At 49.3% G+C, this 57359-nt stretch carries 69 protein-coding genes and 1 pseudogene (1 of these 70 running past the window's edge); 55 read left to right on the top strand and 15 right to left on the bottom strand.

The genetic code is table 11. The annotated features are described in order from the left end of the window. From rplB to rpsI, 33 genes are all read left to right on the top strand, one after another. A protein-coding gene (gene rplB, locus H569_RS0112235; RefSeq protein WP_027365229.1) for a 50S ribosomal protein L2 crosses the window boundary here: on the top strand, nt 1-272 show its 3' portion. The gene continues 556 nt to the left of window position 1, outside the view; the window shows 272 of its 828 coding nt (coding positions 557-828); its start codon lies off the left edge, out of view; the stop codon is at nt 270-272. 35 nt (nt 273-307) lie between these two features. After that, on the top strand, nt 308-592 hold the full coding sequence (gene rpsS / locus H569_RS0112230; protein WP_027365228.1) for a 30S ribosomal protein S19: 285 nt from the start codon (nt 308-310) through the stop codon (nt 590-592). A gap of 23 nt (nt 593-615) precedes the next feature. After that, the gene (rplV, locus tag H569_RS0112225; RefSeq protein WP_027365227.1) at nt 616-960 is read left to right on the top strand and encodes a 50S ribosomal protein L22; all 345 of its coding nucleotides are present in this window, start codon (nt 616-618) and stop codon (nt 958-960) included. A gap of 1 nt (nt 961) precedes the next feature. After that, complete coding sequence (gene rpsC, locus H569_RS0112220) at nt 962-1627, top strand: 30S ribosomal protein S3 (protein WP_027365226.1); 666 nt, start codon at nt 962-964, stop codon at nt 1625-1627. A gap of 5 nt (nt 1628-1632) precedes the next feature. Continuing rightward, nucleotides 1633-2067 carry a 50S ribosomal protein L16 gene (gene rplP, locus H569_RS0112215; protein ID WP_027365225.1) on the top strand — a complete coding sequence of 145 codons (435 nt, stop codon included), beginning with the start codon at nt 1633-1635 and terminating at the stop codon, nt 2065-2067. Then, complete coding sequence (gene rpmC / locus H569_RS0112210; protein ID WP_027365224.1) at nt 2057-2260, top strand: 50S ribosomal protein L29; 204 nt, start codon at nt 2057-2059, stop codon at nt 2258-2260. Before rplP ends, rpmC begins: the two co-directional genes overlap by 11 nt. Before the next feature lie 57 nt (nt 2261-2317). Beyond that, nucleotides 2318-2584 (top strand): 30S ribosomal protein S17, encoded by a 267-nt coding sequence (gene rpsQ / locus H569_RS0112205; protein ID WP_027365223.1) that lies wholly within the window; start codon nt 2318-2320, stop codon nt 2582-2584. A 43-nt stretch (nt 2585-2627) separates the two neighbouring features. Further along, nucleotides 2628-2996 carry a 50S ribosomal protein L14 gene (gene rplN, locus H569_RS0112200; RefSeq protein ID WP_027365222.1) on the top strand — a complete coding sequence of 123 codons (369 nt, stop codon included), beginning with the start codon at nt 2628-2630 and terminating at the stop codon, nt 2994-2996. Nucleotides 2997-3025: 29 nt separating this feature from the next. Further along, nucleotides 3026-3352 carry a 50S ribosomal protein L24 gene (gene rplX / locus H569_RS0112195; protein ID WP_027365221.1) on the top strand — a complete coding sequence of 109 codons (327 nt, stop codon included), beginning with the start codon at nt 3026-3028 and terminating at the stop codon, nt 3350-3352. A 23-nt stretch (nt 3353-3375) separates the two neighbouring features. After that, a complete protein-coding gene (rplE, locus tag H569_RS0112190; protein WP_027365220.1) occupies nt 3376-3918 on the top strand; it encodes a 50S ribosomal protein L5 in 543 nt (180 codons plus the stop codon). A 40-nt stretch (nt 3919-3958) separates the two neighbouring features. After that, nucleotides 3959-4144: a type Z 30S ribosomal protein S14 gene (locus tag H569_RS0112185; protein ID WP_027365219.1), complete on the top strand. Its 186-nt coding sequence runs from the start codon at nt 3959-3961 to the stop codon at nt 4142-4144. Nucleotides 4145-4165: 21 nt separating this feature from the next. Then, nucleotides 4166-4564: a 30S ribosomal protein S8 gene (gene rpsH, locus H569_RS0112180; protein WP_027365218.1), complete on the top strand. Its 399-nt coding sequence runs from the start codon at nt 4166-4168 to the stop codon at nt 4562-4564. 27 nt (nt 4565-4591) lie between these two features. After that, the gene (gene rplF, locus H569_RS0112175) at nt 4592-5137 is read left to right on the top strand and encodes a 50S ribosomal protein L6 (RefSeq protein WP_027365217.1); all 546 of its coding nucleotides are present in this window, start codon (nt 4592-4594) and stop codon (nt 5135-5137) included. 24 nt (nt 5138-5161) lie between these two features. Further along, nucleotides 5162-5527: a 50S ribosomal protein L18 gene (rplR, locus tag H569_RS0112170; RefSeq protein ID WP_027365216.1), complete on the top strand. Its 366-nt coding sequence runs from the start codon at nt 5162-5164 to the stop codon at nt 5525-5527. Between the two features lie 32 nt (nt 5528-5559). Continuing rightward, complete coding sequence (gene rpsE, locus H569_RS0112165; protein WP_081411000.1) at nt 5560-6060, top strand: 30S ribosomal protein S5; 501 nt, start codon at nt 5560-5562, stop codon at nt 6058-6060. A gap of 11 nt (nt 6061-6071) precedes the next feature. Continuing rightward, on the top strand, nt 6072-6251 hold the full coding sequence (rpmD, locus tag H569_RS0112160; protein ID WP_027365214.1) for a 50S ribosomal protein L30: 180 nt from the start codon (nt 6072-6074) through the stop codon (nt 6249-6251). Nucleotides 6252-6262: 11 nt separating this feature from the next. After that, nucleotides 6263-6706, top strand: coding sequence for a 50S ribosomal protein L15 (gene rplO / locus H569_RS0112155; RefSeq protein ID WP_027365213.1), 444 nt, complete (start codon nt 6263-6265; stop codon nt 6704-6706). A 9-nt stretch (nt 6707-6715) separates the two neighbouring features. Next, nucleotides 6716-7981, top strand: coding sequence for a preprotein translocase subunit SecY (gene secY / locus H569_RS0112150; protein WP_027365212.1), 1266 nt, complete (start codon nt 6716-6718; stop codon nt 7979-7981). Nucleotides 7982-7996: 15 nt separating this feature from the next. After that, the gene (map, locus tag H569_RS0112145; protein ID WP_027365211.1) at nt 7997-8743 is read left to right on the top strand and encodes a type I methionyl aminopeptidase; all 747 of its coding nucleotides are present in this window, start codon (nt 7997-7999) and stop codon (nt 8741-8743) included. A 104-nt stretch (nt 8744-8847) separates the two neighbouring features. Next, on the top strand, nt 8848-9138 hold the full coding sequence (locus tag H569_RS0112140; RefSeq protein WP_027365210.1) for a KOW domain-containing RNA-binding protein: 291 nt from the start codon (nt 8848-8850) through the stop codon (nt 9136-9138). Between the two features lie 21 nt (nt 9139-9159). Continuing rightward, on the top strand, nt 9160-9378 hold the full coding sequence (gene infA, locus H569_RS0112135) for a translation initiation factor IF-1 (protein WP_006522848.1): 219 nt from the start codon (nt 9160-9162) through the stop codon (nt 9376-9378). Nucleotides 9379-9411: 33 nt separating this feature from the next. Next, a complete protein-coding gene (rpmJ, locus tag H569_RS0112130; RefSeq protein WP_015617898.1) occupies nt 9412-9525 on the top strand; it encodes a 50S ribosomal protein L36 in 114 nt (37 codons plus the stop codon). Nucleotides 9526-9546: 21 nt separating this feature from the next. Then, nucleotides 9547-9918, top strand: coding sequence for a 30S ribosomal protein S13 (gene rpsM, locus H569_RS0112125; RefSeq protein WP_027365209.1), 372 nt, complete (start codon nt 9547-9549; stop codon nt 9916-9918). 16 nt (nt 9919-9934) lie between these two features. Further along, the gene (gene rpsK / locus H569_RS0112120; protein WP_027365208.1) at nt 9935-10324 is read left to right on the top strand and encodes a 30S ribosomal protein S11; all 390 of its coding nucleotides are present in this window, start codon (nt 9935-9937) and stop codon (nt 10322-10324) included. 20 nt (nt 10325-10344) lie between these two features. Further along, nucleotides 10345-10971 (top strand): 30S ribosomal protein S4, encoded by a 627-nt coding sequence (gene rpsD / locus H569_RS0112115; RefSeq protein ID WP_027365207.1) that lies wholly within the window; start codon nt 10345-10347, stop codon nt 10969-10971. Between the two features lie 55 nt (nt 10972-11026). Then, a complete protein-coding gene (locus H569_RS0112110) occupies nt 11027-11974 on the top strand; it encodes a DNA-directed RNA polymerase subunit alpha (protein ID WP_027365206.1) in 948 nt (315 codons plus the stop codon). Between the two features lie 12 nt (nt 11975-11986). Then, the gene (rplQ, locus tag H569_RS0112105) at nt 11987-12325 is read left to right on the top strand and encodes a 50S ribosomal protein L17 (RefSeq protein WP_027365205.1); all 339 of its coding nucleotides are present in this window, start codon (nt 11987-11989) and stop codon (nt 12323-12325) included. A 78-nt stretch (nt 12326-12403) separates the two neighbouring features. Then, nucleotides 12404-13249: an energy-coupling factor transporter ATPase gene (locus H569_RS0112100; RefSeq protein WP_027365204.1), complete on the top strand. Its 846-nt coding sequence runs from the start codon at nt 12404-12406 to the stop codon at nt 13247-13249. Further along, nucleotides 13222-14088 carry an energy-coupling factor transporter ATPase gene (locus H569_RS0112095; RefSeq protein WP_027365203.1) on the top strand — a complete coding sequence of 289 codons (867 nt, stop codon included), beginning with the start codon at nt 13222-13224 and terminating at the stop codon, nt 14086-14088. Before H569_RS0112100 ends, H569_RS0112095 begins: the two co-directional genes overlap by 28 nt. Next, complete coding sequence (locus H569_RS0112090) at nt 14088-14870, top strand: energy-coupling factor transporter transmembrane component T family protein (protein ID WP_027365202.1); 783 nt, start codon at nt 14088-14090, stop codon at nt 14868-14870. The genes H569_RS0112095 and H569_RS0112090 overlap by 1 nt, the downstream gene beginning before the upstream one ends. 8 nt (nt 14871-14878) lie before the next feature. Further along, nucleotides 14879-15622, top strand: coding sequence for a tRNA pseudouridine(38-40) synthase TruA (gene truA, locus H569_RS0112085; RefSeq protein ID WP_027365201.1), 744 nt, complete (start codon nt 14879-14881; stop codon nt 15620-15622). 161 nt (nt 15623-15783) lie between these two features. After that, entirely contained in the window at nt 15784-16215 is a 432-nt protein-coding gene (gene rplM / locus H569_RS0112080) for a 50S ribosomal protein L13 (RefSeq protein ID WP_027365200.1), read from the top strand. 21 nt (nt 16216-16236) lie between these two features. Beyond that, nucleotides 16237-16629, top strand: a complete 393-nt coding sequence (gene rpsI / locus H569_RS0112075) for a 30S ribosomal protein S9 (protein WP_027365199.1) — start codon at nt 16237-16239, stop codon at nt 16627-16629. A 136-nt stretch (nt 16630-16765) separates the two neighbouring features. Here the strand turns inward: rpsI and H569_RS0112070 are convergent, their stop codons facing one another. Next, entirely contained in the window at nt 16766-17263 is a 498-nt protein-coding gene (locus tag H569_RS0112070; RefSeq protein ID WP_027365198.1) for a YhcN/YlaJ family sporulation lipoprotein, read from the bottom strand. Nucleotides 17264-17483: 220 nt separating this feature from the next. On the opposite strand from H569_RS0112070, the gene cwlD reads away from it, so the two are divergent. From cwlD to H569_RS23370, 7 genes are all read left to right on the top strand, one after another. Further along, nucleotides 17484-18290 carry an N-acetylmuramoyl-L-alanine amidase CwlD gene (gene cwlD, locus H569_RS0112065; protein ID WP_027365197.1) on the top strand — a complete coding sequence of 269 codons (807 nt, stop codon included), beginning with the start codon at nt 17484-17486 and terminating at the stop codon, nt 18288-18290. Between the two features lie 312 nt (nt 18291-18602). Continuing rightward, nucleotides 18603-19772: an 8-amino-7-oxononanoate synthase gene (gene bioF / locus H569_RS0112060; RefSeq protein ID WP_027365196.1), complete on the top strand. Its 1170-nt coding sequence runs from the start codon at nt 18603-18605 to the stop codon at nt 19770-19772. A 17-nt stretch (nt 19773-19789) separates the two neighbouring features. Then, the gene (gene bioD / locus H569_RS0112055; protein WP_027365195.1) at nt 19790-20509 is read left to right on the top strand and encodes a dethiobiotin synthase; all 720 of its coding nucleotides are present in this window, start codon (nt 19790-19792) and stop codon (nt 20507-20509) included. Nucleotides 20510-20587: 78 nt separating this feature from the next. Beyond that, on the top strand, nt 20588-21979 hold the full coding sequence (gene bioA, locus H569_RS0112050; RefSeq protein WP_034630474.1) for an adenosylmethionine--8-amino-7-oxononanoate transaminase: 1392 nt from the start codon (nt 20588-20590) through the stop codon (nt 21977-21979). After that, nucleotides 21963-22928, top strand: coding sequence for a biotin synthase BioB (gene bioB / locus H569_RS0112045; protein ID WP_238492544.1), 966 nt, complete (start codon nt 21963-21965; stop codon nt 22926-22928). Before bioA ends, bioB begins: the two co-directional genes overlap by 17 nt. A gap of 110 nt (nt 22929-23038) precedes the next feature. After that, nucleotides 23039-23170, top strand: coding sequence for a hypothetical protein (locus H569_RS23375; protein WP_257720111.1), 132 nt, complete (start codon nt 23039-23041; stop codon nt 23168-23170). A gap of 68 nt (nt 23171-23238) precedes the next feature. Further along, nucleotides 23239-23373, top strand: a complete 135-nt coding sequence (locus H569_RS23370) for a hypothetical protein (protein WP_257720110.1) — start codon at nt 23239-23241, stop codon at nt 23371-23373. Here H569_RS23370 and H569_RS0112030 read toward each other — a convergent pair whose 3' ends face one another. The 7 genes from H569_RS0112030 to H569_RS0112000 all read right to left on the bottom strand — a co-directional run bounded on the left by H569_RS0112030 (nt 23374) and on the right by H569_RS0112000 (nt 31918). Then, the gene (locus H569_RS0112030; protein WP_027365192.1) at nt 23374-24105 is read right to left on the bottom strand and encodes a gamma-glutamylcyclotransferase family protein; all 732 of its coding nucleotides are present in this window, start codon (nt 24103-24105) and stop codon (nt 23374-23376) included. It lies immediately after the preceding gene. A gap of 256 nt (nt 24106-24361) precedes the next feature. Continuing rightward, the gene (locus H569_RS0112025; RefSeq protein WP_027365191.1) at nt 24362-24967 is read right to left on the bottom strand and encodes a TetR/AcrR family transcriptional regulator; all 606 of its coding nucleotides are present in this window, start codon (nt 24965-24967) and stop codon (nt 24362-24364) included. Nucleotides 24968-25075: 108 nt separating this feature from the next. After that, nucleotides 25076-26830, bottom strand: coding sequence for an acyl-CoA dehydrogenase family protein (locus tag H569_RS0112020; protein ID WP_027365190.1), 1755 nt, complete (start codon nt 26828-26830; stop codon nt 25076-25078). A gap of 136 nt (nt 26831-26966) precedes the next feature. Then, entirely contained in the window at nt 26967-28145 is a 1179-nt protein-coding gene (locus H569_RS0112015) for a thiolase family protein (RefSeq protein WP_027365189.1), read from the bottom strand. A 14-nt stretch (nt 28146-28159) separates the two neighbouring features. After that, complete coding sequence (locus H569_RS0112010; RefSeq protein WP_027365188.1) at nt 28160-30583, bottom strand: 3-hydroxyacyl-CoA dehydrogenase/enoyl-CoA hydratase family protein; 2424 nt, start codon at nt 30581-30583, stop codon at nt 28160-28162. Between the two features lie 456 nt (nt 30584-31039). After that, nucleotides 31040-31333, bottom strand: coding sequence for an EscU/YscU/HrcU family type III secretion system export apparatus switch protein (locus H569_RS0112005; RefSeq protein ID WP_051273625.1), 294 nt, complete (start codon nt 31331-31333; stop codon nt 31040-31042). 15 nt (nt 31334-31348) lie between these two features. Further along, nucleotides 31349-31918 (bottom strand): flagellar hook-length control protein FliK, encoded by a 570-nt coding sequence (locus H569_RS0112000; protein ID WP_027365186.1) that lies wholly within the window; start codon nt 31916-31918, stop codon nt 31349-31351. Between the two features lie 312 nt (nt 31919-32230). Between H569_RS0112000 and H569_RS0111995 the strand changes: the two genes are divergently transcribed. The 9 genes from H569_RS0111995 to H569_RS0111950 all read left to right on the top strand — a co-directional run bounded on the left by H569_RS0111995 (nt 32231) and on the right by H569_RS0111950 (nt 43687). Beyond that, nucleotides 32231-32905 carry a GntR family transcriptional regulator gene (locus H569_RS0111995; protein ID WP_027365185.1) on the top strand — a complete coding sequence of 225 codons (675 nt, stop codon included), beginning with the start codon at nt 32231-32233 and terminating at the stop codon, nt 32903-32905. Between the two features lie 23 nt (nt 32906-32928). Next, on the top strand, nt 32929-34851 hold the full coding sequence (locus tag H569_RS0111990; protein ID WP_114679299.1) for an aconitate hydratase: 1923 nt from the start codon (nt 32929-32931) through the stop codon (nt 34849-34851). A gap of 129 nt (nt 34852-34980) precedes the next feature. Then, on the top strand, nt 34981-35310 hold the full coding sequence (locus tag H569_RS0111985) for a DUF3795 domain-containing protein (protein WP_027365183.1): 330 nt from the start codon (nt 34981-34983) through the stop codon (nt 35308-35310). Nucleotides 35311-35608: 298 nt separating this feature from the next. Beyond that, on the top strand, nt 35609-36250 hold the full coding sequence (locus H569_RS0111975) for a LysE family transporter (RefSeq protein ID WP_027365181.1): 642 nt from the start codon (nt 35609-35611) through the stop codon (nt 36248-36250). 150 nt (nt 36251-36400) lie between these two features. Beyond that, a complete protein-coding gene (gene amrA, locus H569_RS0111970; protein ID WP_027365180.1) occupies nt 36401-37807 on the top strand; it encodes an AmmeMemoRadiSam system protein A in 1407 nt (468 codons plus the stop codon). A gap of 17 nt (nt 37808-37824) precedes the next feature. Continuing rightward, nucleotides 37825-38826, top strand: a complete 1002-nt coding sequence (gene amrS / locus H569_RS0111965; RefSeq protein WP_034630468.1) for an AmmeMemoRadiSam system radical SAM enzyme — start codon at nt 37825-37827, stop codon at nt 38824-38826. A gap of 27 nt (nt 38827-38853) precedes the next feature. Next, nucleotides 38854-39612: an SIR2 family NAD-dependent protein deacylase gene (locus tag H569_RS0111960; protein WP_034630465.1), complete on the top strand. Its 759-nt coding sequence runs from the start codon at nt 38854-38856 to the stop codon at nt 39610-39612. Between the two features lie 173 nt (nt 39613-39785). Then, nucleotides 39786-42053 carry a DEAD/DEAH box helicase gene (locus tag H569_RS23160; RefSeq protein ID WP_238492543.1) on the top strand — a complete coding sequence of 756 codons (2268 nt, stop codon included), beginning with the start codon at nt 39786-39788 and terminating at the stop codon, nt 42051-42053. 83 nt (nt 42054-42136) lie between these two features. Beyond that, nucleotides 42137-43687 (top strand): helicase-related protein, encoded by a 1551-nt coding sequence (locus H569_RS0111950; RefSeq protein WP_051273624.1) that lies wholly within the window; start codon nt 42137-42139, stop codon nt 43685-43687. A gap of 100 nt (nt 43688-43787) precedes the next feature. On the opposite strand, the gene H569_RS0111945 is transcribed toward H569_RS0111950, so the two are convergent. After that, on the bottom strand, nt 43788-44003 hold the full coding sequence (locus H569_RS0111945) for a hypothetical protein (RefSeq protein ID WP_027365176.1): 216 nt from the start codon (nt 44001-44003) through the stop codon (nt 43788-43790). Between the two features lie 140 nt (nt 44004-44143). Between H569_RS0111945 and argC the strand changes: the two genes are divergently transcribed. The 6 genes from argC (at nt 44144) to H569_RS0111915 (ending at nt 51082) form a co-directional block, all read left to right on the top strand. Then, complete coding sequence (argC, locus tag H569_RS0111940; RefSeq protein WP_027365175.1) at nt 44144-45187, top strand: N-acetyl-gamma-glutamyl-phosphate reductase; 1044 nt, start codon at nt 44144-44146, stop codon at nt 45185-45187. A gap of 41 nt (nt 45188-45228) precedes the next feature. Beyond that, nucleotides 45229-46443 carry a bifunctional glutamate N-acetyltransferase/amino-acid acetyltransferase ArgJ gene (gene argJ / locus H569_RS0111935; protein ID WP_027365174.1) on the top strand — a complete coding sequence of 405 codons (1215 nt, stop codon included), beginning with the start codon at nt 45229-45231 and terminating at the stop codon, nt 46441-46443. Nucleotides 46444-46544: 101 nt separating this feature from the next. Continuing rightward, entirely contained in the window at nt 46545-47432 is an 888-nt protein-coding gene (argB, locus tag H569_RS0111930) for an acetylglutamate kinase (protein ID WP_027365173.1), read from the top strand. A gap of 16 nt (nt 47433-47448) precedes the next feature. Continuing rightward, nucleotides 47449-48642 carry an acetylornithine transaminase gene (locus H569_RS0111925; protein ID WP_027365172.1) on the top strand — a complete coding sequence of 398 codons (1194 nt, stop codon included), beginning with the start codon at nt 47449-47451 and terminating at the stop codon, nt 48640-48642. 166 nt (nt 48643-48808) lie between these two features. Further along, the gene (gene argF / locus H569_RS0111920) at nt 48809-49756 is read left to right on the top strand and encodes an ornithine carbamoyltransferase (protein WP_027365171.1); all 948 of its coding nucleotides are present in this window, start codon (nt 48809-48811) and stop codon (nt 49754-49756) included. Nucleotides 49757-49876: 120 nt separating this feature from the next. After that, entirely contained in the window at nt 49877-51082 is a 1206-nt protein-coding gene (locus H569_RS0111915) for an argininosuccinate synthase (protein ID WP_027365170.1), read from the top strand. Nucleotides 51083-51171: 89 nt separating this feature from the next. Here the strand turns inward: H569_RS0111915 and H569_RS0111910 are convergent, their stop codons facing one another. The 6 genes and pseudogenes from H569_RS0111910 to H569_RS20250 form a co-directional block, all read right to left on the bottom strand. Next, nucleotides 51172-52128, bottom strand: coding sequence for an ABC transporter ATP-binding protein (locus H569_RS0111910; protein WP_027365169.1), 957 nt, complete (start codon nt 52126-52128; stop codon nt 51172-51174). Then, nucleotides 52122-53123, bottom strand: a complete 1002-nt coding sequence (locus H569_RS0111905; protein ID WP_051273623.1) for an ABC transporter ATP-binding protein — start codon at nt 53121-53123, stop codon at nt 52122-52124. Before H569_RS0111905 ends, H569_RS0111910 begins: the two co-directional genes overlap by 7 nt. Nucleotides 53124-53135: 12 nt before the next feature. Then, on the bottom strand, nt 53136-54050 hold the full coding sequence (locus tag H569_RS0111900; protein ID WP_027365167.1) for an ABC transporter permease: 915 nt from the start codon (nt 54048-54050) through the stop codon (nt 53136-53138). A gap of 8 nt (nt 54051-54058) precedes the next feature. Then, nucleotides 54059-54991, bottom strand: a complete 933-nt coding sequence (locus H569_RS0111895) for an ABC transporter permease (protein WP_027365166.1) — start codon at nt 54989-54991, stop codon at nt 54059-54061. Between the two features lie 83 nt (nt 54992-55074). Continuing rightward, on the bottom strand, nt 55075-56679 hold the full coding sequence (locus H569_RS0111890; protein ID WP_027365165.1) for a peptide ABC transporter substrate-binding protein: 1605 nt from the start codon (nt 56677-56679) through the stop codon (nt 55075-55077). Between the two features lie 444 nt (nt 56680-57123). Further along, nucleotides 57124-57359: pseudogene (locus H569_RS20250) on the bottom strand (IS110 family transposase); the annotation flags it as partial.

Below are 57359 nucleotides of genomic sequence, written 5' to 3'. Positions count from 1 at the left end.
AGGATTGCAGGGCCACCATAGGCCAGGTGGGCAATGTAGACCATGAAAACATAACCATCGGCAAGGCGGGCCGGTCACGCTGGCTGGGTAAACGCCCGACTGTGCGCGGCGTTGTAATGAACCCGGTTGACCACCCCCACGGCGGTGGTGAAGGACGATCACCTGTTGGCAGGAACCCCGTTACTCCCTGGGGAAAACCTGCGCTTGGTGCCCGCACCAGGAAAAATAAGCCCAGCGATCGCTTAATTGTTAAGCGTCGCGATAAAAAATAATTAACGCTTGAAGGATGCAGAAAGGAGGCCAGTCGATGGGTCGTTCCCTCAAAAAAGGCCCGTATTGTGACGAGAAGCTCCTTAATAAAATAAAGGAAATGAACGAAAAGGGCGACAAGAGGGTCATTAAGACCTGGTCACGCCGTTCCACCATTTTCCCGGAAATGATTGGGCATACCTTGGCAGTTCACGACGGGAGAAAACATGTTCCGGTATACATTACCGAGGATATGGTGGGTCACAAATTAGGCGAATTCGCCCCAACCAGACTTTTCAGGGGGCACGGAGCGCACACTGAAAGGTCAACGTCATTGAAGTAACCTGAAGAAAAGGGGATGGAATCATGCCAGAAGCAAAAGCGGTTGCAAGATTTATCCGTATCTCCCCGCGCAAGGTGCGTCTAGTAGTGGATCTCATCAGGGGTAAGGATGTTAAAGAAGCACTGGCTATATTGAAATATTCGCCCCAGCGGGCATCGGTACCTGTGGCTAAGGTGGTAAAGTCCGCTGTTGCCAATGCAGAGCACAATTATGACATGGATAGTGACAACCTGGTTGTAGCCGCCTGCTACGTGGACCAGGGGCCAACTATTAAAAGGTGGCAACCCCGTGCGATGGGGCGGGCCGATGTGTTGCGTCACCGCACCAGTCATATCACTGTTATAGTAAAAGAAAAGAAGGAGGGCTAGCGTGGGCCAGAAGGTAAACCCCAAAGGGTTGCGCATAGGCATCATCAGGGATTGGGATGCCAAGTGGTTTGCCGATAAAAAGAGTTTTGCCGGTCTTTTGCTTGAAGATCAAAAGGTCCGGAAGTTTATCAAGCAAAAGCTTTACGCTGCCGGCATTTCACGCATCCAAATAGAGAGGGCGGCAAACAAGGTCAAAATATCCATTTATACAGCCAAGCCCGGGATAGTAATTGGGCGAGGCGGCGCGGAAGTGGAAAACTTGCGCCAGCAGTTGGAAAAAATGACTGGCAAGCAGGTAAATATAAATATTGTTGAAATTAAAGTTCCAGAAATTGACGCCCAGTTGATGGCTGAAAACGTGGCCTCGCAGTTGGAGAAAAGGATAGCTTTCCGCAGGGCCATGAAACAAAGTGTAGGCCGCGCCATGAAAATGGGCGCCAAGGGGATCAAAATTGCATGCAGCGGCAGGTTGGCCGGTGCGGAAATTGCCCGTACCGAATGGTATAGCGAGGGTAAAGTACCCCTGCATACATTACGGGCTGACATTGACTATGGTTTTGCTGAAGCTAACACAACCTATGGTAAAATTGGCATAAAAGTATGGATTTATAAAGGAGAAGTATTGCCGGAAGTCAAGAAGACCGCTGCCGGTAAAGGAGGCGAATAGGCTCTATGCTCATTCCGAAAAGGGTAAAATACCGCAAGCAGCGTCGCGGAGGAATTCCCAAAGGCAAATCCAAGGGCGGCAACGATGTTCATTTCGGTGATTATGGCTTGCAGGCTTTGGAGGCCGGTTGGATTACCAACCGCCAAATTGAAGCAGCGCGTATTGCCATGACTCGTTACATCAAGCGTGGCGGTAAAGTTTGGATTAAAATATTTCCTGATAAGCCCGTAACCAAGAAGCCCGCTGAAACCCGGATGGGTAGCGGCAAAGGCGCGCCCGAATGGTGGGTTGCAGTGGTTAAACCCGGGCGGATATTGTTTGAATTGGCCGGTGTTACTGAAGAAGTAGCCAGGGAAGCGATGCGACTGGCTTCGCATAAACTGCCCATCAAAACCAAATTTGTCAGACGTGGGGAAGTAGGTGAGGCAAGTGAAGGCTAACGAGTTGCGTGACATGACTGATCAGGAATTGGTGAAAAAACTTAACGATGCAAAAGACGAATTGTTTCGTTTGCGTTTTCAGCTGGCTACCGGCCAACTGGATAACCCAATGAGAATAAAGGAAGTGCGCCGGAGCATTGCCCGCGTCAAGACCGTGATTAGAGAGAGGGAAATCGGGCTAAACAGGGCCTAGCACGATATCCCGGCATTAAAAAAATATTCAACCCGCTAACGGAAGGGGGTAGCTATGTTGTCTGAGCGCAAAATGCGCAAAACCCGTACGGGTACTGTGGTGAGCAATAAGATGGATAAAACAGTGGTGGTTGCTGTGGAAACAATGGTTAGCCATAAATTGTATGGACGGATCATCCGGCAAACCAAAAAGTATAAGGCGCATGACGAGGAAAATTCATGCAACGTCGGCGACAGGGTAAAAATTATGGAAACCAGGCCCCTGTCCAAGGATAAGCGGTGGCGCGTGGTTGAAATTGTGCGCAAGAATGAGCAGATTCTTTAGCCGCCGGCAAACCGCAGTCTGTCACTGAAAGGGAGGATGTCTGGTGATTCAAGTGCAAACGATGCTCAGGGCGGCAGACAACACCGGAGCCCGTAAACTGATGTGCATTAAGGTCATGGGCGGGGCGTTGCGCCGGTATGCCAGCCTTGGCGATATAATTATAGCTTCGGTTAAAGAAGCTACACCAGGCGGCGTTGTTAAGAAAGGTGACGTAGTCAAGGCCGTAGTGGTTCGCACTAAAAAAGAGGTGCGGCGCCCGGACGGTTCATATATAAAATTTGATGAAAATGCCGCCGTTATTATTAAAGACGATGGTACTCCCAGGGGTACCAGGATATTCGGGCCCGTTGCCAGGGAACTGCGTGATCATGATTACATGAAAATCGTCTCTCTGGCTCCGGAAGTCTTGTAATGACTGCCGCTACAGGAGGTGTAACGGATATGACCAAGCCCAAAGTACATGTAAAAAAAGGTGATACCGTACTTGTCATTCGCGGCAAAAGCGCCGGTAAAAAGGGCAAAGTGCTGGAAGTAGATCCTGCCAAAAGCCGCGTGGTGGTTGAAGGCGTAAACAAAATCAAACGCCATACAAAACCAACCAGAAGTGCGCCCCAGGGCGGGATTATGGAGAGAGAAGCGCCATTGCACAGCTCAAATGTGATGCTTTTCTGCACCAAGTGTAACAATCCTACCCGGATTAGTAAAAAAATACTGGAAGACGGCAAAAAGGTCCGTCAGTGTAAAAAATGCGGGGAAGTGCTGAGCTGACCCGGCGGAAGGAGGGAAGCGATGTGCCTAGGCTGAAGGAAAAGCACAATAACGAAATTGTCAAGGCTATGATGGATAAATTCGGTTACAAAAACGTTATGCAAGTTCCCAGGCTGGAGAAGGTCGTCATTAATATGGGTGTGGGTGAAGCCATTCAGAACAGTAAGGCCGTTGATGCGGCGGTAAATGATTTGATGATCATAACCGGCCAGCGCCCGGTTGTCACCAAGGCCAAAAAATCTATCGCGGCCTTCAAACTGCGCCAGGGAATGACTATTGGTTGCAAGGTAACCTTACGCGGCGACCGGATGTATGAATTTGTGGATAGGCTGGTCAACATTGCCCTGCCGCGGGTGCGCGACTTCCGCGGGGTATCGCCCAAGTCATTTGACGGGCGCGGCAATTACAGTCTGGGGATCAGGGAACAGCTTATTTTCCCTGAAATTGATTATGATAAAATCGACAAAGTCAGGGGAATGGATATTATTTTTGTGACAACTGCCAGAACCGACGAAGAAGCAAGGGAATTGCTCCGTCTCATGGGTATGCCATTTAGGGCGGCATAGTCGCAAGTGTCCACCCCGCCCCGGCAAAGGAGGGAATTAAGTGGCCAAAAAGGCAATGATCAATAAAACTCAGCGCCCCCAAAAATACCAGGTAAGGGCTTATAACAGATGTAATATTTGCGGCCGTCCTCGCGCCTACATGCGTAAATTTGGAATCTGCCGGATATGCTTCCGGGAATTGGCGTATAAGGGTGAAATACCCGGGCTGAGGAAGGCCAGTTGGTAAAAGGAAGGAGGTATGAACGGGATGGTCATGACTGATCCTGTTGCCGATTTTTTAACCCGTATCCGTAATGCCAATATGGTTTATCATGATAAAGTTGAGGCTCCCGCTTCCAAAATGAAACGGGCCATAGCCGAGATACTGAAGGAAGAGGGCTTTATCAGAGATTACGAATATATTGAAGATGGTAAGCAAGGTATTTTGCGGGTCTACATGAAGTATGGTTCGGGTAAAGAACGCGTAATTACCGGACTTAAACGAATCTCGAAACCCGGGCTCAGGGTATATACACGCAAGGATTCCATACCCAAAGTGCTGGGTGGTCTTGGAATAGCGATTATATCCACATCCAAAGGTATAATGACTGACAAAAAAGCCCGTCAGCAAAACCTTGGTGGAGAAGTTGTTTGCTACGTATGGTAGTGCAAGGGGCACAGGAGGTGTAAAAGCATGAGCAGAATAGGTAAAAAACCCGTCCTGCTTCCCGACAACGTAAAAGCTGTAGTGGAGGGTAACACCGTCCGGGTCGAAGGCCCCAAGGGGAAGCTGGAAAAAACGTTTCACCGGGACATGATCATAGAGCAAGTGGATGACCGTACTATTTTGGTTAAAAGACCTACTGACAATAAACTGCACAGATCCTTGCATGGCTTAACCCGTACACTTTTGAACAACATGGTTCAAGGTGTGTCAGCTGGATTTCAAAAGAACCTGGAACTGGTAGGCGTCGGCTACCGCGCAGCAATGCAGGGCTCAAAACTGGTATTGACAGTCGGTTACTCTCACCCGGTAGAGATAGTTCCCCCGGAAGGGATTACCATTGAAGTACCCGCCGCCACAAAAATATCGGTTAAGGGAATTGACAAGGAAACAGTGGGCGCTATCGCTGCCAATATTCGTGCAGTTCGCGAACCTGAGCCTTATAAAGGTAAAGGGATCAAGTACGAGGGCGAAAATATCCGCCGTAAGGTTGGTAAGGCCGGCGCCAAACGTTAAACCAGGGGGAAGGAGTGAAGTGGCATGATTACAAAGCCAGACCGCAATAAGCTGCGTAAAAAAAGACATTTGCGCGTGCGCAACAAGGTTAATGGCAATGCCGAGCGTCCAAGGTTGAACATTTACCGCAGCATCAACAATATTTATGCCCAGATCATTAATGATGATCTTGGCCAAACCCTCGCGGCCGCGTCATCCCTTTCGCCCGAAATCAAGGGAGAAATTAAGGGTGGTAATAAGGATGCGGCTGCAGCTGTAGGTAAATTGATAGCCGCTAAGGCGTTGGAAAAGGGAATAACCAAGGTCGTGTTCGACCGGGCCGGGTACCTTTATCACGGACGGGTAAAGGCTCTGGCTGATGCAGCCAGGGAGGCGGGACTTGAATTTTAAAAAACGAACCGGTTGTAAAAGGAGGGAAAATGGTGTCAAAGTTTGAACCGGTTAAATCCGAGTTTTCAGAAAAAGTAGTTTTTATTAACCGCGTGGCCAAAGTTGTTAAAGGCGGAAGACGGTTTAGTTTTTCGGCTTTAGTGGTTGTCGGCGACGGCAAAGGCCGGGTAGGGGCCGGAATGGGCAAGGCCGGCGAGGTGCCCGAAGCAATTCGCAAGGGTGTTGAAGACGCTAAGAAAAACCTGATTAACGTGCCTCTAGCCAAAACTACGGTACCACATGAGGTAACCGGCATATTCGGTGCCGGCAAGGTACTGTTAAAACCGGCTGCACCCGGTACCGGTGTTATTGCTGGCGGTCCTGTGAGGGCCATCATGGAATTGGCGGGCGTCAAGGACATCCTTACCAAGTCGCTGGGCTCAAATAATGCCAATAACGTTGTGCGGGCTACACTTGAGGCCATTAAAAACCTGAAAACGCCGGAGCAGGTCGCCAGGTTACGTGACAAAAAAGTGGAAGAACTGCTGGGTTAGGGGGTATTATTATGGCCAAGCTAAAAATTACCCTGGTCAGAAGTCTGATCGGCCGGCCGGAAGCGCAAAGGAAAACGGCCCGTGCCATGGGCTTGACTAAACTTAATCATTTTGTGATCCGTGAGGATTCACCCCAGGTCAGGGGAGTAATTAATAAAATTCCGCACTTGCTAAAGGTGGAGGAAGTATAAGGAGGTGCAATATGAACCTGCATGAGTTAAAACCTACACCCGGTTCAAGACATAAGGCCAAACGCAAGGGTCAGGGCGTCGGATCAGGATGGGGTAAGACCGCCGGCCGCGGGCACAAAGGTCAAAACGCGCGTAGCGGCGGGGGGGTCAGGCCCGGCTTTGAAGGCGGCCAAATGCCTTTGCAGCGCCGCATGCCCAAGCGGGGATTCACCAATGCACCTTTTAGAAAGGAAATAATTGCGGTAAACCTGGAAAAATTAAATCGCTTTGAAAACGGTGTTGAGGTAACTCCCGAAACTTTATTAGAAGCAAAAGTAATAAGTAAAATTGGTGACGGGGTTAAGATTCTTGGTAAAGGGAACCTGGAGAAGTCGCTAACTATTAAAGCCCATGCCTTCAGTAAAAGCGCGGTGGATAAAATACAATCTGCCGGCGGTAAGGCCGAGGTGATATAATTGGCCCAGATACTGGATGGACTAAGGGGCGCCTTTAAGGTCAGCGAGTTGCGCAACAAGATTTTTTTTACGCTGGCCATGATCTTTATTTTCAGGCTGGGCACCCATGTTCCGGTGCCCGGGGTTGATGTCGCCAAGTTTAAAGAATTAATTGGTTCAGGAATGCTCTTTGGATTCTTTGACGTGATTTCAGGCGGCGCATTCAAAAGCTTTTCAGTGTTTGCTATGAGTATAGTGCCGTACATCAACGCATCTATCATCATGCAGCTGCTTACGGTTGTGATACCTCACCTGGAGAAACTAGCCAAAGAGGGCGAAGAAGGCCGTAAAAAGATTAGCCAGTATACCCGTTACTTCACAGTGGTTTTGGCTTTTTTGCAAGCTGTTGGGATGAGCGCGGTGATGGGACGTTCGGGAACCCTGCATAATCCCGGTTTTGCCAGTTACGCTGTTATAATTATTACCCTTACAGCCGGCACTGCTCTGTTAATGTGGATTGGTGAACAGATAACCGAGCATGGCATTGGCAATGGTATTTCACTGTTAATATTTGCGGGTATCGTCAGCAGGCTGCCGGCCGGAACCAACAACCTGTTTATGCAACTGCAGGCCGGTACAATTAATGTACTTAGCATATTAATTCTGATCGTGATCGGCGCGCTGGTAATTGCCGGAGTGGTTGCAGTTCAGGAAGGGCAAAGGCGAATCCCGGTGCAATACGCCAAAAGGGTTGTAGGCAGAAGGGTGTATGGCGGGCAAACTACCCACCTGCCGTTAAAAGTAAACCAGGCCGGTGTTATTCCCGTAATTTTTGCATCTTCGCTGCTAATGTTTCCGGCCCAGATTGCTCAGTGGTTTCAGGGTTCTGCTGTAGCTGATTTCTTCACCAGGTATTTTGGCTGGGGCACAGCGGCGCACACAATTGCATATGCTCTGCTGATTATAGGTTTTACTTACTTCTATACGGCTGTAATCATGAACCCGGTTGATGTTGCTGAAAACATTAAAAAATACGGTGGTTTCATTCCGGGTATCAGGCCTGGCAGGCCAACTGCCGAGTACATTGCCCGGGTGATGAACAGGATTACCCTGGCAGGTGCGGTATTTTTGGCTCTTATTGCAATATTGCCCAACTTCGTATTACTGGCCACACGAATTCCCAACATTTATTTTGGTGGGACGGCTTTACTTATTGTAGTTGGTGTGGCTTTGGACACCATGAAGCAAATTGAGTCACATTTGCTGATGCGGAGCTACCAGGGCTTTATTAAGTAGCCGAGGTGTTGCCGTATGATTATATGTAAGTCTGAGCGGGAACTTGGATACATGCGCGAAGCCGGCCGGGTGGTGGCGGGTGCGCTGGCCGAGGTGGCGAAAATGATCAGGCCGGGCGTGACCACAGCTGAAATTAACCGGGTGGCCGAAGAATATATTTTATCCAAGGGTGCAAAGCCTGCTTTTAAAGGTCTCTATGGCTTTCCTGCTGCTGTTTGCGCTTCGGTCAACGAGCAGGTGGTGCATGGTATCCCTGGTTTAAAAAAATTGGAAAATGGAGATATTATCAGTATAGATGTTGGAGCGGAAATAAATGGGTTTTTCGGGGATGCCGCCCAGACATTTCCCGTTGGTGAAATTACGCCGGAATTGCAAAAATTAATTGATGTCACCAAAGAAGCTCTGGACAGGGGCATTAAAATGGCCAGAAACGGCAACAGGTTATCGGATATTTCTCATGCTGTACAGAGCTTTGTGGAACAAAACGGTTATTCCGTTGTCAGAGATTATGTTGGGCACGGTATCGGCAGCAAAATGCACGAGGAACCTCAGGTACCCAACTTCGGCCGGCCTGGTCGCGGGCCGCGACTGAAGAAGGGAATGACATTAGCAATTGAACCAATGGTGAACATGGGCACTTACGAAGTGCTCACTCTTCCGGATAACTGGACGGTGGTTACCCGGGACGGCAAGCCTTCCGTGCATTTCGAACACACTATAGCAATAACCGACGGCGATCCTATCATTTTAACCATGCTTTAACAGGTTGCCGGCAGTTGGTCGTTCATGGTTCGTTAAGAGTTATGTGTATCGGGACACGCGATCGAACAAGATATTGCTACACCCTTACGGGGAGGGTGAAGGAAATGGAGGTTAAGGCGGTTCCGGGTCAGTTGGTGGAATCCAGGTCCGGGCGGGACAGCGGCAGAAAGTATCTGGTAATGGCAACAGCAGGCGGTAATTATGTTTATGTTGCAGATGGCATATTCAGGCGGGTGGAAAACCCCAAGAAGAAAAATATAAAGCACCTGATCCTTCATTCCCGGATAGCCATTCAAGTTGCTGAAAAAATAAAGGCCGGCCAGCGTTTTACCAATCAGGAAATACGCCGGGCCATACAGGACCTGTTGGAACAGCCGGAAGAGCAGCCATTTTAAAGGAGGTTGGTTTGATATCTAATGTCAGGTAAGGATGTAATTGAAGTAGAAGGGACCGTAATAGAACCGCTACCGAACGCTATGTTTCGTGTAGAGTTAAAAAACGGTCATAAAGTTCTTGCTCACGTAAGCGGGAAAATAAGGATGAATTTTATAAGAATTTTAGCCGGTGACAGGGTAATGGTTGAGTTGTCTCCCTACGATTTAACTCGGGGCAGAATTGTCTACCGGTATAAATAAGCCAGGCCCGACGGGGGCCGGGGAGGTTGAATTATGAAAGTCAGGCCTTCTGTTAAACCGATCTGCGAAAAATGTAAGATCATTAGACGCAAAGGCAAAATTATGGTTATTTGTGAAAACCCCAAGCATAAGCAGCGCCAGGGGTAGAATTGGAGGTGTTTTTCAGGAATGGCACGTATCGCGGGTGTTGATTTACCGCGGGATAAAAGGGTAGAAATCGGCCTTACCTATATTTACGGCATCGGCAGACCCACCTCGCAAAAGATTTTGAATCAGTCGGGAGTTAATCCCGATACCCGAATCAGGGATCTGACAGAAGAAGAGGTTAACAAGTTAAGGGACATAATTGAAAAGAATTACCGGGTTGAGGGCGACCTGCGCCGTGAAATCGCTCTTAATATCAAGCGTTTAATGGAAATAGGCAGTTACAGGGGGCTACGCCACCGTCGCGGCCTTCCGGTGCGAGGGCAGAATACCAAAAACAACGCCAGAACCCGCAAAGGACCAAAACGCACTGTCGGCGTTCGCAGGAAGAAGTAATAAGGGGGGGCTTTAGTTGGCTCGAAGAGTTGCCAGAACCAGAAGGCGGGAACGTAAAAATATCGAGCAAGGGGTGGCACATATTAAATCCACCTTTAATAATACCATCATTACCATTTCCGATACTAAAGGTAATGCCATATCATGGGCCAGTGCCGGCGGAGTCGGGTTTAAAGGCTCCAGGAAAAGCACTCCTTTCGCCGCCCAAATGGCTGCGGAGAAGGCAGCCCGTGAAGCTATGGAACACGGAATGAAAGAAGTCGAAGTTACGGTTAAGGGCCCCGGAGCGGGCAGGGAAGCGGCTATACGGTCCCTGCAGGCAGCTGGCTTAGAAGTAAATATGATTAAAGATGTTACTCCAATTCCACATAATGGCTGCCGGCCGCCAAAACGCCGGAGAGTATAAGGAGGTGTTTTTAGCAACTTATGGCAAGATATACTGGTGCGCAGTGCAAGTTATGCCGTCGTGAAGGTCAAAAGCTTTACCTGAAAGGGGACCGCTGTTACACCGGGAAATGCGGTATTGACCGGCGTAGCTATGCTCCCGGCCAGCACGGGCAGAGCCGGAAGAAGGTTTCCGAATACGGTTTGCAGTTAAGAGAGAAACAAAAAGCGCGTCGTTTTTACGGCGTATTGGAAAAACAGTTTAGAAATTATTATGATAAAGCCTCAAGGCAACCGGGTGTTACCGGGGAAAACTTGCTGAGGTTGCTTGAGCGTCGTCTTGATAATGTGGTTTATCGTCTTGGTTTGGCGGCCTCTCGCAGTGAAGCCCGCCAGCTGGTACGCCACGGGCATTTTAGAGTTAACGGGCGCAAAACTAATATTCCCTCATTCCTGGTTAGGGTAGGCGATGAAATTACTGTTAGGGAAAGAAGTCTTGAGTCGCCACGGATCAAAGAGTTACTGGAACGCGCTGCAGACAACACAGCACCGGCATGGTTGGAATACGATGCCAACCAGATTAAAGGCCGGGTGGTAGATCTTCCCTCCCGGGATCAAATAGACGCCCCCGTTCAGGAAACACTCATCGTGGAGTTGTACTCCAAATAACCCGCGGGAGCAGTATCAATCCCATTCCGTCCCAAGGAGGGGGTATGTTCGAGTTATGTTGGAAATAGAAAAGCCGAGAATAGAGTGTATTGAAACTGACAAAGATCAGAATTACGGTAAATTCGTAGTTGAACCGCTGGAAAGAGGGTACGGTATTACTCTGGGCAATTCGCTCAGGCGGGTTCTACTCTCCTCATTGCCGGGCGGCGCCGTCACGACGGTTAAAATTGATGGCGTTTTACACGAATTTGCCACAATTCCCGGTGTTAAGGAAGATGTTACCGAAATAATACTTAACCTCAAAGAGCTGTGTCTTAAAATGTACACGGATGAAGAGCGTACTCTTAGAATAGAGGCTCAGGGAGAGGGAGAAGTAAAAGCTGCTGACATTACTTCCGATGCTGACGTGGAAATTTTAAACCCGGATTTGCATATTGCGACCCTGGCTGAAGGAGCCAGGTTGTATATGGAAATGACTGTATCCAGGGGACGGGGTTACGTTTCGGCCGAGCGCAACAAGCAAGGAGATCATGTGATTGGTATTATTCCGGTTGATTCAATTTTTACTCCCGTCAGAAAAGTTAATTATAATGTTGAAAACACCAGGGTAGGGCAGCGCACGGATTATGACAAACTTACTTTGGAGGTATGGACTGACGGCAGCATTCAACCTGATGAGGCGATTAGCTTAAGCGCTAAAATATTAAGCGAACATCTTCGACTTTTTATTAAGCTCACCGAATCCACAGACGATGTTGAGATTATGGTTGAAAAAGAAGAAGAACAAAAGGATAGAATTTTGGAAATGCCAATTGAAGAGTTGGATTTGAGTGTGCGCTCTTATAATTGTTTGAAGCGTGCCGGAATCAATACTGTAGAAGAATTGATTCAGCGCAACGAAGAGGACATGATGAAGGTGCGCAATCTTGGCAAAAAATCCCTGGAAGAGGTTATGAACAAGCTGGCTGAATTAAATTTAGGTTTGCGCAAGGACGATGAGTAAGGAGGGATGACGGTGGCGTACGCAAAATTGGGTCGTAATACAGGTCATAGAAAGGCCATGTTACGCAACCTGGTGACTTCTTTATTACGCGATGAACGTATTACCACCACCGAAAGCCGGGCCAAAGAAGTCAAGAGAATAGCCGAAAAAATGATTACCCTGGCCAAGCAGGGGGACCTTAATGCGAGGCGGCAGGCACTGGAGTATATTTATGAAGAAAAAGTGGTGCGCAAGCTTTTCGATAACTATGGTCCTAAATATGCCGATCGCCAGGGTGGATATACGCGAATAATAAAAATAGGTTACAGGCGTGGCGACGCCGCGCAGTTGGTTCTGCTTGAACTTGTTTAGCCAATAATTGCTGGCCGGGAAATCGCCCTTGCGGTTTCCTCTTGGCATTTTGGGGACAGAGATGAATGAGGGGTTTGGGTGGTTAACGATTCCACTATTGCATTGAGAAACCTGGTCTTTAATTACCCGGGGAGTGAACGTCCCGTTTTGGACGGCATTAATGCCGTAATTAAAAACGGTGAATTTTTGGCCGTAGTCGGCCCTAACGGTAGCGGCAAGTCTACACTGGCGCGTTTAATTTGTGGACTTCTTCGCCCGAGTCAGGGGCAGGTGCTTGTGGAAGGGTTATGTACCGTTGACCCCCGAAATCGAATTGAAATTAGAAAGCGGGTTGGGCTGGTACTACAAAACCCGGACAACCAAATTGTAGCTGTCCGAGTAGAGGAAGATGCTGCCTTTGGACCGGAAAATTTAAACTTGCCATCCAAAGAAATTCATTACCGGGTTAATCATGCCCTGGAACAGGTGGGTTTGATTCATTTAAAGGACCGGCCGCCCCAGCTTCTTTCAGGCGGAGAAAAGCAACGGCTGGCCATAGCCGGGCTACTGGCTTTGCGGCCGTCTTTTCTTGTTTTGGATGAACCGACTTCAATGCTGGATCCATTAGGCAGGCGCGGGGTGCTGGATGTATTGCGCGGCCTGTCCGGTGAAGGCATGTCTGTTGTGTTAATAACCCATAATATGGATGAGGCGACCGCGGCCGACCGGGTTTGGGTGCTCCGTGACGGAAAACTGGCGGCTGATGGTACTCCCGGCAGCATTTTTAGTGACCCGGTTATGATTAGAAACTTAGAGCTTGATTTACCGTGGGTTACGCGCCTGGCCAATGCGCTGGCGGGCTACGGGTTGAATGTTCCTGCTGGAATTGTTAATACGGATGACATGGTGTGTTTTGTATGCCGTTTGTTCAAACAACCAAGCTGACCCATATATATTTTAAGGGCACGCCTCTGGAAACGGTGGCTCTGAAGGATATAGATCTTGAGATACCTGAGGGTGAATTTTTTGCCCTGGTTGGAGCTTCCGGCAGCGGGAAATCCACTTTAGTTCAGCATTTCAACGGATTGCTGCAGCCGACATCAGGACGGGTATCCGTATTCGGTGACGACATATCAACGCGCATCAACCGAAACAGTCTCTGGAGCAAAGTAGGACTGGTTTTTCAATTTCCGGAGCGGCAAATTTTCAGTTCCAGTGTGTATGAGGACATTGCTTTTGGCCCACGCAACCTGGGGCTTGACGAAAATGAGGTCAAGCACAGGGTTGAAACGGCCCTGAAGGACGTAGGCTTGCCGGCGGGTATTTTGCAAATTGATCCTGCGACACTCAGCGGAGGAATTAGCCGGAGGGTGGCCATAGCAGGGATACTGGCGATGCAAACACCGGCATTGGTTCTTGACGAGCCGGGAGCAGGTCTGGACCCGCAGGCCAAAAAACAAATTTTGCTTGCGCTCAAGCGTCTTCAATTAGAAAAAGGAACTACCATTGTTTTAATAACACATTTCCTTGAAGATGTAGTTGATTTTGCGGGACTGGTGGCAGTTTTAAAAAAAGGCGAGCTGATAGCGTCCGGTCGCCCGAAGCAGGTTCTGGCCCAGCCTGAATTATTGCTTGGCGCAGGTCTTGAACCGCCTTTTCCGGTGGCGTTTACTCGGAAACTAAGCAGCAAGGGTGTCCGGTTAAATAGTTCACCGGTCACGATTGACGATCTTGCCCGGGCGATTCAGCGGACATACCAAAATACTGGGCCGGGAGACAGGTAATGTTAAATTCGGTTACCATGGGACAATACCTTCCGGTAAACTCCCCGGTGCATAAAATGGATCCAAGGGCCAAGCTTATGGTTACAGTGTTAACAGCTGTCACGGTGCTGGTTGCCACAAACTGGATGGGTATTTTAACGGTCTCGCTGTGGATAGGATTAGTGCTCGCTGCCACACGGATTAGGTTAGTCCTCTACTGGCAAATATACAAGCCCCTGTGGCTGCTTTTAATTACAAGTTTTGTTTTTCAAGTTGTTTTCACTCCGGGTGAACCATTACTGTTATTAGGGCTTCTGTCTTTATCAAAAACAGGATTGGTTGCCGGTGGGCGCATGTTATGGCAAATGATCTGCTTGCTGCTTGTAGCTGCGGTACTGACGTTCAGCACTACCCCAATACAATTGTCCACCGCCCTGGAACGCTTGCTGCTGCCGCTGGGAAAATTGAAAATTCCGGTTAGGGAATTTGCCATGGCTATAAATTTAGCGCTTCGGTTTGTGCCCACTCTTTTTGATGAATCGAGGTTTTTAATTGCGGCGCAGCGCTCCAGGGGAGCTGACTTTACGCGGGGCGGCGTAAGGCAAAGGGCCAAGGGACTGATACCGTTTTTAATTCCGCTTTTAACTAATATATTTCGCCGGGCCGATGAACTGGCTGTGGCCATGGAAATAAGATGTTATCGCGCCGGGGCGGAAAGATCAACCATTAATGAATTAAAATTTAAACTGCCCGACTATCTGGCGGTTCTTGCAAATTTAATTATATTAATAATTGCGCTCTAGGTGGTAAGTTGCGAAATATCAAACTTACAATAGCATACGATGGTACCAATTACCACGGCTTTCAGGAGCAAAGGGGTACAGGCCTGCGTACGATACAAGAAACCCTGGAAGACTGCCTTACCCGCCTGGCCGGGGAAAGGATCCAGGTGGTAGGGGCCGGACGCACCGATGCAGGTGTTCATGCCCGCGGCCAGGTGGTGAATTTTCGCAATTCAAAATGGCCGATACCAATTGAACGAATACCCCTGGCTTTAAATGGTATTCTACCTGGCGACATTGTGGTGCTGTCCGCTCAGGATGTGCCGGAAGAATTTCATTCCAGGTTCTCGTCCAAATCCAAAACGTACAGCTATTGTATTTGGAACGATAGAATTCCGTCGCCTTTTTATCGTTTATACAGTTATTTCATGCCTGTTCCGCTGGATATTAAAGCCATGGAGAAGGCTGCCCGATATCTGTTGGGATGTCACGATTTTAAGTGTTTTCAGGCTTCGGGGTCTACGGTTAATAACACGGTGCGAACACTATACCAGGCCGATATAATCAAGGACGGACCGCTGGTAAAGCTTGTTTTTACCGGTGACGGGTTTCTCTATAATATGGTTAGAATAATGGTTGGGACGCTTGCACAAGTAGGCACAGGTAAAATCGAACCCGGACAGGTTTTAGAAATTTTGCAAGCCTGCAACAGGGTTAAGGCAGGGCCAACGTTTCCACCACAAGGACTTTGCATGGAAAGGGTAGTGTATTAGGTTTTATTTTGTTGCGTTATTATGGTATAATCGGCAGCAGTAAGGGTTAAAGCCTTGACATTGACAATCCTATGTAATAAAATAATGCATGTGTGACCTGATGGCAACCGATGAGCCCCCGGTTTGCCAAGGTTTCCTTTCTGTCACGGGAGGTATATTTCATGAGAACAACATTTATGGCTAAGCCGAACGAGCTTCAGCGCAAATGGTACATTATTGACGGTGAAGGCAAGGTGCTGGGACGCTTGGCGGCTGAAGCCGCCAGGATATTAAGGGGGAAACATAAGCCCGATTATACTCCTCATATAAACACTGGCGACCATGTCATAATTATTAATGCCGATAAGGTAATATTAACAGGAAAAAAATTACAACAAAAAATGTATTATCGCCATTCCGGATATCCAGGCGGTTTAAAACAGACCAGGTATGACAAACTTATGCAAACCAAACCTGAACTTGCTGTTTACAAAGCGGTTACCGGTATGCTACCTCATAATACCTTGGGTAGAGACATGGCGACTAAGTTACGTATTTATCGCGGCAGCGACCATCCCCATCAGGCCCAGCAGCCTGAAGTTTGGGAAATGTAGCAGCGGAAGGAGGGTCATCGAGTGGCTCAGGTCCAATTTTACGGTACAGGACGGAGAAAAAATTCTGTTGCAAGAGTTTTCTTGCGTCCCGGTGAAGGCAAATTTCTGGTCAACGATAAAAATATTGATGATTATTTTGGCAGAAAAACTCTGGAAATTATAGCACGTCAACCGCTGGAGCTTACTAACACAGGCAGCCGTTTTGACGTAATTGCTAAAGTGTTGGGTGGCGGAATCAGCGGGCAGGCTGGAGCTATTAAAATGGGTATCGCCAGAGCGTTGATTGTTGCTGACCCCAACATGCGTCCAGTGTTAAAAAAAGCGGGATTTCTTACCCGTGACCCAAGGATGAAAGAAAGACGCAAGTACGGTCTGAAAAAAGCCCGCCGGGCACCTCAATACTCAAAACGTTAATCGAAACTTTACAAATACTTTAATAAAAACAGGCACCGCTGCTTGGCTGGTACCTGTTTTTTTAGTTCCTATGATCATAAAATACATAAACAAGAGCCGTGTGGGTTGACACACGGCTTTAACAATTATGTAGATATTACTTGGTTCTGGGCGTTAATCTTCTGCCAATTTCACTTAGTTCCCTGGCAAAGCTGGTAACCGGCTTTCCTTTAGATATTCCCTGGGCTACTTTTTTGATTCTTGTGACTGTATCCACGTCTGCAGTAACATAAACGGTATTAATAGTAGGCTCAGTATTTTTAACTCTTTTAATCACCGCGTCCTCTACGGCTTTGGTCTTATTTTTTTCTATGTTGGCCTTAATGTCAATTCCCACATAAGCTTTGTTTCCCGCCACCACCGCAGTTGCCTTTTTAACGCCATTCACCTTGTCTGCCTCACTGGCTATCCGCTTTGCCTTTAAAGTATCAGCATTGTTACTGGTCATCTTTTTGCTGGGAGCAGTCTGGTTGGGGGTTGTAGTGTTGGGCGGCGGTGCTGGTTTTCTGGCGGCAGTGGAGCAACCGCTAAAAACCAGTATAGCTGTCAAAATCAGAAAGGCAACTAATAAGGTAAACAGATTTCTTTTCTTCATATTTCACCAACCCTTTCAAAATATTTATTTATGAATTTAAAGTTCCCGGCAAATAAGTTGATTATTCCAAATTCCAGTCACAGTTTAAAAAATTTTTTTATTTTAGATATACGCTACTACAAAAACTAAATAAACAAGCCTTTTCTCATATTAACAAGCTGGCCGGCATATTTTTTTACAAGGTGTGTATTGCCACCGCAATATGCCGGGAGGGGTTAAAATGATTAAAGTTTTTAGATTAAAAATACGCTATATTATACTGGCAGCTATTTTTTTATTTGCCTTAACAAGCGCTTTTAATAAGGTAATGAACTTGCTTGAAAACCGGAAGGTAGCAGTGCTATCATGGACGGTGGCCAATAAAGTAATTGTTATTGATCCCGGGCATGGAGGCATAGACCCTGGTTCCAAAGGAGCAAACGGCGCCATTGAAAAAGAAATCACCCTGGACATGTCAAAAAAACTGGCTGCTGTATTAAGTCAGGCCGGGGCTATAGTAATTATGACCCGTGAAAGTGATACAGATTTAAGTGATCCCGGGGGCGGGCCCTTAATTACACGTAAAAGGCAAGATCTGTCCAGAAGGGTCGGCATGGCCAATGACCGGGGCGCAGATGCTTTCATCAGTATTCACGTTAATAGTTTTAAGTCCGGAATCAGGGAGCACGGCGCACAGACGTTTTACCAGCCCAACTCCATGGAAGGAGCCAAACTGGCAAAATGCATCCAGGGGGAACTGGTCAGGTTAATGAAAAATACCAACCGCCAGGCTAAGGCTGTGGATTACTATACCACCCGTAATGCTAAAATGCCTTCGGCAATTGTTGAAATAGGATTTATCAGCAACCCCAAAGAAGAAGAATTAATGTGCGAGCAGGGTTACCAGGGCAAACTCGCCTATGCGATTTATTCCGGCATAGTCAAATATTTTGCTGAACTTGCAACTCCGACAGATGGCAATATAGACAAGGACAAAGCTATTCAGACCTTTATGATTAATAAGGGAGAGGTATGTGATGCGCCTTAAAGAAAGTCTCACTAAAACGGGTGTTTTTGCGGCGTTCAATAATTTATAAAGCACCTTTTTTCAAAGGAGTGCTGTTTTTATAACACTAAACATATTGTTAACCATTATCATATTTTGGGTTTACAATACTCTTATGCTTTGGTAATATTTAAAAAAGTATTTATCAAGAAGTTGTTAACCACACTTTGCGAAATGGTTTACAATTTACAAAAAACATATTTAGTAGCATAAATAATCAATAAAGCTTGGTCCAGTCCATCGGAGATAATTTAGATAGAAGCAATCGCGTATTTTAAAAGGAGCATAGCGGAGATGGAATTTTTAAAAAAAGAATTATCCAATCTTATACAGCATAACCTTTATCGCCGCATGAACACAATGAATGATTCTCAGACCTCCCGCACAATAGTTAACGGCAAAAAGTGTATTTTATTATCGTCCAATAACTATCTTGGGCTTACCGGACATCCGGAATTGATATCGGCAGCCAAGGACGCTATAAGTCTTTGGGGCACCGGTGCGGGTGGGTCACGTTTAACCACGGGTAATTTCAGGCTCCACGAAGAATTGGAAGAAGCCATCGCTCATTTTAAAAATACAGAATCAGCCGTTGTGTTTAATACCGGCTACATGGCTAATATTGGAACGATAACCGCTCTGACCGGAAAAGAGGATATCATATTCAGTGATGAGCTTAATCATGCCAGTATTATTGACGGGTGCCGGCTCAGCCGGGCAAAAACCGTAATTTATCCCCATAAAAAGATTGGCGCTCTTGAAAAATTATTACAACAAGCTTCAGGTTACCGCCGTATTCTTATCGTTACAGACGGGGTTTTCAGTATGGACGGCGACTTGGCCCCATTACCCCGTTTGGTTGAGTTGTCAGAAAAATACAATGCTCTGTTAATGGTGGACGATGCCCACGCCACAGGAGTATTAGGTGATCGTGGTGCCGGTTCGGTCAATCATTTCGGCCTGGAAGGCAAAATTTCAATCCAAATGGGCACCCTGAGCAAGGCAATAGGTAGTGCAGGAGGCTATGTTGCCGGTTCCCGTGATTTAATTGATTACCTGAGAAACAAAGCGCGCAGCTTTATTTTTTCCACATCTCTCCCCCCTTCTGTAATCGCCGCTGCTCTGGCGGCGCTTAGGGTTATGCAAAAAAATCCTCAGCTTCGCGAAAAGCTTCATCTTAACGCCCAATATCTCAGGTCCGGGCTGAAGCAAATGGGCTTTACCATCTTGGCTGAAGAATCACCTGTAATACCTGTGTTAATAGGTGATGCAGACAAGACCGTACAAATGGCCCAACATCTGTTTGACCTGGGCGTATTTGCTCCGGGAATCAGGCCGCCTACAGTACCGCAGGGAACGAGCAGAGTGAGAGTTACGGTGATGGCTACACACACCCGGGATGATTTGGATCAGGCCCTGGCTGCTTTTGAGCAGGCCGGCCAAATGCTGGGAATTATCCAATAAATAGGGAGGAAATGATAATGAACGGTTTTTTTATTACCGGCACCGACACCGGCGTCGGTAAAACCGTCGTTACCGCCGGTCTGGCGGCAAATCTTAAACAAAAGGGATTTAACGTGGGTGTTATGAAGCCCTTGCAGACAGGAAGCGAAAAAACCGGACGAGGTCTGGTTTCCATTGACGCCTTATATGCCATGCAAGTTGCGGAAATTAATGATCCTATGGAAATAGTCAGCCCGTATCGATTGGAACCACCTCTGGCTCCGCGTATTGCTTCCGAAATTACGGGTGTTACCATTGAAGTGGATAAAATTAGCCGGGCTTATCAGAAATTGTGTGAACGACACGATTTTATGCTGGTGGAGGGGGCCGGCGGCATCATGGTACCTATAAAAGGGAAGTTTTTAATGGCCGACTTGGCTTTATTACTTGATCTACCGGTTTTGATCGTGGCAAGGCCCGGCCTGGGAACGGTAAATCATACATTATTGACTGTCGAGTACGCCAAGTCAAGGGGTATCCAAATAGCCGGAATTATTATCAATGATTTCGACCAAAGTGAGGCCGGTCCGGCAGAAAAGACAAACCCGGGGCTGATTGAAGAGTTATCCGGAGTCCCCGTGGTTGGAATAATACCCCATGACGATGATTTGGATGTAGATACATACAGCCCGGGTCAGATCACCAAGCTGGTCGGGGAAGGAGTTAATTGGAAGAAAGTTTTACCACCAGCCAGCTGATTAAAAATCTACGTATAAAATTAGGAAAGGGGACACACCTCTTCGAGGAATGTCCCCAATTAAAAAAGGAGGATCATTGTGAGTTATTATAAGCCGGAACAATTAGAACAGTGGGACAAGCAATATGTATGGCATCCGTTTACCCAAATGCGCCAATGGCAAAAGGAAAAGCCGTTGATCATTGAAAAAGGGGAAGGTAGCTATCTTTATGACATAGAGAACAACAAGTACCTGGATGGAATCTCCTCACTGTGGGTTACTGTGCACGGGCATCAGAAAAAAGAAATAAACCGGGCCATTACAGAACAACTGGATAAACTGGCCCACAGCACTCTGTTGGGTCAAGCCAACGTACCTTCAACGCTGCTGGCTCGTAAATTGGTGGAAATAACCCCGGAGGGTCTTAATAAGGTTTTTTATTCTGATAGCGGGTCTACCGCGGTGGAGATAGGACTGAAGATCGCCTACCAGTACTGGCAGCAAAAAGGGGAAGCAAAATACAAGACTAAGCGTAAATTTGTCTCTCTGACCAACGCTTACCACGGGGATACTATCGGTTCGGTGAGCGTCGGCGGTATCGATTTGTTTCATAAAATATTTGCAGCGTTGTTGTTTGAAACTGTCAATGCGCCGTCGCCCTACTGTTACCGCTGTCCTTTGCATTTAAACCGTGAGACTTGCGCTATGGGCTGCGTTAAAGAAATGGAGTCCCTTCTGGCTTGCCACCATCATGAAATTGCCGGGGTGGTAATAGAACCACTGGTGCAGGGAGCTGCCGGTATGCTGGTTGCACCTGAAGGTTATCTGGCCAGAGTAAGGGAACTTTGCACCAGGTTTAATGTTTTGCTCATAGCTGACGAAGTGGCCGTGGGATTTGGGCGTACCGGGAAAATATTTGCCTGTGACCACGAAAACGTAAAACCCGACATTATGTGCCTGGCCAAAGGAATAACCGGCGGTTACCTTCCCCTTGCGGCCACTATGGTTACTGATGAAATATATAATGCTTTCCTGGGAGAAATAGACGAACGCAAAACTTTTTATCACGGACATACCTATACCGGCAATCCGTTGGCCTGTGCCGCCGCTTTGGCCAATTTGGAACTCTTTGAAAAGGATCAATTAATTGCAGGCCTGCAGGAAAAAATTGCTTTCTTGAGTGCCGGTTTGAAAAGATTTATCGAACTCCAACACGTGGGCGAAGTGCGTCAAAAGGGGTTGATGGCAGGCATTGAAATCGTGGAAAATAAGGACACTAAAGAGCCTTTTCCGGTGAAATACAATATCCCCCATCGCATCGTCCTGGAAGCCAGAAAAAACGGTTTAATTATCAGGCCGCTGGACAATGTAATCGTGCTGATGCCCATTCTTTCCATGAGCCTTTCTGAACTGAAACGACTTTTAGACATTACCTACACGGCAATTAGAAAAGTGACTGAGGAGGAGTCCTTTGGTGAAAGTATCAAATAATGAAATAACGGTTGAGGTGCCGGTAAAAAAACAAGATGCGGTTAAGCTTAATCAGCTGACAGGCGCCGGTATTTACGATTTAATAGCCCTGGCGGGAAGGGTTACCCGTCATTACTTTCCTGAAAACAAGGTGGAGTTGTGTTCCATTATCAATGCCCGTTCGGGCCACTGCAGCGAGGACTGCGCTTTTTGTGCCCAATCATCCCATCATAACACCAACGTTTCAATTTACCCAATGCTCAGCCCGGAAAAAATTCTGCGCAGCGCAGTTAAAGTTGAGCAATCAGGGGTGCGGCGTTTTTCCATGGTTACCAGCGGCCGGGGTATTTCCGGTCGCGATCTGGAAAAAGTGCTGGAAACTATCGTGCTTCTGCGCCGGGAAACAGATCTCAGCCTGTGCGCATCCCTGGGTATCATTAATGAAAAGCAGGCATCCATGCTGGCCGAAGCGGGATTGTCAACATATCACCATAACCTGGAGGCGGCTCCCGCGTATTTTGACCAAATTTGCAGCACTCATACCTATCAAGAGAGGGTACAAACCATATTAAACGCCAGAAGAGCCGGCTTGCGGGTATGTGCCGGGGGAATATTGGGTCTGGGCGAATCGCCGGTGCACCAGGTGGAACTGGCCATTGAATTGCAAAAGCTGCAGATTGACTCAGTGCCGTTGAATTTTTTAAACCCTATTCCAGGAACGCCGCTGCAGAACCAAACGGCCATCCCCCCCTTGGGGATATTGAGGGCCATAGCCGTATTTCGATTGGCGCTGCCCCGGGCGGTACTGCGCCTCTGCGGGGGTAGAAAAGAGGGGCTGCGCCGCCTTCAGCCCCTTGCTTTTTTAACCGGGGCAAACGGCCTGATGGTGGGCGACTATTTAACTACCGGCGGTGAAGTATTGCAAGAAGACCTGCAAATGCTCCTGGATATGGATTTAGCAGTGTTATAGCACAGGATTAACTGCCATTTGATTCTGATTGCGGCTGGATTTCAGTATTTACAACTATAAGCGTGTGTGTTATATTGTATACAAGATAACTCCGCAGGGAGGAAACTACCTTGTTTAACGCAGCCAGATACAACACAACAGGTACAGGTATGACCCTCATGTGCACCGCCATGGGCATGTGTGGGTATTTTGTGTTGTTTAAACAGAATAGTTTTTACCTTCCCAAGCTGGAGTTGGCCTGAATAACTAGACTGGTACATTTAAAAGCCACCCTGATGGGTGGCTTTATTATTTTAAGGAGGTTTTTATTATGACTTTAGAGTTACCGGTTTTTGTACAATGCGAGGGATCCTGGTTGGCGCTGTCCGCATGTGGAGAAGTTGTAGTCCTTGGAGGTTCTTTTGAAGATGCCTTCAATAAGTCTTTCTTACAAGGCTGTTATTAGTTATCTTTTGCGCTCGCCCAGATAGGGTGTGTTTTTGATGCGCTTGATGTAATTATGCGGTAGCCCAAAGAATTCGGCGCCCGTAATGACATGGTTTAGGTAATTAGCGGAAGGGAGAAAATTACCTGTAGGTAGTGCGTTATAACTTTCCATGCAAAAAATTCCGAAATGGGTTCGAACCGGCACACGAATTCTCTTAAAGCTTGTTGATGCACTTTCAAGGCGGTCAAGCTCCACCCAATGCTCACCGGTAACATAAAAAGCCGCACCCCAGACAGAATCACTTTCGGAATAGGTAATGCCTGCCACGCCGCCTGACCATTGTTTTGATTCTATTGGAAAGTTCAAACGGTAATCTTGGAGTTCACCCCGCATCAAAAAATGACTGCCTGAAAACCGGTCATTATAGATTTGTTCGGGGTGCAGGTTGGAACCATAGGCAAAATATAAATTACCGGAATTTGATAGCCCGGTCATTTGCGCATGGACTATGGATCTAACCTGATTAAGAGATTCTTTGCAAATAAAGTATCGCCTGCAGTGGGCCGGTTTTTTCAGATCGTCCGGGAAGGTTTGAATTAGGTTTTGGTATAACAAATCTTTAATTATTTCATCTGCGGTATTTTCATCGATGTTTAAGCGGCGTGCGATAATTTCAAAAGGCAGAGCGTTGTCCACGTCCCTGATTAAGCCAAGAACCAAAGTATGGAGATTTAGATTTTCATTTGCCAAACAAATCACTCCCTCCTATAAGCAATTGTAATTGCTGCAGGTTACCATGGCAATAATAAACGCGTGCGTAATTATTTTTTTAAGATCTTAACTTATTTAATGCATTATATGGCAAGTACTGTAAAAGTCTACAAAAAAAAGCCGGGAGATTACCCGGCTTTTGTGCTTACATTTAGATACTGGGGGACATTCCTCGAAGAGGTGTGTACCCTTTCATAAATTGGGGACATTCCTCGAAGAGGTGTGTCCCCTTTCCTTAATACGGGTGAATATTACCATCTTTTGCCAGCGCCCTGGCCAGCATGTAATACACAGGCTTGATCAGATTGGTAAGGCTGTATTCCCTGTGAGACATAACCCAGGATGTGGCCACTTCGTCCATGGTTCCGAAAATCATCTGACGGGCCAACTTGGGATTTACGTCATCTCTAAAGTAGTCACAACTTACTCCTTGTTCGACAACGTCTTCTATAATTTTGAAATATTCTTTGAGAGGTCCGGCGATGCCTGAACGTATGGAAGCATCCGACTGCCTAAGTTGAATTTGTAAAACCAAGGCTAAATTCCGGTCCGACTCAAGTCTGCTAAAATGAAGCGCAATCAACTTGGCAAGTTTTTCAAAAGGGCTGTGCAGCTTCTTTAGTTCCTGGCGGGCACTGGCAGTAAATTCGCCCATTTTAGCTCGAAAGAGTGAAATCAGCACATCTTCCTTATTCTTAAAATACAAATAGATTGTGCCGTCAGCCACTCCTGCTTCTTTAGCAATTTTTGAAACCTGGGAGCTATGGTAGCCGTTCTCCGCTATAACCTTGACGGCAGCTTCAATTATGGCATTATATTTTTCCCCGGTTCTTTTTGCCATGTGCCACCTCCTCCCGTGGTTTTTTAAAAAAAGGCCGCCGGGATTTGAAGACTTATTGAGTCCCTCAAATCCCTTTAGTGAACGGCGCTTGGAGGGGTACTTGGTTATTTATACGACGTATTTACCGGCTTCCAAAACTTTGGCGGCTATCTTCTGGCGAATACCGATAAGATTGATTGGCGTGTATTTAGCCAGGCGCTTGGCGATGCTGAGGTTGGTGCGGAGCATGTCCCCGCCCTCAAACATGTAGGCCATCGCTTGTTTGGCCCAGGCATCAAGTTTCGGGAACGCATCATAAACGTAAGCCAGGGCCAATTCAACCTTGGTTTCGGCATTTTCAGGATCGTTTTTAAGCGCTTTTTGGGCCCGTAAAACGGCACTTTCCATGGCGTAAATTTCAATGGCCATGTTAGCCATGATTTCAATGATTTCCTGTTCCTTGGCGATTTTCTGCATGTATTTTTGAGCAGCGGTGCCACCAACCATCAAGAACAGTTTTTTAGCCCGGTCGATCATATCCATTTCGATTTCAAACGGGGCCTCATCACCGGTGGGAGTTTTGGCCCGCAGTGACATCACTTCGCCTGCCAACGCCTGGGCGGCCTGGAGCAAGGGCAGCTGGCCTTTCATGCCGCGGCGCAGCAAGGTGGCGGGTATGATCAAACGGTTTACTTCGTTGGTGCCTTCGAAAATTCTGTTGATCCTGCTGTCGCGGTAAAACCGCTCAGCCGGAAACTCCTGGGTGTAGCCGTAACCGCCGTGAATTTGCACGCACTCGTCAGTAACGTAATCTAAAGTTTCAGAGGCATGCACCTTGGCGATAGAGCACTCGATGGCGTAGTCTTCAATGGCGGCCCCGATATCCTTGCCTTCAGATTTACCTTCCAGCGCTTCTTCAATTTCGCCCACCAAACGGTAGACCAAACTTTCGGAAGCATAAGTTTTAGCAGCCATTTGGGCCAACTTGTTTTTAATCATACCAAATTTGGCAATAGGCATGCCGAACTGCTGGCGCTCCATTGCGTACTTGGCGGCTACGCCAAGGGCTCCCTTGGAAGAACCGACGCCGCCGGCTCCCAGCTTATAGCGGCCGATGTTAAGAATATTAAAGGCAATAACGTGACCTTTGCCAATTTCACCCAAAACATTTTCCACAGGGACTTTAGCGTCTTCAAAAATTAAAGAGCAGGTGGAGGAACCTTTGATGCCCAGTTTCTTTTCTTCAGCACCGATCGAAAAACCTGGCGTATCTCTATCAATAATAAAAGCAGTGAACTTGTCGCCATCGATTTTGGCGTAGGTTACAAAAACATCTGCGAAACCGGCGTTGGTGATGAAGATTTTTTCCCCGTTCAGGATATAGTATTTGCCGTCTTCGGAAAGAACAGCCTTGGTCCTTGCACCGAGAGCGTCGGATCCGGCCATAGGCTCGGTCAGCGCGTAGGCGGCGACTAATTCACCTGTCGCCAGGCCCGGCAAGTATTTTTTCTTTTGCTCCTCGTTACCGAAAAGCACGATGGGCAGTGAGCCGATGCCGGTATGAGCACCGTGGCTGACCGCAAAAGAACCGCCTAAAGAAACGTTTTCTGTAATAATCGCAGCGGCGATTTTACCCATTTCACCGCCGTCATATTCCTCAGGAATGTCGGCGGACAGAAGACCCAGCTCACCGGCCTTTTCCAAAATGGATCGCATTAAACCTTCTTTTTGATGATCAAGCTCTTCCACATTGGGTAAAATTTCGTTTTCCACGAAATCGGCTACGGTATCTGCAATCATCTTATGCTCGTCGGAAAAATCCTCCGGCGTAAAAATCTTATCAGGGTCAATGTTTTCTAAAATAAACATGGCGCCCTTTTGCATAATGGTATTCCCCTTTCATTATTTTAATACCAGTCGTTACTGTTCACGTATTCAGAATTAAGTAGTCAGAATTCTGAATACTGCGAGACGATAAACCGTTCTCTTATACTGACTTCTGACTCCTGAGTAGTTACTATTAGTCAACCATTTCAAAAACGCCGGCTGCACCCATGCCGCCGCCGATGCACATGCTGACAACGCCGTAGCGCGCGTTTTGACGTTTCATTTCATAAAGCAGCTGGGTGGTCAGCTTGGCGCCGGTGCAACCCAGCGGGTGGCCCAGAGCCACGGCTCCGCCGTTAAAGTTGATCTTGGCGGGATCCAGCTCCAGTACTTTGATACAGGCCAAAGCCTGAGCGGCAAACGCTTCGTTTAATTCAAAAACGTCCACTTGATCCTTGGTAATGCCGGCCAGTTTCAAAGCTTTGGGAATGGCCACGGTGGGTCCGATACCCATAACCTCGGGACCGCAGCCGCCCACAGCATAGGAGCGGAACACGGCCATTGGTTTAAGCCCGAGGGATTCGGCCTTTTCACGGCTCATAATCATAACGGCGGCTGCGCCGTCACTGGTCTGTGAGCTGTTACCGGCAGTTACGGTACCGCCTGCCTTAAACACAGGGCGCAATTTGGCCAGTGTTTCCATATTGGTTCCCGGCCTGACGCCTTCATCTGTATCAAAAATAAAGGAACTTTCTACAAGTTTTCCCTTCTTGAGGGTCTTATTTACAACTGTTAAAGGAACGATTTGCTCTTTAAAACGACCCTCTTCAATTGCCCTGGCAGCTTTGGCGTGGCTGGCGACGGAAAACTCATCCTGCATTTCCCTGGTGATGCCGTAACGCTCGGCTACGTTTTCCGCGGTCAGGCCCATACCCATGTATGCTTCCGGGCAGATTTGCATCAATTCAGGGTCGGGCATGGTCTTGTTGCCGCCCATTGGAACCGTGCTCATGCTCTCAACGCCGCCGCAAACATACACGTCAGCAAAGCCGGCCATAACCCGGGTGGCCCCCATAGCGATGGTTTCCAGGCCGGATGAACAAAAACGGTTTACCGTGGCGCCGGAAACTTCTACCGGCAGCCCGGCTCTTAAAACCAGCATGCGGCCGAAATTCATGCCTTGCTCTGCTTCAGGAAAAGCACAGCCGATTAAAACGTCTTCTATTTCAACGGGATCGAGGCCGGGCGTCCTTTTAACCAGTTCCTTCAGCACCTCGGCGCCCATGTATTCCGGGCGGGTGTTTTTCAACTTGCCCCGGGGCGCCTTACCAACCGCGGTTCGTACTGCGCTTACGATTACAGCTTCTCGCATTTTATTACCCCCCCTTAATTCCTCAGCGGTTTGTTATACTTTAGCATATATCTCATCCGGTCAAGGGTCTTGGGTTCTCCCAGCAGGCTCAGGAAAGCTTCACGTTCAAGGTCTAACAGATCCTGCTCGGTTACTTCAACACCGGGAGTTACACCACCGCCGGTCACGATATGGGCCACTTTCTTGGCGATTTTGGCGTCGTGTTCACTGATTTGCTTGCCCCACAGCAGGGTTTGAATGCCCAGTTCGATTGCGGCGTAGCCGGCATTTCCCACGGCTTTCATTTTCTTGGGCTGCAGCGGCTTAAACCCGTTGGCGGCCATTTGCAGCACCAGGCGCTTGGCATCGCCGATAATTCTGTCGCGGTTGGGGCTGACGTGGTCGGTTTCACGCATATAGCCAAACTTAATCGCTTCGGGGCCGCTGGTAGCCACCTTGGCCATGGCGATGTTTTCAAAGGCGCGGTTGATCATGGGCTGGACGGAGTTAACTCCGCCAACGGCTATCTGACTCTTGGGCGGCATTAATTCCGCTGCCCTGAAGGCCAGCTCTTTACAGCCGCCACCACCGGGAACGAGTCCTACGCCCACTTCGACCAGACCCATATAAGTTTCGCCGGCGGCGTTAACCACATGAGAATGCAGGCAAACTTCACAACCGCCGCCGACAGTCATGCCGTGCGGTGCCGCCACAACCGGTTTTTTGCAGTATTTCAGGCGCATATTGGCTTTTTGGAACTCGTCGACCATAATGTCCAGTTCATCGAACTCGTCATCTTCCGCTTCCATCAAGATCAGGAACAGGTTGGCACCCACTGAGAAATGCTGCCCGTAGTTGCCGATAACCATACCTTCGTAATTTTGTTCAACTTCCTTAACGGCAAAATTCATCATGTTGACGATATCGTCACCGATGGAATTGGCCTTGCTGTGGAATTCCAGGCAGACCACGCCGTCGCCGATATCAATCAGGCTGGCGCCGCTGTTGGATTTGATGACCTTGTTCTGTTCTTTAAGCGGTGCCAGGAAAATAACGCCTTCAGGGATACGCTCCTGTTTGGCTTCCCCGGTGTTTTGATCAAAGCAGTAGCGAGCGCCTTCTTTCTTTTCATAGAAACTGGTGCGGCCGGCAGCCAGCAGGTCTTCCACCACTTTGGGCACAGCGCCGCCTTCAGCCTTAATGCGGTCGGCCACTTCCTTGACACCTAATAAATCCCATGTCTCAAACGGGCCGAAATCCCAGTTAAAGCCCCATTTCATAGCGTCGTCAATGGACTGGATATCGTCGGCAATTTCACCCAGCAGGTTAGCGGCATAAACCAATGCATCCCTGGTTATTGACCAGGCGAATTCCGCAGCCTTGTCCTTGCCGGACAACAGGGCCTTCATTTGCTTGGCCGGCTTGCCGGCTTGCTTGGCGGCTTCCAGTGAAGCAAACTTGGGCTTTTCTTTGGGCCTGTATTCCATGGTATTGTAATCCAGGACCAGTACTTCCCGGCCCTTTTCGGTTTTTACCTTTTTATAAAAACCTTGCTTGGTTTTATCGCCCAGCCACTTGTTTTCCAACATTTTCTGCAGGAACGCCGGGGGGTCAAACACGGCTTTTTCCTTGGGGTCGGTGGCCACGTCGTAAACGTTTTTGGCCACGTGCAGCATAACGTCCAGACCCACCATGTCCAGTGTGCGGAAAGACGCGCTCTTTGGCCTGCCCATCACGCGCCCGGTCAGAGCATCAACTTCGTCAACGCCCAGGCCATATTCCATCATTGCTTTGATGGTGGCGCACATGCCATAAACGCCGATCCGGTTGGCAATAAAGTTGGGGGTATCTTTACAAATAACAACACCCTTGCCCAGTACTCTTTCGCCGAAGTCGCGCATGAATTCCATAATTTCCGGCAGGGTTTCGCTGCAGGGGATCAGTTCCAGCAATTTCATGTAACGGGGCGGGTTAAAGAAGTGAGCACCCAGGAAATGCTGTTTGAATTCCTGCGACAAGCCTTCGCACATTTTGTTGATGGATATGCCCGAGGTGTTGGAGGCGACAATAGTTCCGGGCTTGCGGAATGCCTCAACTTTTTTGAACAAGCTTTGCTTAATGTCCAGTCTTTCTACGACAACTTCAATAATCCAATCACATTCGGCCAGTACGTTCATGTTGTCTTCAAAGTTACCCGGTGTTAACAGTGCGGCGTTTTCCGGCACGTAAAACGCCGCCGGTTTGGCTTTAAGCAGTGCCTGAATACTGTTTGCGGCCAATCTGTTTCTAACTTGTGGGCTCTCCAGGGTCAAACCCTTTTTTTCCTCATCAGGAGTCAGCTGGTTTGGTACAATGTCCAGCAGGTAGGTGGGTATACCCACATTGGCCAGGTGTGCGGCAATGGTCGCACCCATTACGCCGGCACCGAGGACAGCGGCCTTGTTGATGCTGCGCTTCATCTTCCGGTTCCTCCTTTTACTGCAAAATTTGCTTACTATACCCCGCCTGGGAATGAGCGGGTTTACCGGGAAAAGGGTATCATACCCCAAATCCTGTTTAATTAAATGACTGAACGTTCAGTCAGTTAAATATAAGATATTGCATTATTGGGTAAAAATCAATAGGATTGGCGGCTGGAATTAAACCGCTCAATTCGCTGAAGAACCATTCATAATTAAAAAACGACCGTTTAGGGTCGAAAAATGACGTTTGGAGGCTATCCAGAATTTTTTAATACTTTAAAATATACCTTGCCATTAGCGGTTAGGGGACACACCCCTTCGGGGAATGTCCCCAACGTATAATGTCCCCAACGTATGAATGTCCCCAATTCATGGCCGGAACAGAGGATAAAAGTATAAAAAAGCGTGCATTAAGGGAACTGGTTGAACGCGCTTTATTCAATAATAACGTAGCTAGGGTAATTTTTTGTCAATTTTAGCCACAAACACAAGTATTTGGGCTACCACTTCGTATAACTGGGGTGGAATTTGCGTATCAATTCCCAGTTTGAAGAGAGTTTCGGCCAGGTTTGCATCAACGTATACCGGAATACCATGCTCATCAGCCAATTTACGGATAACCTGGGCAAGTTCTCCCCGGCCTGCAGCGGTAACACGGGGTGCGTCCTCCCGATCCGGGTCGTAGCGCAGAGCGGCAGCATAATCCCTTGGAGAGGATATTTTTGAATCAGTTTTTTTTGGGCTCATTATCTGTGCCCCATTTCAAACCTTTTGGTCCAATATGACGGGGTTGGCAAGGCCTGTCATTAGATTTTTCATTTGGGGGTCAAGCACGGTACAGCGGAAGATCACTTGCTTAAAGCCGGTTTTTTGTATTTGTTCCCTTAAATCGCCGGAATGCGATGCTAACTGCGCGGCAAATTTCTCATTTTCCGTATGGCAGGCAATGTTAACGGTATTTTCCTTGGCTGTTAGATAAAAAAACAAACTGCCCAGGCTATTGGTGGATAGGCTGAAAACAACACCTGGTTCCCCGGCTGCCGCATCTTGCTCTTTTTTTTGTCTCCCGCGTTTTCTAAATACATAAAACTGGGTTTCAGGGTAAAGAGGGGTTTTGAACGGCAGCGGAAGCAAAAGGGGTTCGCTGCCTTCATGACCCCGCGCATGGGGTTGCGCCGGCGCCTCCTGCTCTGTCCCTTTGGTTAAAACCTCTGCGGCTTTGGCTGTCTCTTTGGCCGCAATCAGTTCTCGCGGAAGCTGACCATGTTTTGGATTTTGCTGTTCGCTTAAAATAATGTTTAACAGTACCGGGATGACACCGGAAATTTGCATATCCAACCCCTCGCTTTATAAACTAAAACTATTGTACCATAATTAAATAGGGTTGGGGTGGCTTAAAACCTTAACCAGAAAACTGCTGCTCCCTGATGTGTTGGCGTTCCCCGCATTATTTATCCATTGTAATCACCTACGGGATATAATATCATACAAACCTTTACAGCTATGATATTCTATAGTATTTCTCGAATACTTCCCGGTGAGAAAATAAATTTTAAAAAAGGTATTTTGTTGGTGTCTGTCGAATAAAATTTTCAGAAAAGTATACCGGGATCCTAAAATACATTTAGTGAGAGAGGGTTGAAGATGGAAAATTATATTGAAAAATTCAACCCGGCCAATGCCAGGACAATCAGGGATATGGTCTACGAAACCCTCAGGCAGGCAATCTTCGATGGACAGTTGAAACACGGCGATCGCCTGGTGGAAAAAGAATTGGGCGAAAGGCTAAAGGTAAGCCGTACCCCCGTTCGGGAAGCGCTGCGGAAACTGGAGGTGGAGGGATTGGTCAACCGCCTGCCCCGCAAGGGACTGGTGGTTAGGGGTATAACTGCGGATGATATCATTGAAATCTATGCCATACGTGAAGCCCTGGAAACCACAGCTATTGCTTTCATCATTGAAAACATAACTGCCGGCGAAAAGGAAAAACTGTTCGAATTGGTAGAAAAAATGGAGCAATTAATCGAGCTGAATGACGATCAGGAATTATTAAGATTATCCAAAATTTTCAATGACGTAATGAATAATTCGTGCAGAATGCCGCGGCTGATCAGCCTGATCAATGCGCAGCAGGAATATGTTTCCCGGTTCAGAAAAATGACCATGTCCAACAAATTCAGGAAGCTAGAAGCTTTGCAGGAGCATAAAGAAATATTGATGGCCGTTGACAGGATGGATGTGCAAAAAGCAAAAGAATTAGTCATCAAACACTTAAAAGCCGCCTGTAAGCAGTGCCTCAGAACTTTTATGGGAAATTAGATTTAGCGAAAGGGTGATGACAGTTGGGCTTGAACCTAACCCAAAAAATTATAGCCTCTCACCTTATAGAGGGGGAAATGGTTCCCGGACAGGAGATTGCCATTAAAATAGACCAAACCCTCACCCAGGATGCCACGGGTACTATGGCCTACCTGGAGTTTGAGGCGATTGGTATTGATAAAGTAAAGACTGAACTATCAGTCAGTTATATTGATCATAATACACTGCAGGTAGGCTACGAAAACGCCGATGATCACCGTTTTTTGCAGAGTGCTGCAGCCAAATACGGTGTTTATTTCTCCCGAATGGGGAACGGCATTTGTCACCAGGTCCACCTGGAGCGGTTTGGCAGGCCCGGTAAAACATTACTGGGCTCCGACAGCCATACCCCTACCAGCGGCGGGCTGGGCATGCTGGCCATTGGCGCCGGCGGACTAGATGTGGCGACTGCTATGGCCGGTTATCCGTTTTACGTTAAAATGCCCGGGGTCGTCAATGTCAGGCTGCACGGCCGGCCGGCGCCCTGGGTGGCGGCAAAGGATATAATATTGGAAGTCTTGCGGCGCCTTAGCGTCAAGGGCGGCGTTGGCAAAGTGATGGAATATACCGGTGAGGGAGTTGCCTGCCTGAGCGTGCCCGAGCGGGCCACCATTGCCAATATGGGCGCCGAACTGGGTGCCACATCTTCAATCTTCCCCAGTGACAGGGTTACCGGGGAATTTTTGAAGGCCCAAAACAGGCAGGAACACTATGTAGAATTGCTGCCGGACGCCGGTGCTGTCTATGATGAGGTCGTAGAGATAGATTTGGGTTCACTTGAACCCATGATTGCACTGCCGCACATGCCGGATAACGTGGTCAAGGTTTCGGAGGTGGCAGGTCGTAAAGTAAACCAGGTGTTCATTGGCAGCTGCACCAACTCTTCATATACAGATTTGATGCGTGTGGCCGCTATATTAAAAGGAAAAACTGTGCATCCCGAAGTTAGCCTGGTGATCGCGCCCGGTTCCCGCCAGGTTTTGCGCAGCCTGGCCGCCAACGGCGCCCTGGCCGATATGGTGGATGCCGGAGCCAGAATTTTAGAATGCGCCTGCGGACCCTGTGTTGGGGTGGGGCAGTCGCCTCCGTCAGCGGGAATATCCCTGCGCACTTCCAACCGTAATTTTGAAGGGCGTAGCGGTACCGCGGACGCCGAGATTTACCTGGTGAGCTGCGAGACGGCAGCGGCGTCGGCACTGGCTGGAGAAATAGCGGATCCCCGCGGGCTGGGTGAGCCTATCTTGATCAACATGCCGGAAAAATTCGCGGTGGACGACAGAATGGTTATACCGCCGCCTGAAAGCGGCAGTGAAGTGGAGCTTGTCCGGGGTCCGAATATTAAACCCATGCCGGCAGTTAGCCAGCTACAGGATAAGATAGCGGGTGAAGTACTGCTAAAGGTGGGGGATAACATTACTACTGATCATATCATGCCCGCCGGAGCAAAAATTTTAGCGCTTCGCTCTAACATTCCGGCCATATCCATGCATTGCTTTGAAAGGGTGGATCCCACCTTTGCCCGGCGGGCCCTTGCTGCCGGCGGCGGCATTATTGTCGGCGGGCTGAATTACGGCCAGGGCTCCAGCCGGGAACACGCGGCACTGGCGCCTTTATACCTCGGGATTAAAGCCGTTGTTGCCAAGTCCTTTGCCAGGATCCATATGCAGAACCTGGTTAATTTTGGCATACTGCCGCTGGTATTTGCAGATGAGGCGGATTATCACCGCATTGAAGCCGGCAATAAATTGGTTATTGAAAACCTGCCGGAAGACTTGGCGGCAAATGAAATAAAAATCAACAATCTCACCAGGGGTGAAAGCTATCCCGCAAAGCACAGCCTATCGGTGAGACAAATGGAAATACTAAAGGCCGGTGGGTTGCTGAGCTACGTTAAAAGCAAAGTGTAAGGATATTTGCCTTGACGGTTGAGTAAAACTAACCCGTCTTTTATTTTTCAAGCATTCTTTCAAGAGGTTGCCAAAACATGCGGTAATTTATGGTAAAATATGTAAGGGAATATTTAATGGGGGATGTTGATGATAGCTTATTGCGGTTTGAACTGTACCAAATGTGAGGCATATATTGCCACACAAAATAACGATGACGTGTTAAGAGCCAAGGTAGCCCAAGACTGGTCCAAAGCTTATAACGTTCCGGTACTTCCTGAGCATATTAACTGTACCGGTTGTCTTGCGGATGGCGTAAAAACTTTCTATTGTGAGCAGATGTGTGAGATAAGGAAATGCGCAAAAGGAAAGGAATTTAAAACTTGCGCTGATTGTAATGATTACGCATGCAGCAAGCTTAATGAAGTTTTCAAGTATGCACCTGATGCAAAAAAAGAACTGGATTCTTATAGGTCATAGTAGAACGGCGGAAGGAATTGAAAACCCTTGAGGTTGTAGCCAGCAACTTCAAGGGCCTTAATTCCCCGTGTTCCAGCGCCAAAACAACTCAACCCCCGGCCGGTTATAAGACCAACCGGGGGTTGAGTTTGCAGTACTGCGTGGTACCACTGTATAATATTCTGCTCCGTGCTGTTTTGTGCAAGTGCAGAGAATAACTAAGTTTATAATATTTTCCTTATGAGGGAAGGATTTTATGAATAGAATCAAGAAAATCTGCTGTTAATGATATTTTTTTATGCTTAGTGGAGTGACATAAATGGAATTGGTAACTATCTTTACTACGGCTTTTTTGGTTGGATTTTCCGGAGCGATGATGCCGGGACCTTTACTGACGGTAAATATTAGTGAAACCACCAGACGCGGTTTTATAGCCGGCCCGCTGCTGGTATTGGGACATGCGATTCTTGAAATTTTGCTGGTAGCATTTTTGGTTTTAGGGTTGGCAACATTTTTGGTTTCCGACCGGGTGCATTCAGTTATAGCTCTGGTGGGTGGCGTTTTTTTAATTTACCTGGGCTGGACAATGTACAGGGATGCTGTAAGGGGGAAGATTTCCTTGCAGCTGGCTAAAGAAACTGCCGAGAGCGCGGGCATGCACCCGGTACTGGCCGGGATTTTAGTGAGTTTGTCCAACCCTTACTGGAGTCTGTGGTGGGCTACCGTGGGACTTGCTTATATCACTACCTCCATGGCGCGGGGAACAGCCGGACTGGTGGCATTTTTAAGCGGGCACCTGCTGGCCGACCTGGTCTGGTACGGCGCGGTTTCAGCGGCGGTGGACGGCGGGCGCCGCTTTTTGAGCCAGAGTGTGTACCGTGGAATTATTATTGCCTGTGGTTTGTTTTTAACCGGCCTGGGTGGATATTTTTTATATTACGGATTTAATAAATCCCTATAAAATCTGTGCTATACCTTTTGTACTATATGGAAATATTAAAATAGCTGTAACTATTCAGCATCTGTAACCACTTAGGAGTCAGGAGGACAGAGAAGATTGTTGAAAGGAGTTGAGTAACCGTTTAACGGCGCAAGCCGTGGACGGGAAGGTATGCCTGTGGTATTCGGTGGTGTATGCCCACACCCGCCTGTTATGGTGCCTGCGGTAGGGCAGGGCAGGGACCGGGAAGTTGCCAAAACTCAAAAGTCCATGCTTGAGTTGGGAAGAAGGATCAAAGAAAGCGGCGCGGAGACATTACTGATGATAACTCCCCACGGCACGGTATTTTCAGACGGCATTGGCATTTCAGCTTTCAAGGAATTAAAAGGTGATTTAAGCCGGTTCGGTGCCGGGGAGGTGCGTTTTGTCCTGCGTAACGATCTTGAACTGGCCCGGGAAATAAAGGCAGCTGCTTTGCAGAAAGGCGTTTTGGTTGTAGAAATAGATCGGGATATGGCGGACCTCTACGACTTGACTCCAGGCCTGGATCACGGTATCACCGCTCCGCTTTATTTTATCAGGGAAGCGGGTGTTAATTTACCATTGGTGCATGTATCCATGGGTATGCTGCCCTTCAGCAAGTTATACTCCTTTGGCGTGGCTGTCCGGGATGCAGCAGCTAAACTGGGCAGAAAGGTGGCAGTGGTGGCCAGCGGTGACCTGTCACACCGCCTGACGCAAGACGCGCCTGCCGGCTATGATCCTTCAGGTAAGGAATATGACCGGACGATTGTAAAACTGGTTGGAGATTTAGATGTAGAAGGAATAATGGACTTGGATCCGGATTTTGTGGAGTGCGCCGGTGAGTGCGGTTTGCGTTCCATCATTATGATGCTTGGCGCCTTTGACGGGGTGTCGGTAAAAAGCGAGGTTTTGTCCTATGAAGGCCCCTTTGGCGTTGGCTATATGGTAGCTGCGCTGCAGCCCGGCACTCCTGACTTGAGCCGGAACCTGGAAGAAAAGCTTTTAGGCCGGGCTGTGGATAAAGCAAGGATCAAAAGGGCGGGGGAAAGCTATCCCGTAAAAATAGCACGGGAAACGCTAGAACAATTTTTTATAGGTGGTAAAAAGAAAATAAACAGGGAAAATGCCCCGGAGGAATTTGCCGGGCGACGGGCCGGCGTGTTTGTTTCACTGAAAAAAAATGGCCAGCTGAGGGGCTGCATCGGCACTATAGTCCCAACCCGAAATAATATAATAGAAGAAATTGAGGAGAATGCTATCAGTGCCGCCACCAGGGATCCCCGTTTCTACCCGGTGGAACCTGAAGAACTGTCTGAACTTGATATTTCCGTGGATGTGTTGTCAGATCCTGAACCGGTGCGGAGTATGGATGAACTTGACCCCAGAAGATACGGAGTAATAGTATCGTCCGGCGGCAGGAGGGGGCTGCTGCTTCCGGATCTGGAAGGCGTCAATACTGTTGACGAACAGGTGGCCATTGCCATGCAAAAGGCCGGTATAGACCCTGGAGAGCCGGTTCAATTGGAAAGATTCGAGGTTATTCGGTACAGGTGATAGGGGAGCGATTCAGCTTGAAACGTGAGGTTATTTTTTATACCAAGGGTGAGCAAGGAGTTGCCAATTGCAAGGTTTGTCCAAGGCTTTGCAATATAAAACCGGGTAAGAGAGGCTTCTGCCGGGTGCGGGAGAACCGGGACGGGATCCTTTACGCCAATAATTACGGCGAATGTTCCTCTTATGCCCTGGATCCCATTGAAAAAAAACCCCTGTATCACTTTTACCCAGGTTCATACATATTGTCGCTGGGTACTGTCGGGTGTAACCTGAGGTGTGGTTTTTGCCAGAACTGGCAGATCGCCCAGGAAGACCCCCCCACTACCTACATTTCGCCCCGGCAGGCCGCGGACCTGGCGCTGCAGCAAAAGGCACGGGGTTACTCCTGTGTTGGACTCGCTTACACCTACTCGGAACCATTTATGTGGTACGAATATGTTTATGATACAGCCAAGCTGGCCCGAAAGGCCGGCCTGAAAAATGTGCTGGTAACCAACGGCTATGTCAGCGAAGAGCCGCTTAACGCTCTGCTTCCCTATATTGATGCCATGAATATTGACGTTAAAGCTTTTACCGAAGATTTTTACCGCTCAACCTGCGCGGGTCAGTTGGAACCGGTCAAGCGAACGGTGGAAATAGCCTACAAGCACTGCCACGTTGAAATTACCACTTTGCTGGTTACGGGGTTAAACGACGGCCCCGAAGAAATTACAAGGCTGGCGGATTGGCTGTCCGGGCTTAATCCGGATATACCGCTGCATTTTTCGCGCTATTTTCCAAACTATAAAATGGATTTGCCGCCAACGCCCGAAAAAACTCTGCTGCGAGCCAGGGAGATAGCCCGGCGGCATCTTCGCTATGTTTATATAGGCAACACACCCCAATTAAAAGCCTCTAGCACCTACTGTCCCAATTGTGACCAACTACTGCTGGACCGCGAAGGGTATCAGGTTAAGGCATATGGACCGGCAGGTGGAACCTGCCCGGGCTGCGGTGAAAAAATTTCGATTGTTATGTAAGATTGTTATGTAAGGGGGGAATTGGGGATGGGCAGCTTGCAGGAACAGGTGGCAAAGCTGGCGGAGAAATTGCTGGCCAGTCAAAGAACGGTGGTGCTGACCGGGGCTGGTGTATCAACAGAAAGCGGCATTCCTGATTTTAGAAGCCCGGGTGGTTTATGGTCCAAGGTTGACCCGTTATACGCTTTTTCTGCTGAAACGTTTGTTAAGCGTCCCGAGGTTTTTTACCAGCTTGGGCTGCCTCATCTTGCTTCCATTACCTCTGCCAAACCGAACCGGGCCCATGAGGTTTTGGCGGCATTGGAGAAAACGGGGCTGGTCTCCTGCGTTGTCACCCAGAATGTCGACGGTCTCCACCAGCAGGCGGGTTCAAGCAGGGTATTGGAGGTGCACGGGCACCTGCGCACTGCCACTTGTATGGAATGCGGATCGAAAATATCCTGGGACTTCCTGCTGGAAAAAGTGTTTGCAGGCCAAATACCGCCCCGGTGCACTGATTGCCGGGGAATTTTTAAGCCGGACTGTGTCTTTTTCGGAGATAGTATGCCGCAGGATTTTGACGAGGCGATTAAGGAATCTTCGGCCAGCGAACTTTTGGTAGTAGTAGGATCAAGTCTTGAAGTGGCTCCGGTGAACTACCTTCCCACGGTAGCCGGTGAATTGGTTATTATTAACTTGGGTCCGACCATGGCCGATCACAAGGTCAGCCTTAAAGTAGGGGGCAAGGCGGGGCAAGTAATGGATTTATTGTGGGAAAATCTTATGAGAAACGGCTTGGTTAGTTAACATGATAGTTCAGGAGTCAGGAGTCAGAATGAAAGAACGGTTTATCGTCTCAAAGTATTCTGAATTCTGACTGCTGAATTCTGAATACCCGAATAGTAAATCATATTTTTTTTGTTTGGCTGGCGTTAACCGGGATAAAATAAGGTTATAAGAGTTGTCAGGAGAGTTGTAAGTTGGCAAATACAAGAACCGAGGAATTTAAAAAGATTTTACTTGAACAAGTTCCAGTTGACGGCACAATTAGTTTGTTTGAGTTGTTGGAACGGGTGGGTGGAGAAATAGGTCTATTTTCCAGCGCTCTTCAGTCTCTTGCCTCCAGGGGAGATGTTGAGGTGTCTGGAACACCGGAAGGGGACCCGGAACAAATATTACTTACAAAACCGGATATTAGCGGGGAAGCGTTGGCTAAAACCGGCGCCAAGGACATGACCCGGGCAGCCAGGCTCATAGCGATCTGTATGCCCAGGATCAGGGTGCTGCTTAGGGAGCAGGCTGCGAATCGCATACGGGAGATACTTAAGGACGGCACGCCCCGCACCAGGGAAGAGCTTGCCGCAATGATGCACCTGCCGCCCCGGTTGCCTGAGTCTATGCCTGACGCAATCGTGATGCCCGACGGCTCTTACACCCTGAAAGGAACACCAGCCGGGGAGGCGGAGCTATCCAGGCGCACCGCCGAATCCAGGGAGCGCAGGGAAGCAGCGCAGCGGCAGCGACAGCAGATAGATGAACTGCTGGAAGAGAACGAAACGCCGCTCAGTAAAACTGAGCTGGAAACTCTCCTTGGGGAAAAACTGCTTCCCGAGGCAATTGCGCATTTAATGCGGCTTCCCGACGGCAGCTATGCCCATCCGGACAGTGATGCCGCCTGGGATGAGGTAGGCAGGTATTTGTCCCGAAGTGAACCGGTAAGCCGCCAGGAATTTATGCGCATGTTTAAACGGCACAAAAAACTGGTTGCACGTATCAAGAAGGGGCGCGAAGAGCCACCCTTTGTAATTTTGCCTGACGGCCGCATCACTGTGGAAACCCGCCCGGAAGGCCGGGAAGAACTTCGTCGCAGGGAAATACTGGCTTATGTGCACTACACCCTTAAAGAAAAAATGGGCGGCCGTTCTTTTTTCACCCTGGAGGATTTTGCTCCCCGGGAGAGGGCCCTGGCCAGGCAGGAGGCTATACACGCCGGGTGTGTTGAACTTAAAATAAATAAAAAAGAGATGTTTTGTGCTCCTATCCAGGCGGACCAGGGCAGGATAGCAGCTGAGTTGAAGGAAATAACCGGTTTCGATTTCCCGGCCGGCAAAGGTACAACTGTACCGGTTGCCTACATTATTGATAATTCGCTGAATACTCGCGAAACCGGGCGTGCGCTGGGCGTGCGTCCCGGTGACGTTGCCGAACTGAAAGAACAGGGCTATGTTCAGGGCTTTGCGCTTGAAGGAAATATGCGCTTCTGGCGCCCTTCAGTGGACCGGCTGCGCAATTCCCCCAATATTGAACGTTTAATCAGGCGCTCGGAAAAAATTAAATTGACTGACGCTGCGCGTATTTTGGGCCTCAGTTCGGACCAAATTAAAAGCATCATTCGTGAGGGATACCTGCGCAGCGCCGGCCGTACCGTCCAGGGAGTTCACCAACTGCGACGCGGCGATGTTGAAGACCTGCTGGCCAGGCTGCCCGAGATTAAGGAAAGATGGGGTGAACCTTCCGGGCAAGGTCAGGAGCGGGCAGTAAGGCGCAAAAAAAGGCGTCCCAGGAACAGGAGGCCGGCGCCGGCTCCGGTCTCCGGGCCACTAAAACTTGATGAGTACCAGGAAAAATCCATAGCTGCATTAAAAGAGGGACATTCCGTGCTGGTTGCCGCACCTACCGGCACGGGCAAAACACTGATTGCAGAAAGACTTGTGGAACATATTCTGGCCCAGGGTAAAGAGGTTATCTACACCTCGCCTATAAAAGCGCTATCCAACCAGAAATACCGGGATTTTGCCAGGATTTACGGGTACGACAGGGTTGGTCTGATCACCGGAGACGTTTCCATAAACGAGCGGGCATCCCTGTTGGTAATGACTACGGAAATTTTCCGCAACTGGTGTTTTGCCAACCCGGAGTGGATGAACGGTATTTCCCACGTCATTTTTGATGAAATTCACTACCTGGACGATGTTGAGCGGGGCACGGCCTGGGAGGAAAGCATTATTTTCGCTCCGCCCCATATCAATATTCTCGGCCTTTCAGCCACAGTCCCCAATATTATGGAGCTGGCAAGCTGGATGGAAGATGTGCGCTCCGGCAAGGTGGTAGTGGTTGAGGAATACCGCAGGGCGGTGCCACTGGAAATCAGGTGGATTTCGCCTGATAACGAGGTGCTGGACCAGGATGAAGCCACAGATGAAATAGAGGCGCTGCGCCAGGCCGGCAGCAGGAGCCAGTACGTATAAACAATTGCCCGTAATGGGCCAGGTTATAGATGATCCGGAACTTAATAATGAATAGCTACGGTCAAACCGGGAGGAATAAAAATTTGGCTTTGAGAAATTCAACATCATGTGTGGGAGTAATAGAAGCCATACAGGACAACCTGCCCGCACTGTACTTTGTTTTCAGCAGGGGGCGGACCGAACAGCTGGCCGAGGAACTGGGCCGGGAATGGGATTTTTTGCTGCCGGAAGAAAAAGAGCGGGTAGATGAATATATAACCAGGGCGGAAAAGGGGAGCCCCGGTTTGTTTGCCGGCCGGCGCAAGCACCTGCAGCGCCTGCTGCAGCAGGGCATCGGTTACCACCATGCCGGTCTTTCACCGGCCTTAAAGGAACTGGTGGAAAACCTTTACGAGGCCAGGCTAATCTTTGTATTGTTTTGCACGGAGACTTTCGCCGTGGGTATAAATTTCCCGGCTGCCAGTACCGTTTTTGATGCCACCCGCAAATGGGATGGACGCAATCACAGAAGCCTGTATAACCGCGAATTTTTTCAAATGGCCGGGCGGGCCGGCAGGCGGGGTTTTGATAAGACCGGCCATGTATACATCAATATCGATGAAAAATATCCTGAGCAAACAGGCTTCTTTAATGAAGAAGAAGTTGAGCCCGTGCGCGGCCGGCTGATTATTTCACCCAATACAGTATTAAGCCTTTTGCACTGGAAGACTGACGAAGAAATAGAGCGCTATCTTTCTCAAAATCTGGCTGTTTATCAAAACACCAGGGAAACCAGGGATCTTGCGGACGAACTGGAAACCCTGGAGCAAAAGATGTTTTCTCTGCGCAGTTCTTTTTGTGAAGAAAAAGACGGGCCGTCCTGCCCGCTGTTGAGGAATAAGCTGAAAAAGGAACTGAACCGGCTGCGTAATCGCAGGAGAAGGAAAAAACCCGAAATTCCCGGGAGAATAGCGGAAATCAAATCCATCCTGGCCCAGCCGGCCAAAGGATGCCTGCATTACGACTGTCGTGATGCCCATGATGAAATTGCAGCTCTGGTGGAGCGAAAAAAAGAGTTGGTCCGCCGTAACCGGTATCTGAAGAAACATGCTTCTGATTACCACCAGGATTTTCAGCGCATGTGCGGTTTACTGGAGCAGCTGGGCTATATTGAGGGAAAAAAGCTGCTGCCCAGGGGGTTATTTGCCCTGCACCTGCATGTTCAGGAGATTTTGGTTACCGAACTTGTTTTTTCCGGGATCATTCGCGAGGCGTCCCCGGCTGAAGCAGCTTGTATTCTAGCTGGAATCGATTATATGCCGGGACGGGACGAAGTGGTTCTGCCGGGGGAATTCCCCATGGATGACGTGGCGATGCTGCGCACTGAACTGCTAAATGCCGGAGTGCCGGAAAACCTGTGCGTCTGGTCACCGCTGCCCGGCCCGCTGGCTGAGGCCTGGTACAAAGGCGCAACTTTCGAAGAACTGCAAAAAATGTGCAATTTACACGAGGGAGACATATTTTCCATTATCCGGCGGGAAATTGACATTCTCCGTCAAATTGAAAGGGCGGCCGGGGAAGACGCTTCATTAAAGATGGCGATGAATGACATCAGGAACGTGCTGGACCGGGACGAAATGGCCGTATTAATTTAATATAAACCACAAACGCGGCAGCCCGGTGATTATTACTTTTATACCATAAGTCACCGGGCTGGCGCGGAGCCACATTAAACCGGCTGGATGGGCCGGTTAATTATTTTTTCTCAGGCTGGCGCATAAACATGGGCACAACTTGAGTATGAAATGTCTCGAGACCTGCATTAATACTGTTTACCGCGTCACGCATTGAATTGATTGCCTGACCCAGGCTATTAAGTTTTCCCTGCGGGTCGGGAACGCTGGCTGCCAGCATTAACAGCATGCTTACCAAGGGATGGTTAAACATAAATTGGTTATTATCGTTTGGCATAGTAGCCGTTAACCTCCTTGTAAATAATTTCTTTTTACAGGTAATTTATGAAAATGGATTGGGAATTGTGCGTGAAAAACAGTTGTATTTTTATTCACCTAAATGTATAATTATTTTATTGTTGCCGGGGAGGGGTTCAGATGAAGATTAAAATAGGGATTATTGGTGCTACGGGGTATGCTGGAGCCGAACTGGTTCGTATTCTTTCAGCACACCCCAACGCTGAACTTGCTGCGCTGGTTACGCAAAGCTACGGAGGCAAAGCTTTCTGTGAGGTATATCCCCACCTGTACAAACATGTGCTGATGGATTGCCGGGAACTGGATCTCCCGGCGCTGGTTAGAGAAGTTGATGTTGTTTTTGCAGCTCTGCCACACGGGCATGCCGTTCCCGTGGCCCAAGAACTAAAGAAGTGCGGGAAAAAATTTATTGACCTTGGAGCTGATTTCCGTTTTAACAGTAAGGAAACCTATGAGCAATGGTACAAGGTTGAACATACTGACCCGGAACTTTTGGCGCAGTCGGTATATGGTTTACCTGAGTTGAACAGGGAAAAAATAAAACATTCACAGCTGGTGGGTAATCCGGGCTGCTATCCAACCAGTATAATTTTGGGGCTGGCGCCTCTGCTTGTCCATGGTGTAATTGATCCGAAAAGTATTATTGCAGACAGTAAGTCCGGTGTTTCCGGGGCCGGCAGGGGATTGTCCCCGGGCAGCCATTTTTGCGAGGTCAATGAAAACTTCCGGGCATATAACGTAGCCGCTCACCGCCATACACCAGAGATTGAGCAGGAATTGAGTAAACTGGCCGGTGAAGATATAGTCATATCGTTTACCACGCACCTTTTACCCATTAACAGGGGGATACTTAGCACTGTTTACGCCGGGTTAAAGCAGGAAATGAACCTGGAACAAGTCCGGTCGATTTATGAAGAATTTTACAGGGGAGAGTTTTTTGTTCGCTTACTGCCCCCGGGCATGCTGCCACAGACCAAGGCCGTGGCAGGCTCAAACCACTGTGATGTTGTACCGGTTGTAGACCGGCGCACCGGCAGAGTGGTGATTATTTCAGCCATAGATAATCTGATCAAGGGGGCAGCGGGCCAGGCGGTGCAAAACATGAACCTTATGTTTGGACTGCACGAAACAACAGGCTTGGATAAGCCGGGGCTATACCCTTAAATACCTAAATAGTAACTTAGAACTCTGGAGGGGATCGCACAATGCCGGAGATAAAGATAAAAGAAATTACAGGCGGGGTTACTGCGCCACAGGGTTTTACCGCTGCCGGGGTGTCGGCGAAGATAAAAAATGACACTAAAGATGTGGCGTTAATCTTTTCCGACCGGGAAGCTGCGGCGGCCGGGGTTTTCACCACTAATAAGGTCAAAGCGGCCCCGGTTCGCTTGACCATGGAAAATATCAGCGCCGGCAAGGGCAGGGCCATTGTGGTCAACAGCGGCAACGCCAATGCCTGCAACGGTCCGCAGGGCTTGCTTGATGCCCGGGCCATGGCGGGTAAGGTTGGTGAATTGCTGCAAATTCCTGTCGAACAAGTGCTGGTGGGCTCAACCGGTGTAATTGGCCAGCCGCTGCCGATGGATAAGGTTTTGGCCGGCATCGAGGCGGCGGCTTCGGCGTTAAGCCGAGATGGCGGCCCGGCAGCAGCCGAGGCTATTATGACCACCGATACCTTTGCCAAAGAAATTGCCGTAACGGTTAAACTTGGCGATGATGATGTAACCATCGGCGGCATGGCCAAGGGTTCCGGCATGATCCACCCCAATATGGCCACCATGCTGGGCTTTATCACCACTGACGCCGCCATTGATGCCCACTGGCTGAAAAAAGCGCTGGCCGAAGTTGTCGACCGCACCTTTAACATGATTACCGTGGATGGCGATACCAGCACCAATGATATGGTGCTGGCTATGGCTAACGGGGCGGCGGGCAACCCTGCCATAGGCGGTGAAGGTCCCGTGTTTGCCGCGTTTTGCACAGCCCTGGAGGAGGTGTGCCGCAAATTGGCCATAGCCATCGCCAGGGACGGTGAGGGAGCCACCAAGCTGCTGGAAGTCCGGGTGCGGGGCGCAAATAGCGCCGAAGATGCAAAAAAAGTAGCCAGGGCTGTGGCTGCTTCAAACCTGGTAAAATCCGCCGTTTTTGGCCAGGACGCCAACTGGGGCCGGGTAATCTGTGCTGCCGGTTACTCCGGAGCTGATTTCGACCCGGATCAAGTAGATATCTTCATCGGTTCGGTTAAAGTTGCCGAAAATGGCGCCGCCCTGCCCTTTGATGAAGAGCAGGCCGCTGTAGTGCTGGCTGAAAAGCATGTGCTGTTCGATATCGACCTCAAAAGCGGAAACTACTCCGCCACAGCCTGGGGCTGCGACCTTACCTACGATTACGTCCGCATCAACGGCAGCTACCGCACTTAGGGGGTCAGGCGTAAACTAACTATAATAACTGCAAAAATTTAATATTTATTATAGTGATTAATTGCATCACTTGATTTCGGGCCGGCAGGAGGGAAGTTTTGTTGTTAAGTCCTATGGAGAAGGCGGGCATTTTAGTTGAGGCCCTGCCATACATCAAAAAATTTTACGGCAAAACGGTTGTGATTAAATACGGCGGCCATGCCATGCTGAATTGCGACCTGAAAAAAGCCGTGCTTACCGATGCCGTATTAATGAAATATGTTGGTATGCACCCTGTTATTGTCCACGGAGGCGGTCCCGATATTACCAATATGTTGAAAAAAGTGGGCAAGGAAAGCCATTTCGTGGGCGGTCTCAGGGTAACTGACGATGAAACCATGGAAATTGCCCAAATGGTCCTGGTGGGTAAAATTAATAAAGACATAGTCAGCATGATCAATGACATAGGCGGCAGCGCCGTGGGCTTGTCCGGCAAGGACGGCAACCTTCTGGTTGCTGATAAAAAACTGGGCCGGGTGCGGTCTCCGGAAGGCAAAGATGAGCTTGTTGATATTGGTCATGTCGGTGAAGTGCGGTTGGTTAACCCCGGTATTTTAACAACCGTCATCCGGGAGGGCTACATCCCGGTGGTGGCGCCTGTGGCCGTGGGAGAAGGGGGCGCAAGCTATAACGTCAATGCGGACAGCGCTGCCGGCGCCCTGGCAGTGGCGCTGAAGGCCGATAAGTTGATCATCTTGACCGATGTGGAGGGTATTCTGGCAGACAGGAACGATAAGGATTCATTGATTTCCACCGTTAAGATGGATGAGGTTCCGAACCTGGTTGAACGGGGGATCCTGGAAGGCGGCATGATTCCCAAGGTGGAATGCTGCGTCTCTGCCCTGCGGGGCGGGGTAAGCACCACTCACATCCTGGACGGCCGGGTGCCCCATTCTGTCTTGCTGGAAGTGTTTACTGACCGTGGCGTGGGGACAATGGTCATTAAATAGGGGGGCGGAAGGTAAAATGAATACCAAGGATATTATTCAATTAAGCGATAAATATGTTATGCATACATACGGGCGCATCGGCATGGCCCCGGTGCGTGGTCAGGGCGCCCGCCTCTGGGATGCCGACGGCAAGGAGTATCTGGATTTTGTCGGCGGGTTGGCCGTTGACTCCCTGGGTCACTGTCACCCTGCCGTGGTGAATGCGATTCGGGAACAGGCCGGGCAGCTGATGCATGTAAGTAATTTATTTTATATCGAACCCCAGGCGAAGCTGGCGGAGCTTTTGGTGCAGAATTCCTGTTTTGACCGGGCTTTCTTTTGCAACAGCGGAGCTGAGGCCAACGAAGGCGCGATCAAGCTGGCCCGCAAATATGCCTGGAAAAAGCATGGGCCGGGGAAATCCGAGATTATAACTGCTATACAGTCCTTCCACGGGCGAACTCTCGCCACCGTCACGGCTACGGGGCAGGCCAAGTACCAGCAGGGGTTTGAGCCGCTGGTGCCCGGGTTTAAGTATGTCCCATTTAACGACCAGGCTGCCTTGGCAGAGAGCATCGGCCCCCAAACTTGCGCTGTGCTGCTGGAGCCGGTGCAGGGTGAGGGAGGCGTCAACGTTGCTGCAGCGGAATACCTAACCGCAGTGCGGGAGCTCTGTGATCGTAACGGCGCGCTGCTTATTTTTGATGAGGTGCAGTGCGGCTTAGGCCGCACCGGCGAATTTTTTGCCTACGAGAATTTCGGAGTTGAACCGGACATTGTTACCCTGGCCAAAGCGCTGGGAGGCGGGTTCCCCATCGGCGCGATGCTGGCTAAAGCCGAAGCGGCTAACGGATTCGCCCCGGGAGATCACGCCAGCACCTTCGGTGGCAATCCGCTGGCCTGCGCGGCGGGATTGGCTGCCATGCAAGCCATGCTTGAAGAAGGCGTAGTGGAGAATTGCGCCCGGGTAGGGGCATACTTTAAAGGAAAACTGAACGATTTAGCCGGTAAATACGACTTTATCAAAGAGGTGCGGGGTCTCGGCCTGCTGCTGGGGATGGAAATGACCATCGAAGGCGGAAGCATCGTCAACAGCTGCAGGGAGCGGGGCCTTTTAATTAACTGCGTTAATAATAATGTTTTGCGGTTTATCCCACCTTTGATCATCGATACGAGTGATGTCGACCGGGCCCTGGATATTTTGGAAACAGTTTTGCAAGAAAAAAATTGATAGTGGTGGAATTGGAAAGATACAAATTAGGTAACTACTCAGGAGTCAGGAGTCAAAATTTCTTTTACAAGCATTCTGAATTCTGACTCCTGACTACTGAATTCTAATTAGTAATTCTGAATACCTGAATAGTAACAAAATTAGTTTTCGGATGGTGAATTTGTTAATGGATCAAATCAAGGATGCGTTAAAGGGCAGGGATTTGTTATCGCTGCATGATTTCACTCCCGGTGAAATTGAATATATATTGGATTATGCAGCGGAATTAAAACAAAAACAAAAGGAGAAAGTGAACCATCATCTTTTAAAAGGTAAAACTTTAGCCATGATCTTCCAAAAGTCATCAACCCGCACCCGGGTCAGTTTCGAGGTTGGCATGTTCCAATTGGGGGGGCACGCCCTTTATTTAAACGCCGGCGACCTGCAATTGGGCCGGGGCGAAAGCATTGCCGACACCGGGCGGGTTCTGAGCAGATACGTCGATGGCATTATGATCAGGACCTATGCCCAAAGCGATGTGGAGGAACTGGCTGAGCACGCCAGTGTGCCGGTGATCAACGGCCTGACGGACTTACTGCATCCCTGCCAGATACTGGCCGATCTATTGACGATTCGTGAACATAAGGGGAAGCTGGCCGGGCTGAAGCTGGCTTACCTGGGCGATGGCAATAACGTATGCCATTCCCTGCTGTTCGGCTGCGCTAAGACAGGCATGAACATCAGCATTGCCGCCCCTGAAGGCTACCTGCCGGATGAGCAAATTGTCTCGGCCGCCCGTGCAGACGCCGTGGAAACAAAATCGGAGATTATTATAACCACTGACCCTAAAGAGGCCGTTTGCGGGGCGGACGTGGTGGTGACAGACGTTTGGGCCAGCATGGGGCAGGAAAGCGAGCAGCAGGCCCGGGCCAAAATTTTTGCCCCATACCAGGTTAACGCTCCAATAACAGCCGGGGCGGCGAAAGACTTCATCTTTTTACACTGCCTGCCGGCCCACCGCGGTGAGGAAGTAACCGGGGAAATTATTGACGGTCCTCATTCGGTGGTTTTTGACGAGGCGGAAAACCGGCTGCACGCTCAAAAGGCCGTTATGGCTCTGCTGATGGCAGATTAGAGGTTAATATTAGTTTGGATTTTTATAGCAATTTAATTATAATAAGAGCAGTTATTTGTTGTTTTTTGTCGAGCTATTATAGTTAGTTTAAGCCCGACCCCGGAAAAGGAGGAGATAGATGTGAAAAAAGTGGTGCTGGCGTATTCGGGGGGCCTTGACACCTCGATTATCATACCCTGGTTGAAGGAAAACTACGGCTACGAGGTAATTGCCATGGTGGCGGATCTGGGCCAGGGAGAGGAACTGGAGCCGCTGCATGAGAAAGCGTTAAAGAGCGGGGCCAGCAAATTATACATTGAAGATGTAAAACGGGAATTTGTGACGGACTACATTTTTCCCACGTTAAAGGCGGGGGCTGTTTACGAGGGCAAGTACCTGCTGGGTACTTCCATGGCCCGCCCGCTGATCGGCAAAAAACTGGTGGAAATTGCCGAGAAAGAGGGTGCCGGTGCCATAGCGCACGGGGCCACCGGCAAAGGGAACGATCAGGTTCGCTTTGAGCTGGCCATCAAGGCGCTGAATCCCGGTTTAAAAATAATTGCGCCCTGGCGGGAATGGGATATCCGCTCCAGGGACGACGCCATTGACTATGCCGAGGCCAGGGGTATCCCCGTGCCTGTCACCAAGTCGAGGCCGTACAGCATGGACCGCAATATCTGGCACCTCAGCCACGAGGGCGGGGCTTTGGAAGACCCGGGCCAGGAACCTCCGGATGATGTGCTGCTGTTGACTGTCCCGCCGGAAAAGGCGCCGGATGCGCCCACCTATGTTGAAATATATTTTGAACAGGGTGTGCCTAAAAAGGTTGACGGAAAAGAACTGGCGCCCGAGGAACTGGTGGAGGTATTGAACAAAATTGGCGGCGCCAACGGCATCGGTATCGTGGACATGGTGGAGAACCGCCTGGTGGGTATGAAATCCAGGGGTATTTACGAAACCCCGGGAGGGACCATTTTGTACCTGGCCCACCGCGAGCTGGAGCTGCTGACCCTGGACAGGGTTACCCTGCACTTCAAGGAACTGGTGGCGGCCCGCTACGCCGAGCTGGTGTATGACGGTGTTTGGTTCTCCCCGCTGCGGGAAGCCCTGGACGCCTTTGTGGATTCCACCCAGCGTACCGTCACCGGCACTGTGCGCATGAAACTGTATAAAGGCAACTGCACACCGGCCGGAACAACTTCGCCATACTCGCTTTACAACGAGGAACTGGCCACCTTCGGCCGCGACGAAGTATACTCCCAGGCGGACGCAAAGGGTTTCATCAACCTGTTCGGCCTGCCCCTGAAAGTCCGGGCGCTGATGAAGAGAAAAACAGGTTTGGAATAGTTGTATGGTAATTTAACTTTAATGTGAATATAAGAGTCGCAGGGCAGGAAATTTCAATTTTCCCGCCCTGTGCTTTTTGGCTGCCTGATTCAACCCAACCTGTGGCAGGCTGCAAAATGATGGTCACCAATTTCCTTAAATACCGGAATCTCTTGATTGCATTCCTTCATTGCTTGCGGGCAGCGGGAAACGAAGGCGCAGCCGGGCGGGGGGTTGACCGGGCTTGGCACGTCACCTGCCAGGATAATGCGCCGCCGCTCCGCTTCAATATCCGGATCGGCCACCGGTATTGAGGAAAGCAGCGCCCTGGTGTACGGGTGCAGGGGGTTTTCATAAAGCTCGTCGCTGCCCGCCAGTTCCACCACCTTGCCCAGGTACATCACCGCCACCCGGCTGCTGATATGCCTGACCATGGACAGATCGTGGGCAATGAACATATAGGTCAGTCCCAGCCTCTCCTGCAGTTCCTCCAACAGATTGACCACCTGGGCCTGGATGGACACATCCAGCGCGGAAATTGGTTCGTCGCAGACGATAAACTCCGGATCAACAGCCAGGGCCCGGGCTATGCCGATCCGCTGCCGCTGGCCTCCGCTGAATTCATGGGGAAAACGGTTGGCATGGTCTACATTGAGACCCACCAATCTTAAAAGCTCCATAATTCTCTCCCGGCGTTGGGAGCCCCCGGCAATTCTATGGATGTCCAGCGCCTCACCGATTATTTCGTTCACAGTCATGCGGGGGTTCAACGAAGCGTAAGGATCCTGAAAGATCATCTGCATCCGCCTGTAGAGGGCTTTTTTCTCCTGCCCGGCGGCTTTATGGACATCCAGTCCGTTATAAAGCACCTTCCCTGCCGTAGGCCGGTACAGCCGCACCACCGTCCTGCCCAGAGTTGTCTTGCCGCAGCCGCTCTCTCCCACCACACCAAGGGTTTCCCCCCGGTAAATGTCTATAGATACGTCATTGACCGCTTTTAATATTTGGTTTTTGCCCACCCGGAAATACTTTTTCAGGTTTACAATTTCGACCAGTTTTTTCACGATCGAACATTCGCCCCCTTTGCCGCGAACTCGTGGGTGAGCCAGCAACTCACCCAATGGGTGTCGGATAACTGCACCATGTCCGGTTGTACTTCCCGGCAAACCTGCATGGCCCGGTCACAGCGCGGCCAGAAGGCGCAGCCCCGGGGCGGGTTGATCAAGCCGGGCGGCCGCCCGGCGATTGGGTTTAATTTTTTTCTTATCTCCTTGCCCGGCCGGGGCACGGAGGCCAACAGCCCCCGGGTATACGGGTGCCGGTGTCGATAAAATATCTCCCCGGTGGTGCCGCTTTCCACCACCTTGCCTGCATACATTACGATAACCCTGGAGGCGAATCCGGCCACCACGCCCAGGTCGTGGGTAATCAGAATGATGGACGTGCCCAGTTTGTCTTTCAGCTCCTGCATCAGTTCCAATATTTGCGCCTGGATGGTAACGTCCAGGGCGGTGGTGGGCTCGTCCGCGATCAGCAGCCGGGGATTACAGGCCAGGGCCATGGCTATCATCGCCCTCTGGCGCATGCCGCCGCTGAACTGGTGGGGGTACTGGTCATACCTTTTTTCAGGGTTGGGCAGGCCGACCAGCGCCAGCATTTCCACGGCTCTCCGCTTTACAGCCTCGCCGGTGAGATTAGTATGTTTTTTCAGCATTTCTACAATTTGGTGACCAACCTTCATGGTAGGGTTTAGCGAGGTCATGGGATCCTGGAAGATCATACCTATGTCCTTGCCGCGAATGGTTTCCATTTCTTTTTCCGTTTTGGGCAGCAGGTTTTCGCCGTTAAAAAATATTTCCCCCGCCATATAACGACCCGGCGGAGAAGGAATCAATTTCATGATGGACTGGGCGGTGACACTCTTGCCGCAGCCCGACTCGCCCACGACGGCTATGGCCTCCCCGGCCGCCAGATCAAAACTGACGCCCCGGACCGCCTGAACTTCGCCGGCAAAGGTTGTAAAATGAACTTGCAAATTATTGACCGACAATAATTTCTTCACCACCGGCCCCCCTTAACGGCGCAGACGGGGATCCAGCGCGTCGCGCAGGCCGTCTCCGACAAAATTGAAAGCCAGCATGGTGATACTGATAAAAAGGGCCGGGAAGAACAGCTGCCAGGGATAATTGCGCAAACCCTGAATGCCGTCGCTGGCCAGCACGCCCCAGCTGGCCATGGGCGCGGAAACCCCGAGACCCAGGAAGCTTAAAAATGCTTCGGTAAAAATAGCTTCCGGAACCAACAGAGTCATGCTGACGATAATGGGGCCCATGGTATTGGGAATCAGGTGGCGCAATAAAATCCGCCAGGTGCCCGCACCCAGCAGGCGGGCGGCGTAAATGTACTCTTGTTCCTTCAGGGACAGCACTTGGCCCCGGACCACCCTGGCCATATTTTGCCAGTAAACTATACCCAGGGCGATGAAGATGGACTTGAGTCCGGGCTCCAGCAGAACCATGAGCAAAATGACGTACAGCAAAAACGGTATACTGTAAATCACTTCCACAAAACGCATCATGATCTCGTCCACCCGGCCGCCCAGGTAACCGGAAATACCCCCGTACAGCACGCCAATGACCATGCAAATGACGCTGGTTAAAAGCCCGATGGCCAAGGAGATGCGGGCGCCATAGCACACCCTGGTGAACAGGTCCCGGCCCAGGGAATCGGTGCCGAACCAGTAGCCGCCGCCGGGCGGTTGGTTCACCATCTGCAAATCCTGATCATCATAACTATGGGCGGACAGGTGCGGGCCCACCAGTGCCAGCAGCGCCAGCAGCGCGATAATGACCAGGCCGGTCATGGCCAATTTATTTTGTTTTAATCGCAGCCAGACATCCTGCCAGTAGCCCACCGACGGGCAGGCTATTTCCTCTGCAGCCAGAGCGTCCCGCTCAACCGGCTTAAACATTTGCGGAGTAATTTCCATCTTTCCAGTCACACATCCTTACGGTCAACTAGTTTTATGCGGGGATCGACGGCCACGTAAGCCAGGTCCACCAAAAAATTCATCAGCATCAAAAATGCGCTATAGAAGACCGTAACACCAAGTATTACGGTATAATCCCTGTTCAATATGCTTATTACAAACCACCTGCCAAGGCCCGGAATGGCAAAAATCGATTCCACCACGAAGCTGCCTAAAAGCACTTCTGTCACCAGGAACCCGAGATAGGTTACCACCGGCAGTATGGCATTGCGAACACCATGCCTCAATACGATGACTCTTTCGGACAATCCCTTGGCCCTGGCGGTTTTTATATAATCCTGCTGCAGCACTTCCAGCATGCTGGAGCGCATCAGCCTTGCTATAAATGCGGTGGGCAGGGCGGCCAGGGCAAGGGTGGGGAGGATGGCTTGCTGCCAGGTTCCCCACATGGCCGGCGGTAACAGCTGAAGTTTATAGGCAAAAAAATACATCAACAGTCCCGACAGGATGAAGCTCGGGACGGAAAAACTCAAGGTGGCCAGCACCATGGCCAGGTAATCCTGCCAGTGATTCTGGCGCAGTGCGGAGATGACGCCGGCCAGCAAACCCACAACCAGCGAAAAGGCAATGGCCAGGGAGCCCAGGGTGGCGGAAACGGGAAAGCCTTCTTTGATGATGTCGTTAACTGTTCTGTATTCGTATTTGAAGGAGGGACCCAGGTCCAGATGAACCAGGTGATTTAAATAATCAATATATTGTTTGCCCAGCGGGTCATTGAGATGATAACGCTCTTCCAAATTGTGCTTTATAACGTCCGGTACCTTTTTCTCGGAGGCGAAGGGGCCGCCGGGAATAGAGTGCATAATGAGAAAGGTAACGGTGATGATCAACCATAAAGCCAGAATAATGGTAGTTACCCTTCTTAACAGGTACTGCGCCAACTACAACACCCCATTATTTACCATAAATATGTGCTAATTAAATGAGGTATATGGGCTTTTAGCCCATATACCTCCTGAAATTTTTACTCCACGTAAGCCCACTTGAAATCTGCATAGGTGGCAAAGGGAGGAATTATCACGTTTTTCAGGTTTTCCTTGATCATAACCGGGTGGGTATAGAAGAACAGCGGCGTTACGGGCATTTCGTCCATGAGTATTTTTTCCGCCTGGTGCATTGATGTCATCCTTATCTTCTGGTCTCCCGTGGATTTGGCCTCGTTCACCAGCTTATCGTACTCCTTGTTGCTCCAGCCGGTCTGGTTATTGCCGCCGCCGGTGACAAACATGTCGATAAAGGACATCGGATCAAGGTAGTCCGGGCTCCAGCCGGCCCGTGCGATGTCGTAATCCAACTTGCTTTCCCTGTCCAGATAAACCTGCCATTCAACATTCTGGATGGTCACATCGATGCCCAGGTTTTTCTTCCACATCTGCTGAATGGCTTCAGCCACTTTCTGGTGGTTTTCTTGTGTGTTAAACATTATGGTAGCCTTGGGGAAACCCTTGCCGTCCGGGTAGCCGGCCTCGGCCAGCAGTTTTTTGGCCTCTGTCAGGTCTTCTTGGAAATAATCGCCGCCGTTTTCCCGGAAATCCTTACCGCCGGCATCTTTGAAGCCGAAGGGTACGAAGGCGTAAGCCGGTTTCTGGCCGCCTTTCATCACGCTTTCCACCAGGGCTTTGCGGTCGATGGCCAGGGCCAGGGCCTTTCTAACCCTGACGTCGTCAAAGGGTTTGCGCGTAACGTTAAAACGGTAGAAGTACACCGAAGCGTCAGGCAGTATTTTCAGTTCCTTGTTGCCCTGTAAAGCGGGTAATTCCTGGGCGTTGATCTCATTCATCAGATCAAGCTGGCCGTTGTTGTACATGTTGAAGGAAGTATCAAGGTTTTCAATAAGATATATCTCCAATTTTTGCAGCTTCACGTTCTTGGCATCCCAGTAGTCCGGGTTCTTTTCCATAACGATTTTCTGGTTGTGTTCCCAGCTCACCATTTTAAAGGGCCCGTCGCAGACGTATGTCTTGGGGTCGGCGAACCAGTTAGGGTTGCCCTCAACCACCTTCCGGTTGACCGGGAAATAGGTCTGGAAGGCGGTTAATCCCAGGAACTGGGGCGCCGGTGCGTTCAATACCACCTGCAGGGTCTTGTCATCCAAGGCTTTAAGTCCTACGTCTTCTTTCTTGCCCTTGCCGCTGTTGTAATCCTCGGCGCCTTTAATGTAGAAGAACTGGTAGGCGTATTCCGAGGCGGTTTCCGGGGCCAGGGCCCTAAGCCAACTGTAGACGAAATCCTGGGCCGTGACGGGATCGCCGTTGCTCCACTTGGCATCCCGCAATTTAAAGGTATATGTAAGGCCGTCTTCTGAAATGTCCCAATTTTCAGCTATGGCTGGTTTAATTTCCTGGTTGGCGTCGTAACGGGTCAGGCCGTCCAACATTTGCAATTCTATGGTCCCGTCAGGTAATCCGGTAGATTTGGCAGGGTCCAGAGTTTTCGGTTCCGCATCAACGTTGTAGCGAATTAACTGGGTAGTACTGGATTTATCCGCCGTATCTTTGGCCCTGTCGCCACCACAACCGGCCAGGACAAAAGCCATTAGCACCATTAAAGCCAACAGAATTTTTTTCACAAACACAACCTCCTTGTTTTTTTTATCATTATAGTAAGTCCAAAAAGCAGCTAACCTCTACCCTCCTTCTAGTAGAAGATTAAAATTTTTCATGGGATATTATAAGCATAAAAACGGTTGATTTAAAATGCTGAAACCTGGTATTAACCCCTTGGTTTCAGTACTTAACAGAGCCACCTATTCTGTTACGTCAATCAAAAAGTTTGCACGGTTACTATTGACCATCACATCAGAGACTAAGTTTAAAATTTCTCTTAAATTTTTAATTCTACCTTCATATTTTCCAAGATAAAAAAAAGAAAATTTAATGGATGGAGATCAACTGTCCTGAAAATTAACAAACAACAACCATGAAAATAGACAATAACATACTAAACCAGACTTGATCAATTCTACAAAAAGCAAATCCGGTCAACAGAAGGACTATATGCCCAATTAAAAACGTTAGGCTATTAATTCAACGGTGACCTTATATCCCAAGGATTCCAGTTTCTTAATGGACTGTTTTATAACAGTTTCGCGTTTGCGTTCTTCATAAAAAGTTGGACCAAGCTCAATATAAGGTTGCTTACGTTTAATAATGTGGTAGACGATGGTTAAAATGCTGTGAGCAACTGCTACAGCAGCGCGGTTCGCTCCACGTCTTGCGGCAAGGCGGTGATACTGACTGGACAAATAGG

It is taken from the genome of Desulfotruncus alcoholivorax DSM 16058, from assembly GCF_000430885.1.
Taxonomy (GTDB): Bacteria; Bacillota; Desulfotomaculia; order Desulfotomaculales; family Desulfallaceae; genus Desulfotruncus; species Desulfotruncus alcoholivorax.
Note: the sequence above shows the minus strand (reverse complement) of the source record. Positions and strands in the feature narration are given on the sequence as shown.

Coding starts and splice junctions, on each gene's coding strand:
- H569_RS0112095 (WP_027365203.1), top strand. CDS start 13,222: ATGCCGTTTGTTCAAACAACCAAGCTGACCCATATATATTTTAAGGGC.
- H569_RS0111925 (WP_027365172.1), top strand. CDS start 47,449: ATGAATACCAAGGATATTATTCAATTAAGCGATAAATATGTTATGCAT.
- cwlD (WP_027365197.1), top strand. CDS start 17,484: ATGATTAAAGTTTTTAGATTAAAAATACGCTATATTATACTGGCAGCT.
- rplF (WP_027365217.1), top strand. CDS start 4,592: ATGAGCAGAATAGGTAAAAAACCCGTCCTGCTTCCCGACAACGTAAAA.
- H569_RS0111995 (WP_027365185.1), top strand. CDS start 32,231: ATGGAAAATTATATTGAAAAATTCAACCCGGCCAATGCCAGGACAATC.
- rplO (WP_027365213.1), top strand. CDS start 6,263: ATGAACCTGCATGAGTTAAAACCTACACCCGGTTCAAGACATAAGGCC.
- H569_RS0112010 (WP_027365188.1), bottom strand. CDS start 30,583: ATGAAGCGCAGCATCAACAAGGCCGCTGTCCTCGGTGCCGGCGTAATG.
- rplM (WP_027365200.1), top strand. CDS start 15,784: ATGAGAACAACATTTATGGCTAAGCCGAACGAGCTTCAGCGCAAATGG.
- H569_RS0112025 (WP_027365191.1), bottom strand. CDS start 24,967: ATGGCAAAAAGAACCGGGGAAAAATATAATGCCATAATTGAAGCTGCC.
- H569_RS0111945 (WP_027365176.1), bottom strand. CDS start 44,003: ATGCCAAACGATAATAACCAATTTATGTTTAACCATCCCTTGGTAAGC.
- H569_RS0112070 (WP_027365198.1), bottom strand. CDS start 17,263: ATGAAGAAAAGAAATCTGTTTACCTTATTAGTTGCCTTTCTGATTTTG.
- H569_RS0112090 (WP_027365202.1), top strand. CDS start 14,088: ATGTTAAATTCGGTTACCATGGGACAATACCTTCCGGTAAACTCCCCG.
- bioF (WP_027365196.1), top strand. CDS start 18,603: ATGGAATTTTTAAAAAAAGAATTATCCAATCTTATACAGCATAACCTT.
- argC (WP_027365175.1), top strand. CDS start 44,144: ATGAAGATTAAAATAGGGATTATTGGTGCTACGGGGTATGCTGGAGCC.
- H569_RS0112020 (WP_027365190.1), bottom strand. CDS start 26,830: ATGCAAAAGGGCGCCATGTTTATTTTAGAAAACATTGACCCTGATAAG.
- rplP (WP_027365225.1), top strand. CDS start 1,633: ATGCTCATTCCGAAAAGGGTAAAATACCGCAAGCAGCGTCGCGGAGGA.
- rplR (WP_027365216.1), top strand. CDS start 5,162: ATGATTACAAAGCCAGACCGCAATAAGCTGCGTAAAAAAAGACATTTG.
- H569_RS0112140 (WP_027365210.1), top strand. CDS start 8,848: ATGGAGGTTAAGGCGGTTCCGGGTCAGTTGGTGGAATCCAGGTCCGGG.
- argJ (WP_027365174.1), top strand. CDS start 45,229: ATGCCGGAGATAAAGATAAAAGAAATTACAGGCGGGGTTACTGCGCCA.
- H569_RS23370 (WP_257720110.1), top strand. CDS start 23,239: ATGACTTTAGAGTTACCGGTTTTTGTACAATGCGAGGGATCCTGGTTG.
- rpmD (WP_027365214.1), top strand. CDS start 6,072: ATGGCCAAGCTAAAAATTACCCTGGTCAGAAGTCTGATCGGCCGGCCG.
- H569_RS0112000 (WP_027365186.1), bottom strand. CDS start 31,918: ATGCAAATTTCCGGTGTCATCCCGGTACTGTTAAACATTATTTTAAGC.
- rpsH (WP_027365218.1), top strand. CDS start 4,166: ATGGTCATGACTGATCCTGTTGCCGATTTTTTAACCCGTATCCGTAAT.
- H569_RS0111900 (WP_027365167.1), bottom strand. CDS start 54,050: ATGGAAATTACTCCGCAAATGTTTAAGCCGGTTGAGCGGGACGCTCTG.
- rpsS (WP_027365228.1), top strand. CDS start 308: ATGGGTCGTTCCCTCAAAAAAGGCCCGTATTGTGACGAGAAGCTCCTT.
- rpmJ (WP_015617898.1), top strand. CDS start 9,412: ATGAAAGTCAGGCCTTCTGTTAAACCGATCTGCGAAAAATGTAAGATC.
- H569_RS0111975 (WP_027365181.1), top strand. CDS start 35,609: ATGGAATTGGTAACTATCTTTACTACGGCTTTTTTGGTTGGATTTTCC.
- argF (WP_027365171.1), top strand. CDS start 48,809: ATGGATCAAATCAAGGATGCGTTAAAGGGCAGGGATTTGTTATCGCTG.
- rpsM (WP_027365209.1), top strand. CDS start 9,547: ATGGCACGTATCGCGGGTGTTGATTTACCGCGGGATAAAAGGGTAGAA.
- rplV (WP_027365227.1), top strand. CDS start 616: ATGCCAGAAGCAAAAGCGGTTGCAAGATTTATCCGTATCTCCCCGCGC.
- rplX (WP_027365221.1), top strand. CDS start 3,026: ATGACCAAGCCCAAAGTACATGTAAAAAAAGGTGATACCGTACTTGTC.
- bioD (WP_027365195.1), top strand. CDS start 19,790: ATGAACGGTTTTTTTATTACCGGCACCGACACCGGCGTCGGTAAAACC.
- H569_RS0112015 (WP_027365189.1), bottom strand. CDS start 28,145: ATGCGAGAAGCTGTAATCGTAAGCGCAGTACGAACCGCGGTTGGTAAG.
- rpsD (WP_027365207.1), top strand. CDS start 10,345: ATGGCAAGATATACTGGTGCGCAGTGCAAGTTATGCCGTCGTGAAGGT.
- map (WP_027365211.1), top strand. CDS start 7,997: ATGATTATATGTAAGTCTGAGCGGGAACTTGGATACATGCGCGAAGCC.
- H569_RS0112005 (WP_051273625.1), bottom strand. CDS start 31,333: ATGAGCCCAAAAAAAACTGATTCAAAAATATCCTCTCCAAGGGATTAT.
- H569_RS0112110 (WP_027365206.1), top strand. CDS start 11,027: ATGTTGGAAATAGAAAAGCCGAGAATAGAGTGTATTGAAACTGACAAA.
- H569_RS0111960 (WP_034630465.1), top strand. CDS start 38,854: ATGGGCAGCTTGCAGGAACAGGTGGCAAAGCTGGCGGAGAAATTGCTG.
- H569_RS0111985 (WP_027365183.1), top strand. CDS start 34,981: ATGATAGCTTATTGCGGTTTGAACTGTACCAAATGTGAGGCATATATT.
- infA (WP_006522848.1), top strand. CDS start 9,160: ATGTCAGGTAAGGATGTAATTGAAGTAGAAGGGACCGTAATAGAACCG.
- amrA (WP_027365180.1), top strand. CDS start 36,401: ATGCCTGTGGTATTCGGTGGTGTATGCCCACACCCGCCTGTTATGGTG.